At 73.2% G+C, this 56,145-nt stretch carries 56 protein-coding genes (1 of these 56 only partly in view); 27 read left to right on the forward strand and 29 right to left on the reverse strand.

The window, feature by feature from the left end; all coding sequences use genetic code 11:
• A partial coding sequence (locus tag WA788_RS26095) for a GNAT family N-acetyltransferase (RefSeq protein WP_335981195.1) occupies positions 1 to 492 on the forward strand: 492 nt, incomplete at its 5' end.
• Positions 493 to 860: 368 nt separating this feature from the next.
• Positions 861 to 2,471: a hypothetical protein gene (locus tag WA788_RS26100; protein WP_335981196.1), complete on the forward strand. Its 1,611-nt coding sequence runs from the start codon at positions 861 to 863 to the stop codon at positions 2,469 to 2,471.
• 160 nt (positions 2,472 to 2,631) lie between these two features.
• Here the strand turns inward: WA788_RS26100 and WA788_RS26105 are convergent, their stop codons facing one another.
• Positions 2,632 to 3,633 (reverse strand): hydroxyacid dehydrogenase, encoded by a 1,002-nt coding sequence (locus WA788_RS26105; protein ID WP_335981197.1) that lies wholly within the window; start codon positions 3,631 to 3,633, stop codon positions 2,632 to 2,634.
• Positions 3,634 to 4,098: 465 nt separating this feature from the next.
• On the opposite strand from WA788_RS26105, the gene WA788_RS26110 reads away from it, so the two are divergent.
• A complete protein-coding gene (locus WA788_RS26110; RefSeq protein WP_335981395.1) occupies positions 4,099 to 5,247 on the forward strand; it encodes a LacI family DNA-binding transcriptional regulator in 1,149 nt (382 codons plus the stop codon).
• 22 nt (positions 5,248 to 5,269) lie between these two features.
• On the opposite strand, the gene WA788_RS26115 is transcribed toward WA788_RS26110, so the two are convergent.
• The 6 genes from WA788_RS26115 to WA788_RS26140 form a co-directional block, all read right to left on the reverse strand.
• A complete protein-coding gene (locus tag WA788_RS26115; RefSeq protein ID WP_335981199.1) occupies positions 5,270 to 7,075 on the reverse strand; it encodes a type IV secretory system conjugative DNA transfer family protein in 1,806 nt (601 codons plus the stop codon).
• Between the two features lie 4 nt (positions 7,076 to 7,079).
• On the reverse strand, positions 7,080 to 8,498 hold the full coding sequence (locus WA788_RS26120) for an ATP-binding protein (protein WP_335981200.1): 1,419 nt from the start codon (positions 8,496 to 8,498) through the stop codon (positions 7,080 to 7,082).
• Positions 8,499 to 8,528: 30 nt separating this feature from the next.
• Entirely contained in the window at positions 8,529 to 10,073 is a 1,545-nt protein-coding gene (locus tag WA788_RS26125; protein WP_335981202.1) for an SCO6880 family protein, read from the reverse strand.
• Positions 10,070 to 11,440, reverse strand: a complete 1,371-nt coding sequence (locus WA788_RS26130) for a hypothetical protein (protein WP_335981203.1) — start codon at positions 11,438 to 11,440, stop codon at positions 10,070 to 10,072. Before WA788_RS26130 ends, WA788_RS26125 begins: the two co-directional genes overlap by 4 nt.
• Positions 11,430 to 12,314, reverse strand: a complete 885-nt coding sequence (locus tag WA788_RS26135; RefSeq protein ID WP_335981204.1) for a hypothetical protein — start codon at positions 12,312 to 12,314, stop codon at positions 11,430 to 11,432. Before WA788_RS26135 ends, WA788_RS26130 begins: the two co-directional genes overlap by 11 nt.
• Positions 12,315 to 12,513: 199 nt before the next feature.
• Complete coding sequence (locus WA788_RS26140; protein ID WP_202238823.1) at positions 12,514 to 12,822, reverse strand: hypothetical protein; 309 nt, start codon at positions 12,820 to 12,822, stop codon at positions 12,514 to 12,516.
• 261 nt (positions 12,823 to 13,083) lie between these two features.
• Between WA788_RS26140 and WA788_RS26145 the strand changes: the two genes are divergently transcribed.
• The 4 genes from WA788_RS26145 (at position 13,084) to WA788_RS26160 (ending at position 16,838) form a co-directional block, all read left to right on the forward strand.
• Positions 13,084 to 14,106: a bifunctional lytic transglycosylase/C40 family peptidase gene (locus WA788_RS26145; protein ID WP_335981205.1), complete on the forward strand. Its 1,023-nt coding sequence runs from the start codon at positions 13,084 to 13,086 to the stop codon at positions 14,104 to 14,106.
• Positions 14,107 to 14,333: 227 nt separating this feature from the next.
• Positions 14,334 to 15,026 (forward strand): phosphatase PAP2 family protein, encoded by a 693-nt coding sequence (locus WA788_RS26150; RefSeq protein ID WP_335981206.1) that lies wholly within the window; start codon positions 14,334 to 14,336, stop codon positions 15,024 to 15,026.
• A 139-nt stretch (positions 15,027 to 15,165) separates the two neighbouring features.
• Positions 15,166 to 15,828, forward strand: coding sequence for a hypothetical protein (locus WA788_RS26155; RefSeq protein ID WP_335981207.1), 663 nt, complete (start codon positions 15,166 to 15,168; stop codon positions 15,826 to 15,828).
• A 26-nt stretch (positions 15,829 to 15,854) separates the two neighbouring features.
• Complete coding sequence (locus WA788_RS26160) at positions 15,855 to 16,838, forward strand: hypothetical protein (RefSeq protein WP_335981208.1); 984 nt, start codon at positions 15,855 to 15,857, stop codon at positions 16,836 to 16,838.
• A gap of 50 nt (positions 16,839 to 16,888) precedes the next feature.
• On the opposite strand, the gene WA788_RS26165 is transcribed toward WA788_RS26160, so the two are convergent.
• Positions 16,889 to 18,415: an FAD-binding oxidoreductase gene (locus WA788_RS26165; protein ID WP_335981397.1), complete on the reverse strand. Its 1,527-nt coding sequence runs from the start codon at positions 18,413 to 18,415 to the stop codon at positions 16,889 to 16,891.
• A 304-nt stretch (positions 18,416 to 18,719) separates the two neighbouring features.
• A complete protein-coding gene (locus WA788_RS26170) occupies positions 18,720 to 18,899 on the reverse strand; it encodes a hypothetical protein (RefSeq protein WP_335981209.1) in 180 nt (59 codons plus the stop codon).
• A gap of 104 nt (positions 18,900 to 19,003) precedes the next feature.
• On the opposite strand from WA788_RS26170, the gene WA788_RS26175 reads away from it, so the two are divergent.
• Entirely contained in the window at positions 19,004 to 19,966 is a 963-nt protein-coding gene (locus tag WA788_RS26175) for a hypothetical protein (RefSeq protein ID WP_335981210.1), read from the forward strand.
• 130 nt (positions 19,967 to 20,096) lie between these two features.
• Complete coding sequence (locus WA788_RS26180) at positions 20,097 to 20,270, forward strand: hypothetical protein (protein WP_335981212.1); 174 nt, start codon at positions 20,097 to 20,099, stop codon at positions 20,268 to 20,270.
• 111 nt (positions 20,271 to 20,381) lie between these two features.
• On the opposite strand, the gene WA788_RS26185 is transcribed toward WA788_RS26180, so the two are convergent.
• Positions 20,382 to 20,714, reverse strand: coding sequence for a metal-sensitive transcriptional regulator (locus WA788_RS26185; protein ID WP_335981213.1), 333 nt, complete (start codon positions 20,712 to 20,714; stop codon positions 20,382 to 20,384).
• Between the two features lie 184 nt (positions 20,715 to 20,898).
• On the opposite strand from WA788_RS26185, the gene WA788_RS26190 reads away from it, so the two are divergent.
• Positions 20,899 to 21,519, forward strand: coding sequence for a DUF47 domain-containing protein (locus tag WA788_RS26190; protein WP_202235181.1), 621 nt, complete (start codon positions 20,899 to 20,901; stop codon positions 21,517 to 21,519).
• A 5-nt stretch (positions 21,520 to 21,524) separates the two neighbouring features.
• On the forward strand, positions 21,525 to 22,520 hold the full coding sequence (locus WA788_RS26195; protein ID WP_335981214.1) for an inorganic phosphate transporter: 996 nt from the start codon (positions 21,525 to 21,527) through the stop codon (positions 22,518 to 22,520).
• Between the two features lie 159 nt (positions 22,521 to 22,679).
• On the opposite strand, the gene pstB is transcribed toward WA788_RS26195, so the two are convergent.
• The 14 genes from pstB to WA788_RS26265 all read right to left on the reverse strand — a co-directional run bounded on the left by pstB (position 22,680) and on the right by WA788_RS26265 (position 39,096).
• Positions 22,680 to 23,456, reverse strand: coding sequence for a phosphate ABC transporter ATP-binding protein PstB (pstB, locus tag WA788_RS26200; protein ID WP_335981215.1), 777 nt, complete (start codon positions 23,454 to 23,456; stop codon positions 22,680 to 22,682).
• Positions 23,457 to 23,499: 43 nt separating this feature from the next.
• Complete coding sequence (gene pstA / locus WA788_RS26205) at positions 23,500 to 24,582, reverse strand: phosphate ABC transporter permease PstA (RefSeq protein WP_335981216.1); 1,083 nt, start codon at positions 24,580 to 24,582, stop codon at positions 23,500 to 23,502.
• Complete coding sequence (gene pstC / locus WA788_RS26210) at positions 24,579 to 25,565, reverse strand: phosphate ABC transporter permease subunit PstC (RefSeq protein ID WP_335981217.1); 987 nt, start codon at positions 25,563 to 25,565, stop codon at positions 24,579 to 24,581. The genes pstA and pstC overlap by 4 nt, the downstream gene beginning before the upstream one ends.
• 108 nt (positions 25,566 to 25,673) lie before the next feature.
• Positions 25,674 to 26,819 (reverse strand): phosphate ABC transporter substrate-binding protein PstS, encoded by a 1,146-nt coding sequence (gene pstS, locus WA788_RS26215; RefSeq protein WP_335981218.1) that lies wholly within the window; start codon positions 26,817 to 26,819, stop codon positions 25,674 to 25,676.
• Between the two features lie 342 nt (positions 26,820 to 27,161).
• Positions 27,162 to 27,590 (reverse strand): NUDIX hydrolase, encoded by a 429-nt coding sequence (locus WA788_RS26220; protein ID WP_335981219.1) that lies wholly within the window; start codon positions 27,588 to 27,590, stop codon positions 27,162 to 27,164.
• Positions 27,578 to 28,735, reverse strand: a complete 1,158-nt coding sequence (locus tag WA788_RS26225) for a CHAD domain-containing protein (protein WP_443034098.1) — start codon at positions 28,733 to 28,735, stop codon at positions 27,578 to 27,580. Before WA788_RS26225 ends, WA788_RS26220 begins: the two co-directional genes overlap by 13 nt.
• Positions 28,713 to 31,076, reverse strand: coding sequence for an RNA degradosome polyphosphate kinase (locus tag WA788_RS26230; protein WP_435177042.1), 2,364 nt, complete (start codon positions 31,074 to 31,076; stop codon positions 28,713 to 28,715). Before WA788_RS26230 ends, WA788_RS26225 begins: the two co-directional genes overlap by 23 nt.
• A gap of 155 nt (positions 31,077 to 31,231) precedes the next feature.
• A complete protein-coding gene (gene mshD / locus WA788_RS26235) occupies positions 31,232 to 32,161 on the reverse strand; it encodes a mycothiol synthase (protein ID WP_335981222.1) in 930 nt (309 codons plus the stop codon).
• Entirely contained in the window at positions 32,158 to 33,354 is a 1,197-nt protein-coding gene (locus WA788_RS26240; protein WP_335981224.1) for an MFS transporter, read from the reverse strand. The genes mshD and WA788_RS26240 overlap by 4 nt, the downstream gene beginning before the upstream one ends.
• 116 nt (positions 33,355 to 33,470) lie before the next feature.
• Positions 33,471 to 34,910 carry a sensor histidine kinase gene (locus tag WA788_RS26245; protein WP_335981225.1) on the reverse strand — a complete coding sequence of 480 codons (1,440 nt, stop codon included), beginning with the start codon at positions 34,908 to 34,910 and terminating at the stop codon, positions 33,471 to 33,473.
• Entirely contained in the window at positions 34,907 to 35,650 is a 744-nt protein-coding gene (locus WA788_RS26250) for a response regulator transcription factor (protein WP_335981226.1), read from the reverse strand. Before WA788_RS26250 ends, WA788_RS26245 begins: the two co-directional genes overlap by 4 nt.
• A gap of 121 nt (positions 35,651 to 35,771) precedes the next feature.
• Positions 35,772 to 37,046, reverse strand: coding sequence for a S1C family serine protease (locus WA788_RS26255; protein WP_335981227.1), 1,275 nt, complete (start codon positions 37,044 to 37,046; stop codon positions 35,772 to 35,774).
• A gap of 191 nt (positions 37,047 to 37,237) precedes the next feature.
• On the reverse strand, positions 37,238 to 38,260 hold the full coding sequence (locus tag WA788_RS26260; RefSeq protein WP_335981400.1) for a LacI family DNA-binding transcriptional regulator: 1,023 nt from the start codon (positions 38,258 to 38,260) through the stop codon (positions 37,238 to 37,240).
• Between the two features lie 44 nt (positions 38,261 to 38,304).
• Entirely contained in the window at positions 38,305 to 39,096 is a 792-nt protein-coding gene (locus WA788_RS26265) for a response regulator transcription factor (RefSeq protein WP_335981229.1), read from the reverse strand.
• 195 nt (positions 39,097 to 39,291) lie between these two features.
• On the opposite strand from WA788_RS26265, the gene WA788_RS26270 reads away from it, so the two are divergent.
• From WA788_RS26270 to WA788_RS26295, 6 genes are all read left to right on the forward strand, one after another.
• Positions 39,292 to 40,101, forward strand: a complete 810-nt coding sequence (locus WA788_RS26270; RefSeq protein WP_335981230.1) for an alpha/beta hydrolase family protein — start codon at positions 39,292 to 39,294, stop codon at positions 40,099 to 40,101.
• A gap of 52 nt (positions 40,102 to 40,153) precedes the next feature.
• Entirely contained in the window at positions 40,154 to 40,438 is a 285-nt protein-coding gene (locus tag WA788_RS26275) for a MoaD/ThiS family protein (protein WP_335981231.1), read from the forward strand.
• A 1-nt stretch (position 40,439) separates the two neighbouring features.
• A complete protein-coding gene (locus WA788_RS26280; RefSeq protein ID WP_335981232.1) occupies positions 40,440 to 42,119 on the forward strand; it encodes a hypothetical protein in 1,680 nt (559 codons plus the stop codon).
• 111 nt (positions 42,120 to 42,230) lie between these two features.
• The gene (locus WA788_RS26285; protein WP_335981233.1) at positions 42,231 to 42,938 is read left to right on the forward strand and encodes an LmeA family phospholipid-binding protein; all 708 of its coding nucleotides are present in this window, start codon (positions 42,231 to 42,233) and stop codon (positions 42,936 to 42,938) included.
• A gap of 420 nt (positions 42,939 to 43,358) precedes the next feature.
• Entirely contained in the window at positions 43,359 to 44,195 is an 837-nt protein-coding gene (locus tag WA788_RS26290) for a sulfurtransferase (RefSeq protein WP_335981234.1), read from the forward strand.
• A gap of 30 nt (positions 44,196 to 44,225) precedes the next feature.
• Positions 44,226 to 44,516, forward strand: a complete 291-nt coding sequence (locus WA788_RS26295) for a DUF1416 domain-containing protein (protein WP_069466740.1) — start codon at positions 44,226 to 44,228, stop codon at positions 44,514 to 44,516.
• A 139-nt stretch (positions 44,517 to 44,655) separates the two neighbouring features.
• On the opposite strand, the gene WA788_RS26300 is transcribed toward WA788_RS26295, so the two are convergent.
• The 3 genes from WA788_RS26300 to WA788_RS26310 all read right to left on the reverse strand — a co-directional run bounded on the left by WA788_RS26300 (position 44,656) and on the right by WA788_RS26310 (position 46,261).
• Positions 44,656 to 45,003, reverse strand: a complete 348-nt coding sequence (locus WA788_RS26300; RefSeq protein ID WP_335981236.1) for a DUF3099 domain-containing protein — start codon at positions 45,001 to 45,003, stop codon at positions 44,656 to 44,658.
• 130 nt (positions 45,004 to 45,133) lie between these two features.
• Positions 45,134 to 45,838, reverse strand: a complete 705-nt coding sequence (locus WA788_RS26305; RefSeq protein WP_335981237.1) for an alpha/beta fold hydrolase — start codon at positions 45,836 to 45,838, stop codon at positions 45,134 to 45,136.
• A gap of 60 nt (positions 45,839 to 45,898) precedes the next feature.
• Entirely contained in the window at positions 45,899 to 46,261 is a 363-nt protein-coding gene (locus WA788_RS26310) for a DsrE family protein (protein ID WP_335981239.1), read from the reverse strand.
• 83 nt (positions 46,262 to 46,344) lie between these two features.
• Between WA788_RS26310 and WA788_RS26315 the strand changes: the two genes are divergently transcribed.
• From WA788_RS26315 to ygfZ, 7 genes are all read left to right on the forward strand, one after another.
• Positions 46,345 to 47,103, forward strand: a complete 759-nt coding sequence (locus tag WA788_RS26315; RefSeq protein WP_335981241.1) for a hypothetical protein — start codon at positions 46,345 to 46,347, stop codon at positions 47,101 to 47,103.
• 28 nt (positions 47,104 to 47,131) lie between these two features.
• A complete protein-coding gene (locus tag WA788_RS26320; protein ID WP_335981242.1) occupies positions 47,132 to 48,049 on the forward strand; it encodes a hypothetical protein in 918 nt (305 codons plus the stop codon).
• A complete protein-coding gene (locus WA788_RS26325; RefSeq protein ID WP_335981244.1) occupies positions 48,046 to 48,933 on the forward strand; it encodes a hypothetical protein in 888 nt (295 codons plus the stop codon). Before WA788_RS26320 ends, WA788_RS26325 begins: the two co-directional genes overlap by 4 nt.
• A 35-nt stretch (positions 48,934 to 48,968) precedes the next feature.
• Complete coding sequence (locus WA788_RS26330) at positions 48,969 to 49,880, forward strand: hypothetical protein (protein ID WP_335981245.1); 912 nt, start codon at positions 48,969 to 48,971, stop codon at positions 49,878 to 49,880.
• A gap of 222 nt (positions 49,881 to 50,102) precedes the next feature.
• Positions 50,103 to 50,666, forward strand: coding sequence for an FABP family protein (locus WA788_RS26335; protein ID WP_335981247.1), 564 nt, complete (start codon positions 50,103 to 50,105; stop codon positions 50,664 to 50,666).
• Between the two features lie 20 nt (positions 50,667 to 50,686).
• Positions 50,687 to 51,175, forward strand: coding sequence for a Fur family transcriptional regulator (locus WA788_RS26340; protein WP_335981249.1), 489 nt, complete (start codon positions 50,687 to 50,689; stop codon positions 51,173 to 51,175).
• Positions 51,176 to 51,200: 25 nt separating this feature from the next.
• Entirely contained in the window at positions 51,201 to 52,181 is a 981-nt protein-coding gene (ygfZ, locus tag WA788_RS26345; protein ID WP_335981251.1) for a CAF17-like 4Fe-4S cluster assembly/insertion protein YgfZ, read from the forward strand.
• A gap of 68 nt (positions 52,182 to 52,249) precedes the next feature.
• On the opposite strand, the gene dtd is transcribed toward ygfZ, so the two are convergent.
• The gene (gene dtd, locus WA788_RS26350) at positions 52,250 to 52,675 is read right to left on the reverse strand and encodes a D-aminoacyl-tRNA deacylase (RefSeq protein ID WP_335981252.1); all 426 of its coding nucleotides are present in this window, start codon (positions 52,673 to 52,675) and stop codon (positions 52,250 to 52,252) included.
• 327 nt (positions 52,676 to 53,002) lie between these two features.
• Here dtd and WA788_RS26355 point away from each other — a divergent pair, with 327 nt between their 5' ends.
• Positions 53,003 to 53,710 (forward strand): RsiG family protein, encoded by a 708-nt coding sequence (locus tag WA788_RS26355; protein ID WP_335981253.1) that lies wholly within the window; start codon positions 53,003 to 53,005, stop codon positions 53,708 to 53,710.
• Positions 53,711 to 53,788: 78 nt separating this feature from the next.
• A complete protein-coding gene (locus tag WA788_RS26360) occupies positions 53,789 to 55,057 on the forward strand; it encodes a GNAT family N-acetyltransferase (RefSeq protein WP_335981254.1) in 1,269 nt (422 codons plus the stop codon).
• A 22-nt stretch (positions 55,058 to 55,079) separates the two neighbouring features.
• Here the strand turns inward: WA788_RS26360 and WA788_RS26365 are convergent, their stop codons facing one another.
• Positions 55,080 to 55,286 carry a hypothetical protein gene (locus WA788_RS26365; RefSeq protein WP_335981256.1) on the reverse strand — a complete coding sequence of 69 codons (207 nt, stop codon included), beginning with the start codon at positions 55,284 to 55,286 and terminating at the stop codon, positions 55,080 to 55,082.
• A gap of 134 nt (positions 55,287 to 55,420) precedes the next feature.
• Between WA788_RS26365 and WA788_RS26370 the strand changes: the two genes are divergently transcribed.
• Positions 55,421 to 56,145, forward strand: partial view of a GntR family transcriptional regulator gene (locus WA788_RS26370; protein WP_335981259.1) — the 5' portion only. It continues 187 nt past the right edge of the window; the window shows 725 of its 912 coding nt (coding positions 1–725); it begins with the start codon at positions 55,421 to 55,423; the stop codon falls past the right edge of the window.

The raw sequence follows: 56,145 nt of genomic DNA on the forward strand, positions 1-56,145 counted from the left end.
ACCATGGGATACGTGATACGGCCCGCGCGGCCGGACGAGTGGGAGCAGAGCCGGGAGTTGCGGTTGGCGGCACTCCAGGACCCGGTGGCTCCGGTGGCGTTCGCGAGGACGTACGCCGAGGAGTCGGCGATGGGCGACGAACGGTGGCGGAAGCGGGCGGCCGGGGCCGGCTCGCAGCAGTTCGCCGCCGTACGTGACGGGCGCTGGGTCGGGATGACCGTGGTGGTCGAGGAGCGTCCCGGCTACTTCAGCGTGAACGCGGTCTACCTGGTGCCCGAGGAGCGGGGTACCGGGCTCGCCGACCGGTTGCTGGCGGCCGCCCTGGAGTGGGGCTGGCAGCGGACCGATCGGCTGCACCTGTGGGTGCACGAGAAGAACCCGCGAGCCGAGGCGTTCTACCGCCGGCACGGCTTCGCCCGGACCGGGCGGACGATGCGCTCACCGGTGGACGAGGCCTACATCGAGTACGAGTTGGCACTCGACCGGCCCTGAGCAGCGGTCCCTCGGAGTTCCTTGCACGTTCGGTCCGCGTGCGGTTTCCGCTCCGGTCTCCCGGCAACCGCGTTCTGTACGGTCACCTGCCGGCGCCGTTCTCCTGTGCTGCCACGGGTTTGTGACAGCAGCTACTGCACCATTGCGGCGGGGTTGACGGTGCGGAATGGTGGTCATGTGACCGGTCACTTGGGCTCCGGTTGCCGAGCTGACGCGTGTTGCACGCGTCCACAACAGGGAGGCTGCGCATGGGTACTGATGCGTCGTCCGAGAGAGCGTTAGAGGGTGAGGAGCGTCCTCCGCAGGCCGTCGGTGCGGAGAAGGACGCGGAGGGTGGGTCGGCGGCACGGAGGACCGGACGGGCGCGCGTGAGCGGGAAGGTGCTGCGGCGCGCGTCGATCCTGACGGTGGCGTCCGTGGTCGGTGTCCTGCACCTGACGGGCGGCGCCCTCGCCGACCCGCCCGGTGCGAACGGCGGGGCGCGCGCGGGTTCGTACGGGAGTGACAGCAGCGGGCAGGCGGGGCTCGGCGGTACCGGTGGCGGCCCGCAGTCCGGGGCGATCGGCATCGGCGGCGCCTTCGGCAACAGCTCCAACGGTGCTCCGGCGTCGGCCGGTATGAGCGTCGGCGACGGGAAGACCGGCGCCGGGGCGTCGTCGTACGGCGGGGGCACGAACTCGGCCGGTGCGGGCGCCTCGAAGGCCGGCCCGAGCGGCGGGCTGTCGACCGGCGACGCCACGGCGAGCGGTCCCGGGTCCGGGGCGAACTCCAACGCCGCGACCGGCACCGGTTCGTCGTCCTCCGAGGCGTCCGGCGGCGGGCAGAGCGCGAGTGCGACGAGCGGGGCCAGCGGCAACGGCACCGCCGCCTCCGCCAGTACGAAGGGCGGCGGCTTCTCGGGCGCCAACTCCGAGTCCGGCTCGGTCGGTTCCTCCGCTGCCGCGTCCAGCGCCGACGGCAACACCTCCGCGAGCACCGCCGCGGGGCCGCTGGGCAGCGCGGGCAAGGCCGGGGTCGGGGTGAGCGGCGCGTCCGCGAGCACCTCGGCAGCTGGTACGTCCTCCGCCGGCACCGAGGCGGGCGGCAGCCAGGCGCAGGCGTCCGCGAGCAGTCCCTCGGGGCCGACCTCGGCCACGTCCACGGGGATCGGCAGTCCGTACGGCGGGGTCTCCTCGGCGACGGCCTCCGCGCCCGACGGCGGTACGGCGACCGCCCAGGCGCCCGGTACGGCACCCGCCAGCATCTCCGGTCCGCCCGGAACCAGCGTGTCGGCCAGCGCCTACAGCGGGGCGATAGCCGGCACCCCCGGAGCGATGATCGGATCGCCGTGGGGCGCCACCACGACGTCGACCTCGGCTCCTGCCGACGCGGCGCCCGCGGCCCCGGCCGCCCCTGCGGATTCGGCGCCCGCCGACTCGGCACCGGCCTCAGCGCCCGCCGACTCCGCGCCTGCCGCGCCTGCCGCGCCTGCCGCGCCGGCGGCTCCGGCGGGAGACGCGGCTGCCGCGTCGGCACCCGGCGACGACGGCTCCTCGGACACCGCGTCCGCGGACGCGGGCAGCCCGGCCGGAGACGACGGCTCTTCCGAGGCCGCAGGCGATGCAGGCGATGCCGGGGCCGCCGGGGACAGCGGCGCGTCCGCGGACGGAGCCTCCGCCGACGGAGCTTCGTCCGATGGCGGCTCCTCCGATGGCGGCGCTTCGGCCTCCGCCGGCGATGGCGGCTCCTCCGATGGCGGCTACGGCGGCGACGGCGGCTACGGAGGCAGCGACGGCGGTTCTTCCGCGTCCGGCGGCTACGGCGGCGGCTCCGACGGTGGTTACGGCGGAGGCGACGGTGGGGGCGGCGACGGCGGCGGTTCCGGTGGCTACGGCGGCGGCTCCGGCAGCGGAGGCGACGGCGGTGGTGGCGACGGAGGGGGCTCCGGCGGCGGTTCCGGCGGTGGTGACGGTGGTGGCTCCGGCGGGGGCGGCGAGTAGGACGCGTCCCGTACGCGGCAGGCCCCGGGCGGTGACCCGCAGGGGCTGAACCGGGCGGCCGGCCACAGCATCGCCGTGGCCGGCCGCCCGCTGTCCGCCGGCGCTACGGTCGCAACGTCCCACCCGCCGACCCTGCGCTCACGCGGATCTCTCGCGGACCTCACGCGATCCGCGTGAGGTCCGCGGCCTGCACGCCCCCGCGCAGCGGCTCCCCCTTGATCCAGCGCTCCACCTCGTCGACCGCGTAGGCGCCGAGCCGTTGGACCTCGCTGCCCTGGCAGCCGGCGATGTGCGGGGTGATCAGGACGTTCCGCAGGGAGAGCAGCGGGTGGCCGACGGGCAGCGGCTCGGGGTCGGTGACGTCGATGTAGGCGTCGATCCGTCCGCTGCCGCACTCGTGGGTGAGCGCGTCGGTGTCCACGAGCCGGCCCCGCGCGCTGTTGATGACGGTCGCGCCGTCCCGGAGCAGGGCGAGGCGTTCCGCGTTGAGCAGGTGCCGGGTCTCGGGGAGGTCGGGCGCGTGCACGGTGACGATGTCGCTGCGCCGGCACAGGTCGTCGAGGTCGACGAGCGTGGTGCCGAGGGCCTCGGCCTCCTCGGCGCTGACGTAGGGGTCGGCCAGCAGGACCCGGAAGCCCGCCGCGGCGGCGGTCAGGCGGGCGATGACGCCGCGTCCGATCCGCGAGGCGCCGATCACGCCGACGGTCGCGCCGTCGGCGCCCTGCCGCAGGCGCATCGCGGGTTCGAGTCCCGCGACGTAGCCGGCGGCGGTGCCGAGCGCGCGGTGGGAGGCGAGCCAGATCGTGGCCATGGTGTACTCCACGACCGGTGCGGCGTTGGCGTCGGCGGCCGAGGAGACGGCGATGCCGCGTGCCCAGACCTCCGGGGTGGCGTGGTGGCGCACGCTGCCCGCCGCGTGGATGGCGGCGGCCAGCCGCGGCATGCGGTCGAGCGTCGCGGTGTCGAGCACCGGGCAGCCCCAACCGGTCAGCAGCAGCCGGGCGCCGGCCAGCGCGTCGGCGGCCTCGGGGGCGGTCGGGTCGGTGACCGTGCCGGGGTGGACGTCGGCGAGCGCCTCGAGCCGGGCGCGCAGAGCGGTGGGCAGGACCAGGTCCACGATGTCGGGCCGCATCGCCAGCACCAGCTTCGGCCGCTCCGCCATGTCTGCTCCCTGCGTGTGGTGGTCGTGGTGGTGCTGCCTGTCCGCGTCCGTGCGGCCGGGGGTGCGTGCACGGTGCCTGCCGGGTCCGAGCTGGTCCGGGCGGGTCCGCGCGGTGTCCCCCGTGGCGGCCGCGGTCGGCTGCCCGCTGTCCCGAGTCGCGTGTAACCGGTTACCGCGTCTGACGCGAAGCCTAGGTCGCCGCCCGGGGGGCGGTCAACGGCGCCATCGTGCCCGGGGGCGCCGTGGCGGCGGTATCCTGCGGGTCAGGCGCGGAATTCGGCCACGGTACGGGCCTGCCGCGGGCCCGATGTGCCGGTGCGGCCGCCCGCGGCCGGGCCGTAACCGGTTAGATCAAGAGCCCGGGATGCCGGGTATCCGCCGGTCGTCGCGGCACCAGTACGCTGGGCGGCGGCGCGGTGGGCGTGCGGGCGGCTGCGACGGGACTGCGGACTGCGGATGGCGGAGATGGCGGAGCGTTCATCAGGGCCGGAGCTGGACCCGGGGCCGGGGCCGGGCGGCCGGGCGGGTCGGGGCAGCGGTCGGAGCACCATCCGGGACGTCGCCGATCGTGCGGGGGTGTCCGTCGCGACCGTCTCCCGTGTGCTGGCCGGAAACCACCCCACGTCGGCCGCGGCCCGCGCGAAGGTGCTGCGGGCGGTGAAGGACCTCGACTACGTCATCGACGGCCGGGCCCGGGCGCTGGCCGGCACCGGCCCGAAGACCATCGCGGTGGTCGTCTCCTCGGTGGACAGCGCCTTCTACACCGGTATCGCGCAGGGCGTGGAGCAGGAGGCCGCGGCCCGCGGCCGGCTGTGCCTGGTGTGCAGCCACGGCGGGGACGAGGCACGCGAGCTGGCGCTGCTCCAGATGATGCGCGAGCAGCGCGCGGAGTTCGTGGTGCTGGTCGGCGGTGTCGTTGAGGACGAGCGCTACCGGGCGCGCCTGGCGCAGTACGCGCACAGCCTGGCCGCGGCCGGCTCCCGGCTGGTGCTGTGCGGGCGGTCGGCGCCCAGCCCCGACATGCCGGTGCTGGTGGTGGAGTACGACAACGAGGCCGGCGCGTACGCGGTGGTCAGCCATCTGCTGTCGGCCGGGCACCGCGACATCCTCTTCCTGGGCGCGCTGCCGGGGCACTCCACCATCGAGCAGCGGATCAGCGGCTACCGGCGGGCGCTGGCCGACCATGGCGCAGGGGCGGCCGCCGAGCGGATCGCCGGGGTGGGGCTGCGCCGCGCGGACGGCCACGCGGCGATGCGGCAGCTTCTCGCGGACTGCGGCGGGCGCCCGGAGTTCACCGCGGTCTTCGCCGGTGACGACCATGTGGCGGCGGGCGCGATGGCGGCGCTGCGCGAGTACGGTCTGCGCACCCCGGGGGACGTCTCGGTCGTCGGCTACAACAACGACGGCCTGGCGCAGGACCTCAACCCGCCGCTGACCACGGTGAACATCCCGTCGTACGAACTGGGCCGGGAGTCGGTGCGGTTGGCGCTCGCGGAGAAGGCGGTGCTGGTGCCGGGAGGTGGGCCCCGGGTGCCGGTGCAGAGCCGCCACCTGCTGGGGACGCACCTGGTGCTGCGCGAGTCGGTGGGCCCGCCGCCCGCGCCGCGGGGCTGAAGCGGCGGCCGGGCGGCCCCGGTCAGTGGATGCGGACGGCGTCCGGGACGGTGGGCGGGAGTGCCTCGGCGGTGGCGTCGCCGAGCGCGAGCCGCATGTCGGCCTGCTGCCACAGCGGTGACCGCCAGCGGGCGGTGCCCTGTTCGGGCGAGCGCAGTACCGCGAGGGTCGGCAGCCCGGCGGCGCGGCCCTCGGCGAGGAGCACGGGAAGTTCGGGGACCGGGGCGAGTGCCGCGACGTCGTCGAGGACGAACGTCATTGGTGGGTCGAGCCGACCGGCGGGTGACCTTCCGGCCATGCGCCGGCCGTGCTCGACCACGCTGGAGACGAGTGCGGTCAGCAGGGGCATCGCACCCGGATGGGAACGCGGGTCCTCGATCCGTTCACCCACCACGTAGAGCGTTCCCCGTTCGGCGGTGAACGACTCCAGGTCGAGGCCGCCGGACTTGGCGGGGGTGCAGGCGTCGCGGATGTGCACCGAGTTCAGCGGTTCCAGGGCGCGCCGGATCAACGCCTGGGCGGCGTCCCGGCGTTCGGGGTGGGCGTGCAGCACCGACTCCAGTTCGCCGCTCCAACCCGAGGCGGCGGCGCGGTCGCTGCGCAGCACACGGACCGCCTCACCGGCGCTCGACCCGCCCGCAGACCACCGCTGCACCTGGCGGAACGGCCGGCCGTCCACGGCGGCCGCGTGCAGCCAGCAGCGCAGGAGCGTCACGGCGGCGTCGTGCACGATCGCCTCGTCGGCGCGGGCGGTGCGCAGCGGGGCGAGCAGCGCGGCCGCGCGGGTGCGGGCGGTGTCGGGCCGTTCGCAGCCGCCGTGCGGTGCCCACCGCAGCCGGCCGGGCACGTCCACCAGGTGGGCGGGGTCGAAGACGTGCACGGGGCCGAGCTTCGCCCGGTTGCCGGCGGTCTGGTGGTAGGTGTCGGGGTCGGCGGTGGTCACCACCACCGGGCCGGCGGCGGCCAGTACGGCCGGCTGTACGACCTGCTTGGCCTTGTCGCCGCGCGGCGCGGCGAACAGCGCGTAGGTGCGGGTGATCTCGCCGTCGGCGAGCGCGGCCAGGGGTGCGGTGGCGGCCGGGCCGGGCGCCGGGCCGGCCGCGGCGGTGGCCGCGCCGGTGGGTACCAGGCCCTCGGCGTGCACCGGCGGGATCTGCGTGGTCGGGGCGTCCTCGGCGGCAGGGGTGCCGGGCGGGCCGGGGGGCACCGCGCGCGGCACCGTACGGAACCAGGCGTCCAGGCTCTCGTCGCCGCCGCGGGCGTACGACGGCGGGGCGGTGCGGCGGCGCGGTGCGGGTACCTCCGCGGGGCCGGCGCCGTCCTGTCCGCCCTGCTTCCCGGGCGCAAGCGCGTCGCCGTCGTACTCGTCCTCGGCCTCGTAGGCGGCAGCGTCCTCGGCGTCGTCGGCGTCGTACCCGGACGCCTCCTGCGCGGGGTCCGGGGTGCGGGCGGCGCGGCGGGGTGTCCGGGTGCGGGGCGGGCGTTTGCCGCGCAGCCGGGCCACCGTGTTCAGCAGCCAGACGACGAAGACGACCAGCAGCGCGATCTGCGCGGCGAGCACCCACCAGAACAGCTGCGCCCCCGGCAGCTGCCCGCGGGGCACCTGGGGCCAGGCGGTGGCCATGTCGTGCGGCTGCGTCACGAGGAAGCGCATCGCGTGGGGGGTGCGGGTGAAGCGCACGCCCTGCGGCCAGGAGCCGTGGGCGAGCACCGCGGCGATCCCGGTCGCCGTCCACACCAGCAGGGTCACGCCGAGCAGGAGGCCGATGATCCCGACGATCAGGCCGTCGGGCAGGCCCCCTGTGCTCTCCTTCTTTCGGGCCGCCATGACCTCACGCCACCGCGTCGTCTGCCAGGTGCTTGGCGAGGGCGGCCTTCGCCGCGTGCGCCTCGGCCCGGGCCTCGGCCTCGGCTTCCGCCTCGGCCTCGATGCCGGCGAGGTGGTCCTGCGAGGACTCCGTCATCGCCCGGTCGGTGAAGACCAGGGGCCGTTCGGCCTCGGTGATCAGGTGCTTGACCACCTGTACGTTGCCGTTGACGTCCCACACCGCGATGCCGGGGGTGAGGGTGGGGATGATCTCCACCGCCCAGCGCGGCAGTCCCAGCACGCGGCCGGTGGCTCTCGCCTCGTCGGCTTTCTGGGCGTAGATGGTGCGGGTGGAGGCCATCTTCAGGATCGCCGCCGCCTCCTTGGCGGCGGCGCCGTCCACGACGTCGGACAGGTGGTGCACCACCGCCACGAAGGACAGGCCGAGCCGCCGGCCGAACTTCAGCAGCCGCTGGAAGAGCTGGGCGACGAACGGGGAGTTGATGATGTGCCAGGCCTCCTCGACCAGGAAGATGCGCTTCTTCCGGTCCGGCCTGATCCAGGTGTGCTCCAGCCACACGCCCACGATCGCCATCAGGATCGGCATCGCGATGGAGTTGCGGTCGATGTGGGAGAGGTCGAAGACGATCAGCGGCGAGTCCAGGTCGATGCCGGCGCTCGTCGGGCCGTCGAACATGCCGCGCAGGTCGCCGTCGACCAGCCGGTCCAGCACCAGCGCCACGTCCAGGCCCCAGGCGCGGACGTCGTCCAGGTCGACGTTCATCGCCTCGGCGGACTCCGCCACCGGGTGCCGCAGCCGCTCCACGATGTCGTTGAGGATCGGCTGGCGGTCCGTCACCGACTCGGCGACGTAGCTGTGCGCGACCTTCAGCGCGAAGCCGGACCGCTCGTCCAGGCCGCGGCCGAGAGCCACCTCGATGATGGTGCGCAGCAGCGCGAGCTGCCCGGTGACGGTGATCGCCGGGTCCAGCGGGTTGAGCTTGATGCCGCCGTCCAGGGCGGCCATCGGGTCCAGCCGGATCGGGGTCAGGCCCAGGGCCTGCGCGATCAGGTTCCACTCACCGACGCCGTCCTCGCCCTGCGCGTCGAGCACCACGACCTGGCGGTCCTTGAACCGCAGCTGCCGCATCACGTAGGTCTTCTCCAGCGCCGACTTGCCGTTGCCGGACTCGCCGAGCACCAGCCAGTGCGGGGCGGGCAGCTGCTGGCCGTAGAGCTGGAACGGGTCGTAGATGTACCCCTTCCCGGAGTACACCTCGCGGCCGATGATCACACCGGAGTCGCCGAGGCCGGGCGCGGCGGTCGGCAGGTAGACCGCCTGCGCCTGGCCGGTGGAGGTGCGGACGGGCAGCCGGGTGGTCTCGACCCGGCCGAACAGGAAGCTGGTGAACGCGTCGGTGATCGCAGCCAGAGGGTCCAGCATGGGCATCGGTGGCCTCCTCCTCCGGGCGGGCTAGCGGCGGATGCCGGTAGCGAACGGCAACGTGTTCACGAAGGCCCGGTGGTGTTCACGATCGCACCATTCGAGCTTCAAATACGACTTACCCGCGGAAGCGCGGATGGTGCGCTTGTCGCGCGCCAGCGCTTCGGGGGAGCGCGCGGAGACCGTGATGTAGCCGACCAGGTTGACCCCGGCGGCGCCGCTGGCCAGGTCCTCGCCGCGCTGGTCGATCCGGCCGTGGTGGGCGACGTCCCGCGGGTCGACCACCCGGTTCATCTTCGCGGCGCGGCTCGCCTCGGCGTCGTCGTTGGTCTTCTCCGTCAGCATCCGCTCGATCGCGACGTCCGTGGGCTCCAGGTCCATGCAGACCGCGACGGTGCGGATCACGTCCGGGGTGTGCACCAGCAGCGGCGCGAGGAAGTTGACGCCCACCGGCGTCATCGGCCACTCCTTGACCCACGCGGTGGCGTGGTGCCAGGGCGCGCGGGTGCTGGACTCCCGGGTCTTCGCCTGGAGGAACGTCGGCTCGGTGGCGTCCAGTTCGGCCGGCCACGCGTTGCGGCGGGTCATCGCCTGGATGTGGTCGATCGGGTGGTCCGGGTCGTACATCGAGTGCACCAGCGACGCCAGGCGAGCCTGGCCGAGCGGCTGCCGGACCCGGATGTCGGCCTCGGCGAGGCGGGCGCAGATGTCGTTGAGCTCGCGCGCCATCACCGCGGCCAGGCCGGCGTCCTTGTCCACCCGGGCACCACGGTGCGGGGTCGCGCGGGCCATCGCGTTGCCCTCGGCGGCCAGTTCGCGGGTGAAGTGCATGCACGCCACCAGGTAGGCGCGGTGCTGCTCGGAGGAGGTCGACACCATCGACTGGAGCTGGTCGTAGGAGTCCTGGAGCCAGCGCGGGGCGTCCGGTTCGCCGCGCTGCGCGACGTCCTTGGCGTGTGCGTCGGGGTCGGCCGGCAGCGTACGGGCGAGCATCTGAAGACGCGTCACGAAGCCGTCGCCGTTGGCCACGTGCTTGAGCAGCGTGCCGAAGCGCTCCACCAGGGCTTCCTGGTCCTCGCTGTCGCGCAGCCCGACGCCGGGGCCCTCGATCTCGATCGCCGCGGTGACGGTGCGGCGGTCGACGTGCAGCAGCACCGCCATCTCGTCCGGCCCGAACGGCGCGGCCAGCCAGGTGATCCGGCCGATGCCCGGCGGCGGCCCGACCTCGACCTCCTTGCCGTCCAGCGAGGTGCCCGCCTCCTGCGCCGAGGAGCGGTATGTCGGGGAGACCCGCAGGGTGCGGCGGTAGGCCCGGTTGATCTCGAACCAGCGGTAGAACGTGCGGCGCCGGTAGGGCATGTACACCGCGGCGAGCGCCAGTACCGGCCAGCCGACCAGGCCGATGATGCGCAGCAGCAGCACCGGGATGAGCAGGCCGGACATCATGCCCAGCGCCGCCCCGACGATGATCAGCGCGATCTCGCCGGTCTCGCGGTTCTTGCCGACGATCGCGTTGGGGCGCGCCTTGCCGATCAGGTATGTGCGGCGCGGTTGGGCGAACGGCTGGGTCGTCATCGGCGCTCACCTCCTTGGGAAGAGCCTTTGTTCGAACCCGGTGCCGGTCCGCGGCCGGGGCCGGACCGGTACGGGGAGCCGCCGAGCGGGCCGCTGCCCGAGCCGCCGCCCGAGCTGCCGGAGCCGCCGGAGCTGCCGGAGCCGCCCGAGCCGCCGGAGCCGCCGCGCGTGCTGTGCGCGGCCATGCCGCCGGCCACCGGGTTGGCGGGCTGGCCGCCGCCCTGGGCCTGCTCCTGCGGGCCGCCGCGGGCGCTGTGCGTGGTGATGCCCTGGCGGACCAGCGCGGCCGGCGAGGAGATCACCGCGGCCGCCGAGCTCTGGCCGCTCGCCTTGCGGTTGTTGCGCAGGCTGACCACGTCGTCGCCGAAGCCGGGCACGAAGCGGTAGATCATGGCGCTGGCGAAGATCGCCAGCAGGATGATCGCCAGGCCGGAGACGACCGCGGAGAACGAGTCCGGGCCGTTCTTCGACCCCGACAGGGCGCCGGCCAGGCCCAGCACGATCACGATCACCGGCTTCACCAGGATCACCGCGATCATGATGCCGGCCCAGCGCCTGACGTGGTGCCACATGTTCTTGTCCACCAGGCCCGCGTAGACCGCGGTGCCCAGCAGGGCGCCGACGTACAGCAGCGCGGCGCGGATCACCAGCTCCAGCCAGAGCACGCCCGCGGCCAGTACCGACACCAGCGAGACCACGATCAGCATGACCGGGCCGCCGCCGATGTCGTCGCCCTTCTTCAGGGCGCCGGAGAACGAGCCGAAGAACACGTCGGTGTTCGACTTGGTGCCCGACGAGATCACGTCGGTCACCGCGTCCGTGGCCGAGACCACGGTGTAGAGCACCAGCGGGGTGAAGGCGGAGGCGAGCACGGTCAGCCACAGGAAGCCGACCGCCTCGGTGAGCGCCTCGGTCATCGGCACCCCGCGCACCGCGCGCTTGGCGACGGCCAGCAGCCACAGGATCAGGGTGAGGATGGTGGAGGCGGCGAACACGACGGCGTACTGCCGCAGGAACTCGGTGTTGGTGAAGTCGACTTCGGTGGTCTTCGTCACCGCGGTGGACAGCTTGTCGATGGTCCAGGAGGCGGCTTCGGCGCAGCCCTTGCCGAGGGAGGTGAGCGGGTCGAGGCTGCTGGTGCCGCTGTCGCCCTTCGGTGAGACGGGCGTGGTGCCGCTGTTGCAGTAGTCCTTGGTCGGACCGGACAGCAGGCTGCAGGTGTCGTTGGTCGCCGAGGCGGACGGGGTCGGCGTCGGCGTGGCCGAGGGGTCCGCCATCGCGCGCGTCGCGGCGGTCCACAGGACCGTCTGCACGGCGACGACGGCTGCCGACAGGGGCAGGAGCCGGGTGCGGGCGCTACCGCGCATAGGTGAACCCTCCGTACTGCTGTACGGCACCCGCGATCTGGTCCGCCGTGGCGATCTGCTGGTCCCCGCTGACCGGCGCGGGCCCGTCCTGCTGGCTGGACGAGGCGATCTTCCAGTCGCCGCCCGAGCCTGCCGAGCCGCCTGAACCTCCCGACCCCGTCCTGCCCGGGGCCGACGCCTGCCACACCAGCTTCTCGGTGATGGTGAACCAGGAGGCGGTGACGGGCTTGGTGGAGTCCTTGCCGGCCAGGCCGGCCAGCGCGGTGCACCAGACCTCCACGGTCGCCGCGTCCGCGCTGCTCGCGGTGGTCTTCGTGCCGACCGGGATGGTCCGGGAGACCAGGGTCAGGCCCTGGGGCGCGGAGCCGTCCGGGTTGAGGCCGAGGGCCTTTATCGCGCCCGCGGAGTACGCCTGGTCGAGTGACGTCTGCAGGGACGCGGTCGCCGACGGGGCGTACACGGTGGCCACGATCCGGTGCCGGGTGGCGGTGTCGAACATGTCGACGCCGCCGAGGGCCACCGCGTAGTTGGCCGCGGCGGACTGGGCGCCCTGCTGGGTGTGGGCGAAGCCGGCCGGGATGCCGTTCGACGAGCCGGTGACGGGCAGTTCGCCGGTCGGCGCGGTGGCGGTGGCGGAGCTCTTCGCGGCGGAGCCACCGCTCCCGCTGCTGCCGCCGGAGCCGGCGTCGTCGGTGCTGGAGGAGGAGCCGCCGCCGCGGGTGGCGAACGCCAGCGCCGCGATGAGCACGACGATGACGCCCACGACGGTGACCAGGGCGCGCCGCGGCTGCGGGCGCCGCCCGGCCGGGCCGTGCGTGCCGTGGCCCTCGGGGAACCGGGTCCGGGTCGGGGGACCGTCCTGGCCGAGGCTCATCGTGCGGTCGCCCCCCGGGGCGCCGCGGGCACGGCGCGGAGGCGCGCGGCACGGCGGGGCGAGTCGCTGGGAACGACAGCGCTGCTTGGTTGAGTGGGCATCAGCACGCAGCCTCGGTCGGAACGGTGGAGCCTGGGACGGGCTCCGGGGGGAACAGGGGCACCCGCGGGTGCCGGTACGGCGGTTTCGCCCGGACGGGCTAGATCGCCATGCCGTAGACGATGGTGAACAGCGTGCCGAGGGAACCGATGATGAACACGCCGGTGAGCCCGGCGATGATCAGTCCCTTGCCCTGCTCCGCGCTGAAGGTGTCGCGTAGTGCGGTCGCGCCGATCCGTTGCTTGGCCGCGCCCCAGATGGCCAGGGCCAGGCACAGCAGGATCGCCACTGCCATGACCACCTCGACCATCACACGCGCTTCGTTGCCGAGGGAACCGAAGGGTCCCCAGTCCGGGGCGATGCCACCGATGATGGTGTTGATGTCGCCCTTCGCCGCTGCCAGATACATGTAACTCACCACCCCGCTCGATCAGTTGGCTCCCTCGCCGGGGCGCAAGGGGCCATCGTCTATCTTGACGGAGGATTCCGCTCTTGGATGTCGACTGGGCGACTTTCTCAGCGGATTGTCCGTGTGATCCGCCCCGCAGCAGCCACACTGGTGAACGGACCGGTGTTCGAGGGATACAGACGACTACTGTGTGTATCACGAGCATCACGTTAGGGCAACGAAGAGCGTGGGATCGTCCAAGGACCGGAAGGGTGGGGACTCGTGCGCCGGATCTGGCTCGTCGTCATCATCGCGCTGGGCCTGTGCTTTTCGTTCCTCGCGCTGCTCGTGGTGGGCACCTTCTCGGCCGCGGCGGGGCTGAGCGACGACGAGAACGGCCAGGCGGTGACGCTGGCTCAGGGCGCGGTGCCGGCCGAGTACGAGCCGCTCGTGGCGAAGTGGGGCAACCTGTGCGCGGCGCTCAACCCGGCGCTGCTGGCCGCGCAGCTGTACCAGGAGAGCGGCTGGAACGCGCACGCGCAGAGCGGGGCCGACGCGCAGGGCATCGCGCAGTTCATCCCGGGCACCTGGGCCACCCACGGCATCGACGCCAACGGCGACGGCAAGGCCGACGTGTGGGACCCGCAGGACGCGATCCCCTCGGCCGCCAGTTACGACTGCCAGCTGGCCTCCTACGTCAAGAACGTGCCCGGTGACAACACCGACAACATGCTGGCCTCCTACAACGCCGGCGCCTACGCGGTGATCAAGGCCGGCGGCGTCCCGCCGTACGCCGAGACGCAGCACTACGTGAAGATCATCCGCACGCTCGCGGAGAGCTTCGCGGCGCCGGTCGCCCGGTTGCAGCCGAGCCAGCAGGCCGCGGGTGCGATCACCTACGCGCAGTCGAAGCTCGGCACGAAGTACCTGTGGGGCGGCGAGGGCACGGCGGCGCAGGGCGGGCGGTTCGACTGCTCGGGGCTGACGCAGGCGTCGTACCGCGCGGTCGGGGTGACCCTGCCGCGGGTGGCCAACGACCAGTGGAACGCCGGGCCGCACCCGAGCCGCGCCGAGCTGCTCCCGGGCGACCTGGTCTTCTTCGCCTACGATCTGAGCGACCCGCGCTCCATCCACCACGTCGGGATCTACGTGGGCGGCGGGTACATGATCGACGCGCCGCACACCGGTGCGGTGATCCGGTTCGACCCGATCGACTCGCCCGACTACATCGGCGCGACGCGGGTCACCGAGGGTGGGGCGCAGGCGCTGCCCACCGCCTCGGCCGCCTCCTCAGCCGCCTCCTGACGGCCCGTCGCGGCGCCGCGGCGGCGGCCGGGCCGCCCGTTCGTACGACTGTTCTGCCTGGTCACCCTTGCATAACAGCATGGTGATCATCTGGCGAAGACCGGAACGCTACGTAGTGTGCCGGCCGTTGTACGGGGGAGAATGGGGCGAGACGCAAGCGACGGGGGTTGCGCACGAGCCGACCGTGGACGCATGTTCCGTGCGTTGCCCGATGAGGGGTGGACCCGATGGCGAAAGTCGCAGGCGACACTGTGAACCCCGACGTCAGCCTGCTGCGCGAGGTCAACGGCCTGTCCGGGCACACCCCGCACGGCGTGGACCGCGCGGTCGAGTGGATCGGCGGGTACGGCCTGGTCGCGCTGGCGTTCGTGCTGGCCCTGTGGTGCTGGTGGCGGGTGGCGCGGCGCGCCGAGGACGCGCCGGCCGCGGTCGCCGGGGTGCTGTGGTCGGGCCTGGCCGCCGGCGCCGCCACCCTGCTGGACCTGCCGATCCGGGCCCTGGTGCAAAGACCCCGGCCCTACGTCGACCACGACGGCCTGCGGGTGCTGGTGCACGACGGCGGCTACTCCTTCGTCAGCGTGCGCAGCGCGGTCATCGCCGCGGTCGCGGTCGGCCTGTTCACGGTGGACCGCAGGTTCGGCGCGATCGCGCTGCTCGCGGCCCTCGCCGAGGGGTTCTGCGACATCTACGTCGGCACGTACTACCCGACCGACGTGGTCGGCGGGTTCGCGCTCGGCGCCGCGACCGCCCTGCTGCTGACCGCGCCCGCGCTCGCACTGCTGACCGCGCTCACCACCCGGCTCTCCCGCGGCCGTGCCGCCCCCCTGGTCCGCGCCGCCCCCGGCCCCACCCCCGCCGCCCGCCGCCTAGACCCACGCGAAATCGGCCACCACGCCACCGACAAGGACCTCGCGGCGTAGCCCGGCCCGTCCCCCGCGGCCGGCCCGCGTGCCGGGCGCGTCACGGATCGAACCATCCGCTTCCAGACACATGCTCCTCCCCGGTACCGTCGGACCGCTTGCTTCACGCACGTTGACGAATCACACGGGGGATGCCATCGTGACCCGCTCTTTCCTTCCCACCGCGGCGGTCACCTCGGCCCTGGCCGCGGCCGCTGTACTGCTCGCGGGCTGCGGCGGCGGCTCGGGGGGCTCGAAGACGATCGACTCGTCGGACCGGACGACGACGTCCGCTGCCGCCCCGACGCAGACGGCGACGGCGACACCCTCCGACCAGGCGAAGGGGCCGTCGACGGCGTTGCCGAAGGACCTGACGATGACGTTCGACTGGCCCTCGACCGGGGACGCCACGAAGGACGCCGTGCTCGACGGCGGTCGGCAGTACCTGAAGGCGTACAACCGTGCCGCGGCGGCCCACGACCTGAAGGACCCCGCGTACCAGTTCTACTCGCGGGACGACGCGCTGACGTACGCCCGCGACCAGATCAACCAGAACATCAAGGACGATCTGGCCCCCACGGGTCTCGACCGCTACTACTCGGCGACGGTGTCCGACGTGCAGGCCGGGTCGGCCACGCTGAGCTTCTGCGAGGACCAGAGCAAGAGCTACAGCAAGGAGGTCAAGACGGGGAAGGTACTGGTGACGACACCGAGCATCGACGACTACTACCAGTACAACCTGCTGCTGTTCAAGGACACGTCGAACGGTGTGTGGCAGGCGTCGAAGATCACCGTGCTGGAGGCGCCGAAATGCAAACGCTGAGGCGTCGCTCAGCAGGGATATGCGTGGTGGCGGCGGTGGCCCTGGTCGTGGTCGGCAGCGGGTCGGCGTCCGCCCGGCGCACGACCACGACGACGACCGGCGGGAGCAAGGACGGCTCCATCGACGCCTCCGTCAGCGCCTATGAGGTCACGTACACCCCGGCGACACCGCCCAAGGGGCACCCGCTCGCGGCGAACAACGGGTGGACTCCGCCCGCGTGCTGGCAGGCGCCCGCCGCGACTCCCGCGGAGTTGAAGGCGGAGCGGGAGGCGGTGTGGGCGGAGGACTCCACCGGCTACGCGTGGGACGCGGCCCAGCAGGACTACTACGTCAAGGGGCACCCGCACAAGGACTTCGAGCTCGCCAACGCCGGCAAGGGCATGTGGTGGAACGGCCAGGTGAATCCGAACCGGATCGCGGACCCCGCCTCGCTGAAGTGCTTCAAGGAGCAGGACGACTGGGTGCTCGACGGCGACACCCCGCCCGACCCCCAAGGCCCGGTGGTGACCCCGGAGATCCTCGCGCAGTCGGCCTACGACCGCATTCGCATCCCGGAGAACCCGGTGCAACTCTCCCCGGCCGCGGACCACGTGCAGACGGTGAACGTCAACACCTGGGCGTGGCTGGACAAGGGGGACGTCGCACCGGTGTCGGTCACCGCCAGGCTGGCCTCGCTGAACATGTGGGCCACGACGACGGCGACACCCGAGGGGCTCCACCTCAAGGCCGGCACCCCGGACGCCGACCTCTACCCCGCGTCCGGTGACTGCCCGCTCAACGCGGACGGCTCGATCGGCACCGCGTACGTCAGCAGCGACGGCAACGGTGTTCCGCCCTGCGGTCTCACCTACCGGCGCTCGTCGGACGGCGGCACCTTCCCGCTCAGCGCGACCATCACCTGGAAGGTGACCTGGACCGGCAGCGGCGGCACCGGCGGGAACCTTCCCGGCGGCAGCTTCGAGTTCGACCAGGACGTCCGGGTCCAGGAGATCCAGTCCGTCAACCGCTGAACGGCCCCCGGCGGCGCTTCACCTGACGGCCGGTCGACGCCCGTGGCCCGTCACAGGGCCTGGGGGAAGTCGAAGAGGCGGGTGGGGTCGAGTTGCTTCTTCAGGGCCGTGAGGCGGGCGGCGTTCGGGCCGTAGTAGGCGGTGCGCCAGTCGGACAGGGACGGGTCGGTGTAGTTCTGGTAGGCGCCGCCGGAGGCGTAGCGGCGCATCGCGGTGTGGGTGGAGTTCAGCCAGGTGGTGTCGGCCAAGGCGTGGGAGGCGAGGTACTGGGCGAGGAAGCGTGAGCTGCGGTGCGCGAAGGCGGTGGCGGTGGCCGAGGGGCGGTTGACCGCGCCGCCCAGCGCGGTGAGGGCGATGCTGCCGGCCCCGCCGCCGGACCGCCCGGCGAGCTGCTGGACCTGAGCCAGGAGGGCCTGGACGCCGCCGTCCGGGAGGTTCACGTCGTAGAAGTCCGAGCGCGCGGTGTATGTGTCACGCTCCAGGCTGCCGGCCGGCGCCAGGTGGCACTGGGCGGCGCTGCGGCCCTCGCAGCCGGCGTAGGAGAACATCGCGTCGACGTAGGTGTGCGGCCGCAGCGAGACCGAGGCGGCGGGGGAGCCGACCGCGGTGGCCAGCCGGTCCGCGGCCGCGGCGAGGTCGTCGCGGGAACCGGTGGACGTCATCGCCACCGAGACGGTCGGGGTCTGGCCGACCGTGCAGTTCAGGTCGAGCGCGGACCAGATGTGGTCCGGCAGGTCCGGGCCCCAGCTCTGCCAGCCGCGGACGAGGTCGGCGGCGCGGCTCCACGGCCAGGTCAGGTAGCCGGTGACGACGTCGGGCACCGGGTGGGTGGCGAACGTCAGGGACGTCACCACCCCGAAGTTGCCGTTGCCGGCGCCGCGCAGCGCCCAGAAGATGTCGGGTTCGGCGTCGGCCGAGACCTCGTGGCTGCGGCCGTCGGCGGTGATCAGCGTCGCACCGGTGAGGTTGTCGCAGGTCAGCCCCATCGATCGGCTCATCACGCCATGGCCGCCGCCGAGTGCGAGCCCGGAGACGCCCACTGACGGGCAGGAGCCGCCCGGCACCGTCCTGCCCTGCTGGGCAAGGGTGTTGTAGACGTCGATGAGCTTCGCGCCCGCGCCGATCGTGGCGGTGGTGCCGTCCAGCCGGATCGAGTCGAGCTTCGAGACGTCCACGATCAGGCGGCCGTCGCCGCTGGACCAGCCCGCGTACGAGTGGCCGCCGCTGCGGACCACCGGGGTCGTGCCGGTGCGGCGGGCGAAGTCCAGGCAGGTGCGGATGTCGTCGGCGCCGGTGACGTACGCGACCGCCGCCGGGCGCAGCGAGTCGAACCGGGTGTTGTACAGGCGGTGGTCGAGCTCGTAGGCGCTGTCCTGCGGGCGGACGAGGGTGCCGTCCAGGGACTTCGCCAGCGCCGGCCAGTCCGGCTTCACCGGGGAGGCGGTCGCCGAGGCCAACGGGGTCGCGGACGTGGCGGCCGTCGAACCCGGCGTGCCGGACGGGGCTTTCGCGTCGTCCCCGCCGTCGTCGTCGCACCCGCTCAGTACGGTCGCCGCCAGCGCTCCGCCGCCCGCCATCAGCGCGGTGCGCCGCGCGAGTCCGCGGGGGCTGCCGCCCCGGTTCGGGCTGTCGGACCGGGCCGTGCGTTCCACCGTTGCCACCCTCGCGTCAGGCCCTCCGGCGCGGGAGGTGGGTGCCTTCTCCCGCACCCGTGCCGCTCAGAATCCCAAGACGCCGCACCCCCGTTGCCGGTTGCGGGTTTTTGCGGGCGGTGGCGGTCGGTGCCGGTCGGTGGCGGGTGGGGCGCCCCGGCCCGGGCGCCGTTCCTCCGGGAGTGCCCCGTTCCTCCGGGGCCCCGCTCCTCCGGGAGTGCCCCCGTTCCTACGCGGAGTGCTCCGCGGCGTCGCGGCGGGCGCGGTCGCGGGCACGGCGGGCGGGCCCCTTCCAGCCGCAGGAGCAGCGCGCGGACGCGAAGGACCCGCGCTCGACGACGGTCACCTCATGGCGGCTGCCACCGCCGGCGGCACCCGCGGCGGTGGTGGACGATCCGGGGTCGGACACGCCTCAACCGTAACGGGCGTGACGGCCCGCTCAAGACCGTCGTTATCCGGGTGAGACCCAGCCGGTGGGGCGGGTGCAGGGATGGACGGGCGATGGTGGCAGCGGTGACCCCAGCGGCGGGCACGACGGGTGTGGCGGGTGCGACAGCAGGCGGCGGCGCGACGGGCCCCCACCGCCCGCGCCGCGGCACACGCGGGCGGGGCGGACCGCACGCCGCCGCGGTCGCCGCACTGGCGTGCGCGGCGGCGCTGACCACCGGCTGCGGCGGCCCGGCCGCCGGCCGCGCCGCCGGCGCGGCCCCCGCGGACGCCGCCCAGACCCGCGCGGTCACCAGCGCCGCGGACACCCTGGTCGGCGCCGGCAGTTCCAAGGTGGCCACCGCGATGCGGATGGCCAGCGGCGGCACCTGGGTCACCATCACCGGCACCGGCGGCTTCGACTACGCCAGGCGGCAGGGCGAACTGGTGGTGCTGCTGCCCAAGGACGCGGTCGGCAAGGAGGAGCACAAGCCGATCACCGAGCTGATGACGCCCGGCGCGCTCTACATGAAGAACCGCGGCGCCGGCGTCCCCGCCGACAAGTGGGTGCGGGTGGACACCACCCGCCTGCCCGACGGGAACCTGGTCACCGGCGGCGCCACCGAACCGCTGGCCGCCGCCGAACTGCTGCGCGGCGCCGAGGACGTGACGTACTCCGGCACCGAGCAGCTGCAAGGCGTCCGGGTGCGGCACTTCCGCGGCACCACCGACATCGCCAGAGCCGCCCGGATCGCCCCGACCGCCGTCCGGGGCCCGCTGAGAGCCGCCGCGAAGGGCTTCACGGTGACCCGGGTGCCCTTCGACGCCTGGCTCGACACACAGGGCCGGCTGCGCAAACTCACCCAGCGGTTCACGATGAGCCCCTCACCGGCGTCCGGCGGCGCCGCGAGCACCCCGTCCGCCCGCCAGGACCCGGGCGTGACCGTCACCGCCACCACCACCTACGACGGCTTCGGCACCCCCGTCGCGGTCACCATGCCGAACAGTGCGGACATCTGGACCGGAAAGATCGTTTCTGCCACCTCCTAGGTCCCGCCCCGCCGGATCGGGCCTGCTGGAAATGGTCCATCCGTGCCATGCGCCGGGCCGCGTACGGTCCCTACGCTTGATGACGGCCGTTCACAGGCGTATGGGGACGCGTAGCGAAGGTGGTGCGGGTATGGCGCCGTCACTCATGACCTCGGTGCAGGACGATCCGGTGGCACTGGCCGAGATCGATCTGTACGGCGAGCTGATGATCGCCGCTTCCGCCACCGTCGAGGAGCGGTTGAGCGCCGACCGCATCGACGAGGTGCTGGACGTCGCCCGCGTCCGCCCGGTCCGGGCGAACTAGGAGGACTCAGGGGCCCTCCGGCGGCAGCGCGAGCCACGGCGGCAGCGCAGCCGCGGCCGGGCCGCCCCGGACCCGACCCCCTTGAGCACCGCGGGCCCCGCGCCGCGGTGCTCAGGTGCGCAGCAGCCGCGCTATCGCCGCCGTCGCCTCGGCGACCTTCTCGTCGATCTCCGGCCCGCCCCCGACCGCGGCCGCGGCCACGCAGTGCCGCAGGTGCTCCTCCAGCAGCTGGAGCGCGAAGGACTGCAACCCCTTGGTGCTCGCCGAGACCTGGGTGAGGATGTCGATGCAGTAGACGTCCTCCTCGACCATCCGCTGCAACCCGCGCAGCTGGCCCTCGATCCTGCGCAGCCTCTTGAGGTGGGCTTCTTTGTCATGGCTGTAGCCATGCGGCCCGTGCGGCTTCACAATCTCCCCGGCGACGCCTTCCGTGGCCATCCGCATGCCCGCCCTTCTGTCCCGTTATACCCCCGATGGGTATACCTTACCGAATCGATACCCTGTGCGAGGCATCCCCTGACGGGGGGACTTCGTCCAATGGGCGACACTGGTGGACGCCGGTCAGTGGCGACCGCATGATGCACCTAGCATCAACGAGACCGAAACTCATGCACCCCGAGGACCTCACGTGCGCTTTCGTCTGACCCCCAGGGAGACGAGCTTCTATGACATGTTCGCCGCTTCCGCGGACAACATCGTCACCGGTTCGAAGCTCCTGATGGAACTGCTCGGGGCCGATGCGCCGACCCGGACCGAGATCGCAGAACGCATGAGGGCGGCCGAGCACGCCGGGGACGACGCGACCCACGCGATCTTCCACCAGCTCAACTCCTCCTTCATCACGCCCTTCGACCGGGAGGACATCTACACCCTCGCCGGCTCGCTCGACGACATCATGGACTTCATGGAGGAGGCCGTCGACCTGGTCGTCCTCTACAACGTGGAGGAACTGCCCAAGGGCGTCGAGCAGCAGATCGAGGTGCTGGCCAGGGCGGCCGAGCTGACCGCCGAGGCGATGCCGAACCTGCGCACCATGGCCAACCTCACGGAGTACTGGATCGAGGTCAACCGGCTGGAGAACCAGGCCGACCAGATCCACCGCAAGCTGCTCGCCCACCTGTTCAACGGCAAGTACGACGCCATCGAGGTGCTCAAGCTGAAGCAGATCGTCGACGTGTTGGAAGAGGCTGCCGACGCGTTCGAGCACGTCGCCAACACGGTGGAGACCATCGCGGTCAAGGAGTCCTGACCTTCGTGGACACCTTCGCTCTGGTCGTGACCATCGGGGTCGCGCTCTTCTTCACCTACACCAACGGCTTCCACGACTCGGCGAACGCCATCGCCACCTCGGTCTCCACCCGCGCCCTGACCCCCAAGGCGGCGCTGGCGATGGCCGCGGTGATGAACCTGCTCGGCGCCTTCCTCGGTTCGAAGGTGGCCGCAACCGTGAGCAAGGGCCTGATCGCCACGCCCGAGGGCCGCCACGGAATGGGCATCCTCTTCGCCGCGCTCGCCGGTGCCATTGTATGGAACCTGGTGACCTGGTACTTCGGGCTGCCGTCGAGTTCAAGCCACGCGCTGTTCGGCGGCCTGGTCGGCGCGGCACTGGCCGGCGGCATCGCGGTGCACTGGAACGGCGTGGTCGACAAGGTCATCGTGCCGATGTTCGTCTCCCCGGTGGTCGGCCTGCTCGTCGGCTACCTGGTGATGCTGGCGATCCTGTGGTTCTTCCGCCGCGCCAACCCGCACAAGGCCAAGCGCGGCTTCCGGATGGCCCAGACCCTCTCGGCGGCCGCGATGGCACTCGGCCACGGCCTCCAGGACGCCCAGAAGACGATGGGTGTGGTGGTGCTGGCGCTGGTGATCCACGACCCGAGCCGCGGCTTCGGCATCCCGATCTGGGTGAAGCTGATCTGCGCGGCGATGATGTCGCTGGGCACCTACGCGGGCGGCTGGCGGATCATGCGGACCCTCGGCCGCCGGATCATCGACCTCGACCCGCCGCAGGGCTTCGCCGCCGAGACCACCTCCGCGGCGATCCTCTACACGACGTCGTACGTCTTCGCGGCGCCGGTCTCCACCACCCACGTCATCACCTCGGCGATCATGGGCGTGGGGGCGACCAAGCGGGTCAAGGCGGTCCGCTGGGGCGTGGCGAAGAACATCGTCGGCGGCTGGTTCATCACGATGCCCGCCGCGGCGGTCGTCGCCGCCGTCTGCTTCTACGTGGTCCAGTTGATCTTCGGCTGATCGGCTTGGCCGGTTTCCGCCGTTCCCGGTCCCTGGTGCCGGTGTACGCGAGTCCATGGGGCGGCGCATGCGAAGGGCCCCGGCCCCCGTCGAAGGGGAAACCGGGGCCCTCGCGCCCTGCGGTGGCACCGCCATGCAGCACCGCACGGCGTCCTGGGATCAGCCGAAACGGCCGGAGATGTAGTCCTCGGTCGCCTGCACCGACGGGTTGGCGAAGATCTTCTCGGTCTCGTCGATCTCGATCAGCTTGCCGGGCTGCCCGACCGCGGCCAGGTTGAAGAACGCGGTACGGTCCGACACGCGCGCGGCCTGCTGCATGTTGTGCGTGACGATCACGATGGTGAAGCGTTCCTTCAACTCCCCGATCAGGTCCTCGATGGCGAGGGTGGAGATCGGGTCGAGCGCGGAGCACGGCTCGTCCATCAGCAGCACCTCGGGCTCGACCGCGATCGCGCGGGCGATGCACAGCCGCTGCTGCTGGCCGCCGGAGAGCCCCGAGCCGGGCTTGTTCAGCCGGTCCTTGACCTCGTTCCACAGGTTGGCGCCCTTGAGGGACTTCTCGACGATGGAGTCGAGCTCGCCCTTCTTGCGGACGCCGTTCAGCCGCAGGCCGGCCGCCACGTTGTCGTAGATCGACATGGTGGGGAAGGGGTTGGGGCGCTGGAAGACCATGCCGACGGTGCGCCGGACCGTCACCGGGTCCACGCCGCTGCCGTACAGGTTCTCGTCGTCCAGCAGCACCTGGCCCTCGACGCGGCCGCCGGGGGTGACCTCGTGCATGCGGTTCAGGGTGCGCAGGAAGGTGGACTTGCCGCAGCCGGACGGGCCGATGAAGGCGGTCACGGAGCCGGGCTCGACGGTCATCGAGATGTCGTCGATGGCCTTGTGGCTGCCGTAGTAGGCGGACAGGCCGCTGACGTCGATTCGCTTGGCCATGGTGGGGATCACTTCATTTCTGCTAGGTCTGCTGATGGCCGCGTCAGCGACCTGAGTGCTTCGGCGCCTTCCAGCGCGCGATGAGCCGGGCCACGAGGTTCAGGATCATCACGAAGGCGATCAGGACCAGGGCCGCGCCCCAGGCGCGGGCGTAGCTCGCGGGGTTGCCGTCCACGTACTGCTGGTAGATGTAGAACGGCAGCGATTCCTGCGGGCCCTTGAAGGGGTTGTTGTTGATGTACTGGGCGCCGTAGATCAGCAGGGCGACCGGGGCGCTCTCGCCGGCGATCCGGGAGAGGGCCAGCATCACGCCGGTGGTGATGCCGCCGATCGCGGTGGGGACGACCACCTTGGTGATGGTCCGCCACTTCGGCACGCCCAGCGCGTAGGAGGCCTCGCGCAGCTCGTTGGGGACGAGCTTGAGCATCTCCTCGGTGGAGCGGACCACGATCGGCGTCATCAGGATGGCCAGTGCCAGCGAGCCGGCGAAGCCGGACTGCGGTGCCTTGTCGAAGGCGATGAACCACAGCGACAGGATGAACAGGCCCGCCACGATCGACGGGATGCCGGTCATCACGTCGACGAAGAAGGTGACCACCTTGGCGAGCAGGCCCCGGCCGTACTCGACCAGGTAGACCGCGGTGAGGATGCCCAGCGGGGCGGCGATGGCCGCGGCGATCGCGACCTGCTCCACGGTGCCGATGATGGCGTGGTAGATGCCGCCGCCGGGCTGGATGGTGAGCACGTTCTTCATCGAGTGCGTCAGGAACGTGCCGTCGATCACGCCGGCGCCCTGCTTGATCGTCGTCTCGATCAGCGAGTACAGCGGCAGCACGGCGAGGATGAACGCGGACCAGACCAGGCTGGTGGCCACCCGGTCCTTGGCCTGGCGGCGGCCCTCGACCTGGGCGGTGATCACGTACGACCCGACCACGAAGAGCAGCAGGGCGATCAGGCCCCACTGGATGTGGCTGTCCAGGCCGGCCCCGGCGCCGATGGCCACGGCCACCACGATCGAGCCGACCGCGATCGCGGGCGGGGTCCAGCGCGGCAGCCGCCGGGTCGCCAGGTGCCTGGTCGCGGGCACGGCGGCGGACGACGTCGCGTCGACAGCGGTCTCGGTCATGCGTTGGCCCCCGAGTACTCCTTGCGCCGGGCGATGATCAGCCGGGCGGCTCCGTTGACCAGGAGCGTGATGACGAACAGCACCAGGCCGGACGCGATCAGCGCGTCCCGGCCGTACTCGGTGGCCTCACCGAACTTGGCGACGATGTTCTGGGAGAAGGTGCCGCCGGCCGGGTCCAGCAGGTGGGCGCTGAGCGTCGGCGACGCGGACAGCACGGTGGCCACCGCCATGGTCTCGCCGAGCGCGCGGCCCAGGCCGAGCATCGAGGCGGAGATGATGCCGGAGCGGGCGAAGGGGAGCACCGACATGCGGATGACCTCCCAGCGGGTCGCGCCGAGCGCGAGTGCCGCCTCCTCGTGCATCTTAGGCACCTGCCGGATGACCTCGCGGCTGACGTTGGTGATGATCGGCAGGATCATGATCGCCAGCAGGATGCCCACCGTGAACAGCGAGCGCGGGGTGGAGTTCGGGTCGTCCTTGTGGAAGATGACCGTCCAGCCCAGGTAGTGGTTGAGCCACAGGTTCAGGCCGCGCAGGTGCGGCACCAGGAAGAGCGCGCCCCACAGGCCGTAGATGATGCTGGGCACCGCGGCGAGCAGGTCGATCACGTACGCGATCACGTCGCCGAGCCGGCGCGGCGCGTAGTGCGTGATGAACAGCGCGATGCCGACCGCGATGGGCACGGCGATGGCCATGGCGATCACCGCGCTGACCACGGTGCCGTAGGCGAGGACCGCGATGCCGAACTTCGGCGGCGTCAGCGCGGCGTTCCACTCGAAGGTGGTGAAGAAGTTCGCGTGGTCCTTGGAGATGGCGTTGACCGCGCGGACGGTCAGGAAGAGCGCGATGGCGCCCATGATGACGAGGACGAAGATGCCCGAGCCGCGGGAGAGCCCGGCGAAGATCCGGTCGCCCGGGCGGGTGACGGTCTTCGTGCTGCTGGGCGGCGGCGGGGCGGCGGGGGGCGGTGCGGTGGTTGTCATGGGGAACTCCGGTCTGGGGTGGGGGAGGTGGCTCCCCCGGCGGCGGTGCACCGGATGTGCGGCGGGCCCCGCGGTGGTCGTGCCGACCGCGGGGCCCGCCGCCCTGGATCAGGACAGGGCGGAGATGGCGGAGCGGACCTTCGTGGCGATGGTGTCCGGCAGCGGGGCGTAGCCGGCGCTCGCCAGCTGGCCCTGGCCGTCGGCGCTGGCGATGTAGTTCAGGAAGGACTTCGTCAGCGGCAGGGTGTCGGACTTGTTGCCCTTGTCGCAGGCGATCTCGTACGTCACCAGGACGATCGGGTAGGCGTTGTCCGCCTTGGTGGTGTACGCGGCGCTCAGGTCGAGGGCCAGGTCGGAGCCGGTGCCGACGACCTTGGCCTGCGCGATGCCCGCGGAGGCGTTGGCGCTGGTGGCCTCGACCGGCTGCGAGGCGCCGGTGGCGATCTTGACGGTCGGGATCTGGTCGGCGGTCGCGTAGGACAGCTCGAAGTAGCCGATCGCGCCCTCGGTCTGCTTGACCTGCGAGGCCACACCGGAGGACTGGGCGACGGCCTGGCCGCCCTTGCCCGCCCACGCCTTGGCGTGCGGGTAGGGCCAGTCGGCCTTGGCCGCGCCACCGAGGTACTTGGTGAGGTTGTCGGTGGTGCCGGAGTCGTCCTGGCGGTGGAAGCTCTGGATCTTGGTGCTCGGCAGGTTGGCGCTCGGGTTGAGCTTCTTGATCGCCGGGTCGTTCCAGGTGGTGATCTTGCTGTTGAAGATCTTCGCCAGGGTCGGGGCGTCCAGCACGAGGTTGCTCACACCGGGCAGGTTGTAGCCGATGGCGATCGGGCCGCCGACCATCGGGAGGTCGATGCCCTCGCCGCTGGTGCACACCTTCTTCGACGAGGTGATCTCGTCGGCGGCGAGCGGGGAGTCGGAACCGGCGAAGGCGTCGGTGCCCTGGTTGAAGTCGATGACGCCCTGACCGGACGACGACGCCTTGTAGTTGATCGTCGCGCCGGAACACGCCTGCTGGTAGTTCTTCACCCAGGCTTCCATCGCGTTCTGCTGCGCGGTGGAACCGGAGGACAGGATCTGGCCCTTGGCGCAGGAGATCGACGACGCGGCGGACGAGCTGGACGAGCTGCTGCTCGACGACGAGGAGCTGCTGCTGTCGTTGTTGTCCGAACCGCAGGCGGTCAGGACCAGCGCGCCGGTAATCGCCGCCGCGCCGACGGTCAGGGCCCGCATTCCGGTCTTACGCTGAAGCTTCACCTTCGTGTGTTCCTTCCAAAAGCCCGCCGGTGGACGGCGAAGCACAGGGTTTGGTTTTCTGCATCCACCCGGCGCGAGTGCTGCTCACCGGTAAGGCCGAAATTAGGGAGATCAGATGAAGCGACCGACGGGGGAGGGTGAACGCGAGGTGAACCTCGTCCGTCGGTGTGGTGGCCCTCTGAGCAGGCCGAGCCCCCAGGTGCCAGGTGGGGCGAACGGGGAGCGGGTGACCTGGGCACGCCTCGGCCGCGCCGCGGCGGGGCGCCCGGGAGCAGGGGTCTACGCGCGTGGCCCGGCGGGTGTTCGGGGGCCGCGGACGGGGGCCTGAGGGGGCCTGGGGGGTCAGCCCTGGAAGGCGTTCAGGAGGGCGGCGATCAGCGCGCGGTCGCGGTCGTGGGTGAGGCGCCGGCGGGCCGCGTCGGGGGGCAGCCAGGCGATGCGGTCGACCTCGTCGTTGGGCGAGAAGGGCGGCGCGGTGGCGGCGGAGGGCGCCTGGGCGGCCCAGTAGCGGACCTCCTTGGGGCGCCCGGCGGTCCAGTAGTACGACGCGGGCAGCGGCGTGCCGAGCACGCACGCCACACCGGTCTCCTCGAGGGTCTCGCGCACCGCGGCGGCCGCGTGGTCCTCGCCGCGCTTCAGCTTGCCCTTGGGCAGGCTCCAGTCGTCGTACCGGGGCCGGTGGACGAGTGCGATCTCGACCCCGGCGCCGTGTGCGGCGTGCCGCCACAGCACGGTGCCCGCCGCCTGCACCGTGGTGCTCACGACTGCCACAGCCGGGAGAAGGCGAACCGGGCGGCCTCCACTTCGTGCCGCTGGTCGGCGTGGAGCACACCCAGCGCGTAGGCGGTCGCCGGGGCGATCCGGGGGGTGCGGGCCGCGGCGGCGACCGCGGCGGCCGACTCGGCGGCCTCGTGGTGCCGTTGGAGGACCAGCGCGGCCTCGGCCAGCCGCGGGTCGCCGTGGCCGCCGGCCCCGGGCACCTCGGCGGCGTACCGGCTCAGCCGCAGCAGTATGCGCACCTGGTGCCAGGGCGCGTCCTGGAGGTCGGCGGTGAGGTCGGCGCCGAGCGCGGCCTGCACCGCCTCGGCGTTGTACGGGTGCCCGGCCCGGCGCAGCGGCAGCGTGCCGGCCGCCTCGGCGAGCCGGGTGTGCGCCTGCCCGGCCAGCGGCGGCAGCACCTGGTCGGCGGGCTCGGCGGCCCGCGCGGTCAGCGGCACCTCGGAGGCGAGCAGCGCGATGGCGTCGGCCAGCGCGTGGAAGCGCGCCGAGCCCATCGCCTGCAAGGTCGCCGAGTGCGCCCGGGTACGGGCCAGGGTGAGCTGCCGCTCCAGCAGCGCGGCGGCCCGCGCCGCCCCGACCGCCAGCGGCCCGGCGGACTGGGCCGGCACGGTGCCGCGCGCGGCGACCGCCGCGCCGGCGGACCGGCGCGCGCCGCCGGCCGGCTCCGCACCGGCGCCGCCGTCGGCGCCCTGGGGGAGCGCCGCCGCGGCGGTCAGCGCCTCCTCGGCCGGGGCGAGCACCGACAGCCGGCGCAGCGCGTCCAGCAGCCGTCCCAGCCGCACCGCGTACTGCGGCTCACGGCCGAGGGTGGCGCCGAGCCAGCCCAGCTCGGTGCGCATCGGCTCGGCCCACGCGGGGTCGGTCAGCACGCCGTAGGTGTGCAGCACACCGGCGATCCGCCGGGCGCTGCCGCGCAGCAGCGCGTCCGCGGTGTCCTCGTCGTCGCCGCGCAGGCCGAGCCCGCGCAGGAACGCGGTCGCCTGCGTGCGCAGGTAGGACGACAGGGCCTCGCCCGCGTTCCCGTCGTCGAGCCCCGTGCTGACGCCCACCGTGCCGCTCCCCGTGTCCGTGCCGTCGCCCGGTCGACCGGGGATCTGCTGTGCGAGCAGGTTGCTATGTTGCTGCTGACGGGCCACGCCGGCGCCTCCGGGCGTCGATGAGCATTTCCTGGACGTTGCGCAGCGGACGGCCCTCGGAGTCGGTGCTGTGCCGGGTCCAGTCGCCGTCGGCCGCCAGGTGCCAGGACGAGGTCGCGTCCGACATCCCGGTCTCCAGCAGTCCGTCGAGGGTGGCGCGGTGGACCGGGTCGGTGACCCGGACCAGCGCCTCGATCCGGCGGTCGAGGTTGCGGTGCATCATGTCGGCGCTGCCGATCCACACCTCCGGCTCGCCGCCGTTGCCGAAGACGAAGACCCGGGAGTGCTCCAGGAACCGGCCCAGCACGCTGCGCACCCGGATGTTCTCCGACAGGCCCGGCACTCCCGGTCTGACCGCGCAGATGCCCCGGACCCAGATGTCGACCGGCACACCGGCCTGGGAGGCGCGGTAGAGCGCGTCGACCACCACTTCGTCGACGATCGAGTTGACCTTGATCCGCACGGAGGCCGGGCGCCCGGCGCGGTGGTGGCCGATCTCGGCGAGGATGCGCTGGATCAGGCCGTCGCGCAGGCTGCGCGGGGCGACCAGCAGCCGGTTGTACGTCTCGCGGCGCGAGTACCCCGACAGCCGGTTGAACAGGTGGGACAGGTCGGCGCCGACCTTGGGGTCGGCGGTGAGCAGGCCCAGGTCCTCGTAGAGCCGCGCGGTCTTCGGGTGGTAGTTGCCGGTGCCGACGTGGCTGTAGCGGCGCAGGGTGTCGCCTTCCTGGCGGACCACCAGCGACAGCTTGCAGTGCGTCTTGAGGCCGACCAGGCCGTAGACGACGTGGCAGCCGGCCTCCTCCAGCTTGCGGGCCCACTTGATGTTGGCCTGCTCGTCGAAGCGCGCCTTGATCTCGACCAGCACCAGCACCTGCTTGCCCGCCTCGGCCGCGTCGATCAGCGCGTCCACGATCGGCGAGTCGCCGGAGGTGCGGTAGAGGGTCTGCTTGATGGCCAGCACGTCGGGGTCGGCGGCGGCCTGGTCGAGGAAGGACTGCACCGAGGTGGAGAACGAGTCGTACGGGTGGTGCAGCAGGATGTCCCGCTCGCGCATCGCGGCGAAGATGTCCGGCGGCGTGGCCGACTCGACCTCCGCGAGGTCGCGGTGGGTGCCGGCGACGTACGGCGGGAACTTCAGCTCCTCGCGGTCCAGCGCGGCGATCGCGAACAGGCCGGTCAGGTCGAGCGGGCCGGGCAGCGGGTAGACCTCGGTGTGCTTCATCTTCAGCTCGTGCACGAGCAGGTCGAGCACGCGCGGGGCGATCGACTCCTCGACCTCCAGCCGGACCGGGGGCCCGAAGCGGCGCCGCATCAGCTCCTTCTCCAGCGCCTGGAGGAGGTTCTCCGCGTCGTCCTCCTCGACCTCCAGGTCCTCGTTGCGGGTGACCCGGAACATGTGGTGGTCCAGCACCTCCATGCCCGGGAACAGCTCGTCGAGGTGGGCGGCGATCACGTCCTCCAGCGGGACGTACCGCTGCGGGCTCGCCTCCAGCAGCCGGGACAGGATCGGCGGCACCTTCACCCGGGCGAAGTGCTCGTGCCCGGAGACCGGGTTGCGCACCACCACCGCGAGGTTCAGCGACAGGCCGGAGATGTACGGGAAGGGGTGCGCCGGGTCGACCGCCAGCGGGGTCAGCACCGGGAAGATCTGCTTGCGGAAGAGCGTGGCCAGCCGGGCCTGCTCCTGGCCGGTGAGGTCGCCCCAGCGGATGACGTGGATGCCCTCGTCGGCGAGCTGCGGGCCGACGTCGTTCTGGAAGCAGGCGGCGTGCCGGGCCATGAGCTCGCGCGAGCGGGTCAGGATCAGGTCCAGCACGTCGCGCGGCTGGAGGCCCGACGCGGAGCGGGTGGCGACCCCGGTGGCCATGCGGCGCTTGAGGCCGGCCACGCGGACCATGAAGAACTCGTCGAGGTTGCTGGCGAATATCGCCAGGAAGTTCGCCCGCTCCAGCAGCGGGGTGGTCGGGTCCTCGGCGAGTTCGAGGACCCGTTCGTTGAACGCCAGCCAGCTGCGCTCGCGGTCCAGGAAGCGGCCCTGCGGCAGCTCCTCGCCGAACTCCTCGCCGGCCGCGGCGAGGCTGGGCGGCTCGGGGTCGAGGTCGGGGACGACGCGCGGGCGGAAGGTGCCGTCGGGGGTGCTGAAATCGGTGCCGTTCGCGGTGTGCCCGGTGCTGCTCGGCGCGGCCTGGGCGGCCTGCGCGGGTACATTCGGGTGATTTGTCTGGGCCATGGGTTGCGCGCCCTCCTCCGGTTCCGGCACATCCGCCACATCGGCGGCCCCCGTGCGGCGGCCGACGGCCGTCGCTCCATTGTCCCGTGTACCTGCGGGTTCCGGCAGGTCGGGCGGGGGAGTGGGGGTCGGGGCAGCGTGCTGCACCCGGCGATGTTCGCAAGCGCGGTTGAATGACCGGTAAAGAGAGCGTTGCCGTCAGGCAAGCGGGGTGCTTCCAGCGAGGGTGCCCCGGCCCCCCGGACGGCCCGCCGCTTTCCGGGTCATTCCTCGGTGCGGTACATCAGGTCGGTTTCGTGGGTGGTGAAGCCGAGGCGCTCGTAGACGGCGACGGCGGGGGCGTTGTCGGCGTCGACGTAGAGCATCGCGGTGCCCAGCCCGCGGTCGCGCGCCAGGTGCCGCAGCCCGATCGCGGTGAGCGCCCGGCCGAGGCCGCTGCCCTGCTCGTCCGGGGCGACCCCGACCACGTAGACCTCGCCGAGCCCCTCCGGCCGGTGCACCTTGGTCCAGTGGAAGCCGACCGGGGTAGGGCCGCGGAAGGCGAGGAAGAAGCCGGCCGGGTCGAACCAGGGCTCGGCGATCCGGTCGTCCAGGTCGGCCCGGGTGATCCCGCCCTGCTCGGGGTGGTGGGCGAAGGCCGCCGCGTTGACCGCGAGCCAGGCCGCCTCGTCCTGGCCGGGCACGAAGGTGCGCACCTCGACCCCCTCCGGCAGCCGCGGCTCGGGCAGCCCGGTCAGCTCCGGGTCGAGCGGGCGGCGCATCTGCCGCAGCTCGCGGAAGAGCCGCAGGCCCAGCTGCCGGGCCAGGTGCCGGGCGGCCGGGTGGCCGCCGTGCGCCCACACCCGCAGCCGCCGGCCGGTGGCGGCCAGCAGCTCCGCGGCCAGCGCCTGGCCGTGGCCCCGCGAGCGGCGCCGGGGATGCACCAGGAACTCCGCGGCAGGCGCCTCCACCGGGTCGGTGCCGTCGATCTGCCCGTACCCGGTCAGCTCCTGCGCCCCGCCGCCGTCCGGCCCCGGTGTCCACAGCAGCAGGTGCCGCACGCCGGGCCGGCCGGCGTTGCGCAGGTGCAGCCGGCCCTGCTCGGAGACGGCCGGCTGGCCGTCCTCCGCGGCGGCCGCCGCGATCAGGTCGAAGACGGCCTGGGCGGCGCCGGCGGGCAGGTCGGTGAAGGTCTCGATACGGCGGTCGGTCATGCCGTGATCGTACGGCTCCGCTCCGTCCCGTCCTCGGGCGCCACCTGCCGCCGTACCGGGATGATCGCCGCCGAGGCGCAGGCGGTCGCGGCGGCCAGCACGAAGCCCGGCCAGTAGGAGGTCGCCGAGATCAGCGCGGCCATCGCCGGGGGCACCACGGCGGCGGTCAGGTTCTGCCCGGTGTTGTGCACGCCCAGCGCCCGGCCGGACCAGGCCGGTCCGGCCCGCTCGGCGGTGGAGGTGAAGGACAGGCCGTTGGTGCTGGCCGAGATGCCGATCGCGACCACCAGCAGTGCCGGGGTCAGCGGCGACGGGAAGGCCGTGGTCAGCGCGGTGGCGCCGATCACCGCGGCGGTGAGGACGGCGAGCTGCCGCATCGGGCGCAGCCGCTCGCCGACCGCGTCGGACCAGCGCCCGACCAGGATGCGGGCGAGCGCGCCCAGCCCCTGCGCGCCGGCGATGAGCTGCCCGGCGTGCACCGACGACCAGCCGCGTACGTCGACGAGCAGGACCAGCGCGAACGCCCCGGCGGTGAACTGCGGGATCACCAGCAGCGCGGCCGAGCCGTGGATGCGCCACAGCACGTTCGAGCCGCGGTACGGGTTCGGCGCGGGGCCGGCCGCCTCCTTCGCGGTGCGCGCGGGGTCCGCGGCGAACAGCGCGATCAGGACGGCGATCGCCCCGCAGGCGAGGGCGAGGAACCCGATGGCGCCGGGCAGGCCGTGCGCGTCGGACAGCGGCGGCATCGCCAGCGCGGCCACGCCCATGCCCAGCGGCGTGGACGTCTGCCGGATGCCCATGGCCAGGCCGCGCTCCCGCGCGGCGAACCAGCCCATCACCAGCCGGCCGCTGGCGGAGTACACGGAGGCGCCCGCGGCGCCGGCCAGCACCAGCAGCAGCCCGAGCGCGAGCATGCCGTGCGCGACCCACGCGGCCAGTGCCAGGCTGCCCGCCGCCAGGCCCAGGCCGCAGGCGATCACCACCCGCTCGCCCCAGCGGTCGGCCGCCGCGCCCCACAGGTACAGGGCCAGGACCAGCCCGGTGGTGGGCGCCGCGACGAGCAGCCCGACCTCGGTGAGCGAGAGGTGCTCCTGCTTGCGCAGCATGTCGGCGAGGTACGGGATGCCGTACACGAACGCGCAGGCGGCCGTCTGGGCCGCGGTTCCCAGGGCCAGCATCAGCCAGCGGCGCATGGGTGCACCTCCTTGGTAGGTGGTGCGCCCAACTATGTCGTCTCGGCCGAGGAGTGAGACAGAGTGTTTCGTTATGTGAGACGGATGCGGCCGCTGCGCCCGTCTGCGCCCGTCCCCTACGCCTGTGTCGCGCCCGGCGGCAGCTCCGGCGGTTCGGTCGGCGCGCCCGGCAGCCGCAGCGCCGCAAGCGTGCCGCCACCCGTCGCCGGGGACAGCGACACCTCGCCGCCGGCCTGCTGCGCGGTGCGCGCCACGATCGACAGGCCCAGCCCGCTGCCCGGCAGCGACCGTGCCGACGGCGACCGCCAGAACCGCTCGAACACGTGTGGCAGCTCCTCCGCCGGGATGCCGGGGCCGTGGTCCCGCACCGTCAGCAGCCCGTCCCGCAGCCGCACGTCGATCTCGCCGCCGGGCGGGGAGAACTTCACCGCGTTGTCCATCAGGTTCACGATCGCCCGCTCCAGCGCAGCCGCCTCCGAGCGGACGTACCACGGCGCCACGTCGGCGATGATCTTCAGGTCGGGTCCGCGCAGCCGCGCCCGGGCCAGCGCGGTCTGCGTCACCTCGTGCAGCGCGACCACCTTCAGCGTCGGCCCGCTGTCCGGCCGGGACAGCTCCTGGAGGTCGCCGATGAGCGAGGCCAGCTCCGTCATCTGCGCCTTCACCGACGCCAGCAGCGCCCGGCGGTCCTCCGGCGGCAGCGCCCGCCCGGTCGCCTCGCTCCGCTCCAGCAGCTCGATGTTGGTGCGCAGGCTGGTCAGCGGGGTCCGCAGCTCGTGCCCGGCGTCCGCGATCAGCTGCTGCTGCCGGTCCCGGGAGGAGGCCAGCGCGGCCGTCATCGAGTTGAACGACGCGGACAGCCGGGCGATCTCGTCCTGCCCGTCGACCGGGATGCGGACGTTCAGGTCCTCGGTGCGCGCGATGTGCTCCACGGTCTGCGTGAGGTCGTCCACCGGCCGCAACCCGGTCTGCGCGATCAGCAGCCCGGCGCTGGCCGCGCCGACCGCGCCGATCCCGGTGACGGCGAGCAGCACCCACGCCAGCGTGGTGAGCGGGTCGCTGACCACGCTGAGCGGGCGCGCCACGGACAGCGCGATCGGCTGCGGCGGGCCCTGCACGGTCAGTTCGGCGTTGGTGCTCACCGTGTAGACCCGCAGCGCGGTGCCGTGGCTGTGCACGGTGTGCGTCACCGAGACCTGCTGCGGGCCGGTGATCGCCACCGAGCGGTCGGCCGGGGTGGTGGTGAACGTCTTGCTGCCGGAGATCAGGCAGGTCTTGCCGTCGGGCAGCACGATCTGGGCGGACACGCTCGACGGGTTGATGTTGTACTGCCCGTTGTCCGGCGCCTGCGACTGGCAGGTGAACGATCCGAGCCGGCTGGCCCGCTGGAGCTGCTGCTTGGCGTCCTCCAGCCCCTGGCTGAGGGACTTGTCCAGCTGGGAGTTGAGTTCGTTGCGCGTGATCAGCCAGCAGGCCAGCGCGGCCAGCGCCACCGCGACCAGGACCGCGGCCGCCGTCAGGATGGTGAGCCGGGAGCGCAGGGGGAGGCGGTTCACGCGTGCCCGCCGTCAGGTGCGCGCAGCACGTAGCCGACGCCCCGCACGGTGTGCACCAGCCGCGGCATGCCGCCGGCCTCGGTCTTGCGCCGCAGGTACATCACGTACACGTCGAGCGAGTTGGAGGACGGCTCGAAGTCGAAGCCCCACACCGACTTGAGGATCTGCTCCCGGGTGAGGACCTGGCGCGGGTGGGTGAGGAACAGCTCCAGCAGCGTGTACTCGGTGCGGGTCAGCTCCACCGGCTGCCCGGCCCGGGTGACCTCGCGGGTGGCGGTGTCCATCCGCAGGTCGGCGAAGGCGAGCGCGTGGGCGGCCGAGTCGTCGGCCGGGCCCTGCGCACCGGCGTACGAGCTGCGCCGCAGCAGGGCGCGCAGCCGGGCCAGCAGCTCGTCCAACTCGAACGGCTTGACCAGGTAGTCGTCGGCGCCCGCGTCCAGACCGGTGACCCGGTCGCCGACGGTGTCGCGCGCGGTGAGCATCAGGATCGGCGTGGTCACACCGGTGGACCGCAGCCGCCGGGCGGTGGTCAGGCCGTCCATCCGCGGCATCAGCACGTCCAGCACGATCGCGTCCGGGCGGTAGCTGTCCGCCTGCTCCAGCGCGGCGAGGCCGTCGGCGGCGAGCGCGGTGTCGTACCCCTCGAAGGCCAGGCTGCGGCGCAGCGCCTCCCGTACGGCCGGCTCGTCGTCCACGATCAGCACCCGTGCGGGCGCTTCGGCGCTGTCCCCGTTGCTCATCCGTTCCCTACCTCATGACCCGTCGGTGATGTCCCCAGCCTCGCACGTCCGCCGCGCTTTCCCGGAAGGTCCGCGCCCCGGGCCGCCGGGGGACGGCCGGCGGCCCGGGGCGCGTCCCGGCTCAGCTGCTGTCCCCGCCGCTGCGCAGGTAGGACAGGTCGGCCTTGACGGTGTTGATCGGGATGGCGAAGCCCAGGCCCACGCTGCCGGCGCTCGAGGAGGACGAGCTGCTGTCGGAGGAGCTGGAGTACATCGCCGAGTTGATCCCGATGATCTGCCCGCTCATGTTGATCAGCGCGCCCCCGGAGTTGCCCGGGTTGAGCGAGGCGTCGGTCTGGAGCGCCTTGTAGGTGGTGGTGGAGCTGCCGGTGCTGCCGTTGTACTGGTTGCCGCCGAAGGAGAACGGCCACTGGTCGCTGCCCCCGCCGCTGCCGCTGCTGCCGCCGCCGTAGCCCTGCTGGCCCTGGCTGCTCTGGCCCTGGCTCTCCTCCACCGGCACGGTCACCTCGCGGTTGAGCGCGGAGACGATGCCGCTGGTCACGGTGTCGCTCAGGCCCTCGGGCGAGCCGATCGCCACCACCTGGTCGCCGACCGCGACCGCGGAGGAGTCGCCGAGGATCGCCGCGGGCAGCCCGCTGGCGCCGTTCACCTTGATCAGCGCGAGGTCCTTCTTCGCGTCGGCGCCGACGACCGAGGCGGAGGCGGTCTTGCCGTTGCTGTAGGTGATCGAGATGCTCTGGGCGCCGGAGATCACGTGGTTGTTGGTGACGATCTGGCCGTTGGAGGTGATGATGACGCCCGCGCCGGTCGAGGTGCCGTCGCTGAGGGTCGCGGTGATCTCCACGACGCTGGGGTTGACCGCCTTGTAGACCCCGGACACGGTGCCGTCCACGGCCGCGGCGTTGACCGCGGCGGCGGAGACCACGCTGTTGCCCGAGTGGTCGGTGGCGTGGCCGATCAGCGCGCCGGCGCCGCCGCCGACGACGCCCGCGGCCAGCGCCACCGCCGCGGCGAGCGCGAAGGGCCGGCTCATCCGGCGGCGCCGGCGCGGCACCGGCGAGGCACCCACGGCCGCGTAGCCGGCCTGGTAGGCGGGCGGCGGGGGGTAGCCCCCGATGCCGCCGTAGTGGCCGGCGCCGCCGGTCGCGGTCTCCGGCGCCGAGGCGGGCACGACCGAGCCCTGGATCACGGTGTGCCCGGCGTCCCCGGTGGTGTACGGGTCCTGACCACCGGCGTACGGGTCCTGGTAACCGCTCCCGGCGTACGACTGCTGCTGCGCCGGCGGGGCCGTGTGGGTCGGCGGCTCGCTGTACGGCGCCTGCGGGTCGGACTGGAGCGGAAGCTGCGCGTCGTGCGGGTACTGGGGTTCGCCGCCGTTGCGGCTCTCGCTGGTCATGTCTATGACTCTGAGCCCGCTTCATGAGAGCTTGCTGAGTGCACGCTGAGAAGCCCGGCAGAAGTAGGTATGCCCGATGTAAGGAAGATCGCCGCCCCGGTGGCGCGGCCTTTATCCGGCCCTCACCGGGCCCGCCGTACGAACCCGACTCCGGCCGCGGCAGAGGCTGTTGGCCGGTGCCCGCGCCGCACTCAGGCGCAGCCGCACGAACCCCGCACGACCAGCCGGGACGGGAACTGCCGGACCCGCTCGCGGCGCGAGCCGGGCACCCGCAGCGCGTCGTCGAGCACCGCGTCCACCGCGGCGCGGGCCATCGCCTGCCGGTCGGAGGCGACCGTGGTCAGCGGCGGGTCGGCGAGCGCGGCTTCCTTGACGTCGTCGAAGCCGGCCACCGCCAGCTCCCCGGGTACCTCGATGCGCAGTTCGCGGGCCGCCCGCAGCACACCGATCGCCTGGTCGTCGGTCGCGCAGAAGATCGCCGGCGGCCGGTCCGGCCCGGCGAGCAGGTCGAGCGCGACCCGGTAGGCGTCGTAGCGGTTGTAGGGCGCCTGGAACAGGCGGCCCTCGGTGCTCTTGCCGGCCTCGGCCATGGCCCGCCGCCAGCCCACCACGTGGTCGGTGACCGGGTCACCGACCTCCGGGGTGACCTCGGTGCCGCCCAGGCACGCGACGTAGTCGTGGCCGTGCTCCAGCAGGTGCCGGGTGGCCAGCTGCGCGCCCCCGATGTCGTCGGTGACCACCGCGATGTCGTCGATCGCCTCGGGCCGCTCGTGCAGCAGCACCACCCGGGCGTCCCACGCGTCGATCTCTATGGCGGCGTTCTCGCTGGGGCCCTGGCTGATCAGGATCAGCCCCGACACCCGCATGCCGAGGAACGCCCGCAGGTAGTGCACCTCGCGCTCGTCGAGGTAGTCGGAGTTGCCGACCAGCACCATCTTGCCGCGCTCGGACGCGGCCTGTTCCACCGCGTGCGCCATCTCCGCGAAGAACGGCTGGCGCGCGTCCGGGACGATCAGGCCGATCAGGTCGGTACGGCGGCTGGCCATCGCCTGCGCGACCCGGTCCGGCCGGTAGCCGAGCTGTTTGATGGCAGCGAGCACCCGCTCGCGGGTGGCCGGGGCCACCGGCCGGGGTCCGTTGTTGATGACGTAGCTGACGACCGCGGTCGAGGTCCCTGCCAGCCTGGCCACATCGTCACGCGTCACCTTGGGCACGTCGCGCAGTCTACGCGTGTCCAAGGTGGCGTCATATAAAAGTCTCAGACGGTGTGCTCAGCCGAACTGCGGCTGTCCACCCGGTGGTCGGCGGCGGGCGGCTCGGCCCGCTCGTCCGCCCGGTCCGCCGTCTCCGCCCGGTCGCCCTTCTCGCCCTTCTCGGGCTTCTCCGGCGTGACGAAGCGGTAGCCGACATTGCGCACGGTGCCGATCAACGACTCGTGCTCCACGCCGAGTTTGGCCCGCAGCCGCCGCACGTGCACGTCCACCGTGCGGGTCCCGCCGAAGTAGTCGTAGCCCCACACCTCCTGGAGGAGCTGGGCGCGGGTGAAGACCCGGCCCGGGTGCTGCGCCAGGTACTTCAGCAGCTCGAACTCCTTGAAGGTCAGGTCGAGCACCCGGCCCTTGAGCTTCGCGCTGTACGTCGCCTCGTCGACCGACAGGTCGCCGTTGCGGATCTCCATCGGGCTGTCGTCGCTGCCGATCTGCTGGCGGCCCATCGCCAGCCGCAGCCGTGCCTCGACCTCCGCGGGGCCGGCGGTGTCGAGCAGCACGTCGTCGATGCCCCAGTCGGCGGTGACGGCGGCGAGGCCGCCCTCGGTGACCACCAGCACCAGCGGACAGCCCGGGCCGGTGGAGCGCAGCAGCTGGCACAGGCTGCGGACCTGCGGGAGGTCCCGCCGGCCGTCGATCAGGATCACGTCGGCACCGGGGGTGTCGACCAGAGCCGGGCCCTCGGCGGGCGCCACGCGCACGCTGTGCAGCAGCAGGCCGAGTGCGGGCAGCACTTCGGTCGAGGGTTGAAGGGCGTTGGTCAGAAGCAGGAGAGAACTCACCGGGCGCTCCCGTAGGTCGTCGTCCGGCCCCGCTGCGCGGCCGCGGGTGGGGCGGGCGGTGCCGGGACACGTCCCGTGACCTGTCTCAAAACCGAACCCTCCTCGTTTCCCGCGAGGCGCCATCGAGTGCCGGAAAGCACGAAAGGACCCGGGGGCGACATTGCCCAGGTCCTCTTCCAGGGAAGAATAGCCCACATGGACAGCCCTGCCGAGAGCGGTGACAGCCTTTCGTGTGTTCCGGTGATCACTTCGGGTGGCCACCGGGAGGTGCTGTTGACGTCGGACGGCGTACCGATCGAGGCCGAGCACCTGCCCGCACCGGCGGGTTCCGGCCGCCTCGCGATCGTGGTCGCGCACGGCTTCACCGGCGCCCTGGACCGGCCCGCGCTGCGCCGCGCGGCACGGCGGCTCGCGTCGTACGGCGGGGTGGTCAGCCTCTCCTTCCGCGGCCACGGCGGCTCCGGCGGCCGCTCCACGGTCGGCGACCGGGAGGTGCTCGACCTGGAGGCGGCGGTGGCCTGGGCGCGGCGGCTGGGCTACCCGGACGTGGCCACCGTCGGGTTCTCCATGGGCGGTTCGATCGTGCTGCGGCACGCCGCGCTCTTCGGCGTGGACGCGGTGGTGTCGGTCAGCTCGCCGGCCCGCTGGTACTACCGCGGCACCCCGCCGATGCGGCGGGTGCACTGGGCGGTGACCCGCCCGGTGGGGCGGCTGGTCTCCCGGTACGGGCTGCGCACCCGCATCCACACCCGCGACTGGGACCCGGTGCCGCTGTCCCCGGTGCAGGCGGTGCCGCTGATCCCGCCGGTGCCGCTGCTGGTGGTGCACGGCGACCGGGACGCGTACTTCCCGCTCGACCACCCCCGCTCGCTCGCCGAGGCGGCCGGGCCCGGCGGCGCGGAGCTGTGGATCGAGCCCGGCTTCGGCCACGCGGAGAACGCGGCGGCGCCGGAACTGCTGGACCGGATCGGCGACTGGCTGACCGCCCGCTTTCCCGCGAGCTGACGCCGACCCGCCATGATGGAGGCGCACCACGCACTGACCCGAGGACGGAGCGATGGCAGGACCTGACACGGCGGCGCCCGCGGCGGGCACGATCCGCTACTGGGCGGCGGCTAAGTCCGCCGCGGGCACGGCGGAGGAGCCGTACCGCGCGGCGACCCTCGCCGACGCGCTGGCCGCGGCCCGCGCCCGCCACGCCGCCGACCCGGAGTTCGCCCGGGTCCTGCTGCGCTGCTCCTTCCTGGTCGACGGCGCGCCCGTGGGCACCCGCGACCACGCCTCGGTCCCCCTGCCAGACGGCGGCACGGTGGAGGTCCTTCCGCCGTTCGCGGGAGGATGAGATGAGCGACTTCCACAGTTCCGACCAGCCCTACGGCGCCCCTGCCGCGCCCGGCGAGCCCGGCTTCCCGCCCGCCCCGGCCGACGGCGCGCCTGGCAGCGGCTACGGCCAGGGCGGGCAGCCGTACGGCGCCCCGCCCCCGGCCCCCGGCGGCTGGTCCGGCGGCGGCCCCGCCCAGGAGGCGTACCCGCAGGCGGGGTACGGCGGCCAGGGCGGCTACGAGCAGCCGGGGCACGGGCAGTCCGGGCACGGGCAGTCCGAGTACGGGCAGCCGGGATACGAGCAGACCGGGTACGAGCAGCCGGGATACGGGCAGGGCGCCTACGGTGCCGGCGGGCACGTCCCCGGCGGATACGCGCCGACCGGCAGCGGCCACGGCCAGGGCGGGCTGCCGTACGGCGGCGCCCCCTACGGCGCGGCCGCGGGTCCGGCCGCAGGTCCGGGCGGGGCCTACGTACCCGAGCCCATGGCCGCGCAGCCGCCGCCGGGCGCGCAACCCGGGGCGGCCGAACCCGGCGGGGTGTGGGAGGGGCAGGTCATCAGCGGCCAGGTGCATTCCGGGCAACCCGCCGCCGACCCCTGGGCGGCGGCCCCCGCCGCCGCGCCCGCCTGGGGCACCACGCCCGACGGCGCCCCCGGATACGCGCCCGGCCAGGACGCCGACTACGGCCCGGCGGGCGGGCGCAAGCCCGCGCCGGCCCCGCGCCACGCGCCGGACGTGCCCGCCGGGTACGCGCAGGACGCCGGATACGCGGCGGCTGGATACCAGCAGGCCGGATACCAGCAGGCGGGCTCCCCGCAGGCCGGGTACGCCGCCGCGCCGGCCGGCCCCGGCCCCGTTGCCGGCCCTGACGCCGACGCGGAACCCGAACTGGAGCGCACCGCCGCGCTGCCCGTCGTCGAGGCCGAACCGGCCGCGCCGGCGCACCGGACCGGCTCGCCGATCATCCCGCCCGGCATCCAGCCCGCCGGGCTGACCGCGGCCCTCGGCCTGCTGCTCGCGGGCGGGGCGGCCGTCGGCAAGCCCGCCCTCGCGGTGCTGCTGGTGCTGCTCCAGGCGGTGACCGCGGCGGGCTGGTTCCGGCTCAACGGCATGTGGCCGGCCCGGCAGGGCATCGTGCTGGCGTTCCTGTCCGGTGTCACCGTGGACATCGCGGTGCTCGCGGTCAGCGGCGGCCACGGCCCGGTCGCGCTGCTGGGCACCCTCGGGGTGTGGCTGCTGTTCGTCCTGGTCCTCCAACTGCGCCACCACGGCTCGGCCGACGAACGCCTCGCGTCGCTCACCGCGACCTCCGCGTCCACCCTGCTCACCGTGGTCGCGGGCGGCTACCTGCTGACCGCCACCTCGCACGCGGGCACCGACCCGGTCATGGCCGGCACCGTCGCGGTGGCCGCCGCCACGTTGGTGCGCGCGCTGCGGCTGCCGGGCGGCGAGCCGGTGTCGCTGGCCGCCGCGCTCGTGGTGGCCGCCGCCACCGGCGCGCTCACCGGGCCGGCCACGGGCTTCGGCAGCGGCCACGCGGTGCTGCTCGGCGCCGCCGCCGGCGCCTGCGCGCTGATCGGCCTGCGGGTGGCCAGCTACGACTGGCCGTCCCGGTTCGTGCACTTCACCGCGGGCGTCGCGCTGCCGCTGACCGCCGCCGCCCCGGTGGTCTACGTGCTGGGCGCCGCCCTGTCCTGATCGTTCCGGTGAGATAAATGACCTGCCCGGCGGGAACCGTTCGGGCCCCGCCGCCCGTCAGGCGTTGCGAGCGAGTCGAACGGTAGAACGGTCAACAGCCGGGGAGAACCCATGCGCGCGGCGCGAATAACCCTGATCGTCGTCCTGGTCCTGGGCGTGGTCTTCGTCGGGCTGGACCGGGTTGCCGTGTACGTGGCCCAGAACAAGGCCGCCCAGCAGGCCCAGTCCTCCGAGGGCCTGACCGAGAAGCCGAAGGTGGGGATCAAGGGCTTCCCGTTCCTCACCCAGGCCCTCTCCCGCAAGCTGGACCACGTGACGGTCAGCGCCGACGGCGTCGCGGCGACCAGCGGCGGCCGGAGCGTCCAGGTCGAGGACTTCCACGCCGACCTGTACGACGTGAAGCTCTCCAACGGCTACAGCCGGGCCACCGCGGACCGGGCCACCGGCACCGCGCGGATCGACTACGCCGAGCTGACGAAGGCCGCGCCCGCCGGGATCGCCGTCTCCTACCCGGGCGGCGGCGCCACGGACACCGTCCGGATCACCGGCTCCTACCTCGGCACCCACCTCAGCGTGCTCAGCAAGGTCAGCGTGGTGAGCGCGTCCTCCGGCGCCGCCCCCAACACGATCCGGCTGCACGCCGAGGGGCTGCCCAAGGCGTTCACCGCGCTCGGCCTGGAGGAGAAGCTGCGCGACCAGATCGACTTCACCCCGGAGCTGACCCACCTGCCGACGGGGCTGGGGCTGAGCACGGTCCGCACCGGTCCGGACGGCATCACCGTCACGTTCGGCGGGAAGAGCGTCGTTCTCGCGGGCTGAGACATCGGCGTCCACCGCTTCCGGCGCCGGGTCCACCGCGGTCGGCCGGCGGCCGTTTGGGAGGGCCACGGGAGGGGTAACGTGCGGGTGGCGGCCGGTAAGCGTATCGCCATGCGGACCATCTCGTCTCGCCATCCGATACACCGGTGACACTTCACGGTTCATTTCCCTACGATCGGGACTCATGAAGCGACAGGCGGACCTCACGAAGCGGCGGGCAGTGGACCTGTGCCGCGTTGCCGCCATGCTCTGTCGACTTTCCTGAGGGCGCCCTCCCGCCGCGCCGCCGCGGCCGTCCCGGCCCGGTGCGAGCGGCCGCCCGCCCTCCCCACCTGCCGCAAGGCACCCCGGCGTGCCCGCGCGCCGCGACGCACCCGACCGCGCCACCGCACATTCCGTACTGCCCCGGAGGAGATCAGCATGAGCCGCAGTGACGTCCTGGTGGACGCCGACTGGGTCGAGGCCCACATCGACGACCCCAAGGTGGTCATCGTCGAGGTGGACGAGGACACGTCCGCCTACGAGAAGAACCACATCAAGAACGCGGTCCGCATCGACTGGAAGACCGACCTCCAGGACCCGGTCCGCCGCGACTTCGTCGACCAGGCCGGCTTCGAGGCGCTGCTGTCGGCCAAGGGCATCGCCAACGACGACACCGTGGTGCTCTACGGCGGCAACAACAACTGGTTCGCGTCCTACGCCTACTGGTACTTCAAGCTCTACGGCCACGACGCGGTCAAGCTGCTCGACGGCGGCCGCAAGAAGTGGGAGCTGGACGCCCGCGAGCTGGTCAGCGAGGTCCCCACCCGCGCCGCCACCGAGTACAAGGCCAAGGCCCAGGACACCTCGATCCGCGCCTTCCGCGACGACGTGGTGGCCGCGATCGGCGCCCAGAACCTGGTCGACGTGCGCTCGCCCGACGAGTTCTCCGGCAAGCTGCTCGCCCCCGCGCACCTGCCGCAGGAGCAGTCGCAGCGCCCCGGCCACGTGCCGAGCGCCCGCAACATCCCGTGGTCGAAGAACGCCAACGACGACGGCACCTTCAAGTCGGACGACGAGCTGAAGGAGCTCTACGCCGACGAGCAGGTCGACCTCGCCAAGGACACCATCGCCTACTGCCGGATCGGCGAGCGCTCCGCGCTCACCTGGTTCGTGCTGCACGAGCTCCTCGGCGTGGACAACGTGAAGAACTACGACGGCTCCTGGACCGAGTACGGCTCCCTGGTCGGGGTGCCGATCGAGCTCGGCTCGAACTGACCCGACCCGACAAGGCGAGGACTGAACCTTATGTGTGGAGCGAAGGCCGGCGGCCCGGACCTGGCAGGAGTTGACGTGGCGAACGAGACGATCATCCAGGGGTCCGTCACCCGCGACGGCGAGCCGGTCAGCGGTTACGTCCGGCTGCTGGACGGCGGCGGCGAGTTCACTGCGGAGGTGCCGACCTCGGCCACCGGGCAGTTCCGCTTCTTCGCCGCCCCCGGCACCTGGACCCTGCGCGCCCTCGTGCCGGGCGCCACGGTCGACCGCACGGTGGTGGCCCAGCAGGGCGCCGCGGCAGAGGTCGCCATCGCCGTCTGAGGCCGGCGCCGCGCACGGCCCGGTCTCACCGAGAGCCGGACGGGCCGCACCCCGCGCAAGGGGGTGCGGCCCGTCCGTATGCCAGAGCGCCGTCCGTATGTCGGGGTGCGGCCGTGGCGCGGTGGGCGCCGAGGAAGGTTCAGTCGCGGCGGTGCCTGCGGTTGGGCTCGTCCAACTCCGCCCACCAGGCGTCCGACTGCGGGTCGCCGCAACTTCCGCGCTTGCGCCGTTCCGGCTCCGGGGCGGCCTCCTCGGCCTTGCGTTCCGCCTTCTTCGGACCGGGGCCGTCCTTCTCGTCCCACCACCGGTCCTCCGGGCCCTTCCGGTTCGCGACGATCGCCGCGACCGGCGGGATGAACATCGCGAACAGGCACATTCCGATCGCCGCCTGGACCGACCACAGGCGCACGACCGACCACGCCAGGACGAAGAGCACCACGCAAGTGCCCATCATGGCGAAGTACCAGTGACGACGTCGCGCGTACACACTTCAACCGTACGACCGGGACCCCCGAATGGCACCCGTCGGGACCGGTCCGCGGACCGCCTTCCGGACCTGGCCCCGGGGCTGCTGGGGCCCGCCGCACCCCCCGTCCGGCGTGTCGGCGGGCCGCCGCTCAGCCCGTGTGGCCGGCCGCGGTGAGCAGCACCCGCGCCAGCTCGTCCGGCCGGGAGAACATCGGCCAGTGCCCGGTGTCCATCTCGACCAGCTCCCAGCAGTCCGCGGCGAGCAGTTCCGCGGCGGCGCCGGTCGGCTCCGGCCAGTCCAGCAGGCACTTCACATAGGTCGTCGGCATGCTCTCCAGCGGGCGGGCCAGGGCCGCCGGTTCGGTGAGGCTCGCGCCCGGGTGGGGCGTGGCGCCCGCCAGCAGCCGGGCGATCTGCTCGGGATCGAGCCCCTGGCCGTCGAACTCCTCGGGGCCCGGCGGCGCCCACCACCCGGCGTTCGCCGCGACGGCCTCCGCCACCTCGTCGGCACCGGGGAAGCTCGTCACGAACGACCCGCCGTCCACCGGCACACTCGCGTCCACGTAGACCACCCGCGCCAGGCGGTCCCCGATCAGGCCCGCCGCCTGGCCGACCGGGATGCCCGAGTAGCTGTGCCCGACCAGCACCACGTCCCGCAGCCCGGCCTTCTCGACCGCGTCGACGACGTCACGGACGTGGGCCTGCGCTCCGGCGGGCCCCTCACCGCGGCGCTCGGCGACCCCGGAGAGCGTCACCGGATGGGCGCCGCAGCCCGCCGCCCGCAGCCGCTCCGCGACCTTGTCCCACACCGAAGAACCGAGCCAGGCGCCCGGCACGAGTACGAATTCCGTCATGCCCGCACCGTAGCCCGGGGGTCTGACAACGCCGCCCGGCAGCGGCGCCGGAGCACCGGATCAGTAGACGAGCGCCTGGACGCCGTCCTTGGTGATCTCGCTGACGAAGACCTGCGCACCGGCGATCCGTACACCGTCGATGACGTCGCGCTCGGTGATGTCGCGGCGGGCCGCGCACTGCGTGCACAGCGTGACCTGGCCGCCGGCCAGCAGCGCGTCGAGCAGGTCGGGCAGCGGCGCGGAGTGCGGGAGTTCGAACTCCGCGGCCCGGCCCGGCAGGGCGAACCACGCGGACTCGCCGGTCAGCCAGAGCGACACGTCCACCCCGCTGGCCACCGCGACCGCGGCCACGGTGAACGCCTGCGAGCACCGCTCGGGCGCGTCCGCACCGGCCGTCACCTTGATCACGACTTTATTCGTCATACGAGCACCCTAAGCGGTGATATAAAGCAGGTCCGCGCGGATCTGCTGGGCGCGGACGCATATGTGCCCGGGGGGGCTTGAGGGTGGGATTCAGGGACGGCGCGGGCCGTCGGGGCGGGCTCGCCGCCGCCGTGACCGGAGTGGTCGCGCTGGCGGCCGTGACGGCCGGCGCGGTGTTCGCGTTCGGCTCGTCGCCGGGCGGCTCGGACGCCGCCGTGCTGCCGAAGGCGACGACGACGGCCACGAGTACGGCTTCCACCGCGGACTCTTCGGATTCGGCGTCGGCTTCCCCATCGGCGGCGCCCACGGCCTCCGCCGCCGCCGGCACAGCGCCCACCGGAGCGGTGTCCAACGGCGTGCACAGCGGTGACCTGCGCTACTTCCTGATCCCACCGCCCGGCGGCGCCGACGTCTACGGCGACCCGGCGGGCAGCGCGGACACCGCGGCCGACGTCGCCGCGGCCGCCGCCGACCAGGACAAAGCCGCGCGCGCCCTGTCCACGTACGGCTTCCGCGCCGCCGCGACCCGTACGTACCTGACCGCCGACGGCGTCACCGAGGTGACCGTCGAACTGGTCCGGCTCCGCGGCAGCGACCAGGCAGCGGCGTACTACGCGGCGTCCGGCTACCAGGCCACCACCCTTCCGCTGCAAGGCGGTTACCCGGCGCGCGGGTACGACCTGTCGTCCGGCTCGGCCGAGTCCGCCAACACCCTGCTCGCCACCTCCTACCAGGGCGACGTGCACATCACGATCTCCGTGACCGGCGGGCGGGCACCCTCCCGCGCGCTCCTCCAGCACCTCCTTGACGCGCAGCACCAGCGGCTGCGGACGGGTCACTAACCCGCTCATCCCCTCTCGTGGAGTGTCCTTGTCCCATGACACCCCTGTCCCGGAACCGGACCCTGTCCCGGTCCCCGAGCAGGTTCAGCAAGCAGCTCCGGAGCCCCTTTCGGAGCAGACCACCGAGCAGATCACCGAGCCCGGCTCAAGGGAGGCGGCCGAGCCCGTCGCCGAGCAGTCGGCCGAGCCGGCCGCGGAGCCCGCAGCCGTACCCGAACTCCCGCAGGACCCGCCGCCGGACAAGCCGCGTCGGCGCGGGCGGACCACGCTGCTGATCGCGGCCGCCGCCGTGCTGGGCGTGCTCGCGGGCGGCGGCCTCGGCTACCGCATCCAGCAGGATCGCCCGCCGACGCCGCTGCCACCGCTCAGCGGCCCGGTCCTGGCCCAGCCGAAGGGGGCCGGCCCGGCGGCGCCGAAGCTGACGGCCGCTCAGGACGGCGGCCTGCTCTACCAGGGCGACCTGCGCAAGCTCCTCGTGCCCACCCCGAAGGGCGCCGAGGAGCAGGAGCGGGACTGGTTGCCTCTGGCGGACTACGCCGAGGACTTCCGCGGGCCGGACGTCATCTTCCCCCAGCTCGCCCTCGACGGCTTCCAGCGCGCCGCCGTGGCGGACTGGACCGACAAGCACGACACGTACTACGAGGTGCGCCTCGTCCAGTTCCGCGACCAGACCGCCGCCGACGCCCAGCAGTTCTTCGACGCACAGCAGGAGATCGACGACTCGATGCCCGGGGCCGGTACCGCGCACGACCTCACGGACGTCCTGAGCGGCACGGTCTGGGGCTCGGGCAAGGCCCGGCAGGACTCCGGTTACCTGCCGTCGTACGGCGGGCGCGGCATCGCGCGGAAGGGCAATGTCTACGTCGAGGTCTTCGTCGACGCGCTCCACCCGGTGAAGTACGGGACCGTCCGGTCCTTCCTCGAGAAGCAGTTGGAGCGGTTGTGAGCGACGAGAACCCTTCTCCTTCCCCTGAGTCGGCCGAGCCGGTCGAACCGGCTGCGTCGGAGCAACCGGCCGAGCCGGACGCCGAGCCTGCGTCCGAGGCGGCCGCCGCGCCCGCTGCCGAGCCGGCGTCCGAGCCCGCCCCCGTGCGGTCCCGGCGGGTCCCCGCGCTGGCAGTCGCTGCCGCACTCGTCGCGGTCGCGGCCTGCGGCGGCCTCGGGTACGCGGTGCTGCACGGCGGGCAGGGCACCGTGGCCGCGAAGCCCGCCGCCACCCCGTGGTCCTCGCCGGCGCCCACCGCCACCAAGGCGTTCGGCGCGAGGTCCGGCGGCAGCCACTACGGCAGCCCGCGCCTGCTTCTTCTCCCGGTCCCCACCGGCTACCGGCCCGGCCCCGACGTCGAGGGGTACGGCAACGATGTCGCGCTCGGCGCCGAGCAGGCGCGGCAACTGGTCAGGGGCGACTCCCAGGACCTGTCCGCGAAGGAGCGCAAGGAACTGGACGAAGCCGTCGACGCCCTCCACATCGAGTCCGCCGGGATGCGGACCTACCTCGAGGACGGTGGCGACCTGGAGGTCCAGATCCGGATCGTGCAGATGAAGAACAAGGAGGCGGCGAAGGCCCAGACGGAGTACTTCACCGCCTTCACCAAGGCCCTGGGCGTCTTCCGGACCGGCCCGAAGGTGAAGGGCTACCCGAAGGCCACCTGCGTCCTGCCGCCCATCGACAAGGACGAGAAGCTCGACGGCATGACCTGCCAGGCCACCGAAGGCGACCTGATGGTGACGATGTCGGCCGACGGCACGCGGCCGCTGGCGAAGTCCGCGGCGGCCGACCTGCTGCGCCGCCAGCTCGACCGGATCAAGGACCCGGGGACGACGATCTGATGACCGAGACGACACCTGAGACCACGGGGCCCGCCGTGACCGACGTACCCGACACCGCCGTACCCGAGACCGCCGTACCCGAGACCACCGAGGAGGCGGCGCCCGGCGTGACGCACGACCCGGCCCCCGAACCCGACCCTGCACCCGGCCCCGCCCCCGAGGCCGCCGCTCCGGCGGAGGGCCCGGCCCGCCCGCCGCGGCGCAGGCTGCGGGCCGCGGCGCGCTGGACCGCGGCCGTCCTGGTCTTCGCGGCGTTCGGCGGCGCGGCGACGTACGCGGTGGCGCAGCCGGAGCGGACGAAGATCCCCGGGCTCAAAACACCTGGCGACGGCCGGTGGACCTATCCGCCGGTCGCCCTGCCGAAGCTGCCCGCGGGCCGCCCCCGGCCGCTGGACGCGGCGGCCAACCCCGCCGGCGTGCACTACGCCGACCTGCGGTCGCTGCTGCTGCCGCTGCCCGAGCAGGCCGTGGCGGACCGCTCCTTCCCCGGGACGAAGGGGTGGCTGCCGTCCGCGGACTACCTGAAGCGGTACGACTTCGAGTTCCCGGACACCGCGCGGGACACGCGCCTGGAACTGCAGGACGACGCGCTGCGGCACATCGCCGCCCGCGCCTGGACCATGCCCGACGGCACCAGGACCGAGATCTACCTCGTGCAGTTCCTCACCGCGGGCCACCGCAACTCCCACTACGCCCAGTTGGCCGGGGTCCCGGTCCGGGGCGCCCGCGACGCCGTGGACGACGGCACGGTGCAGTCGAAGTCGATCCCGAGCGCCGAGACGGTGTACGCCCAGGCCAAGGCGGGCGCGCACGGGGGAGTGTCGACCCGTACGGCGATCCTCGGCGCGGGCGACACGTACGCGCTGGTGGTGCAGACCCGCAAGGGCGCGCTGCCGGAGGTGCCCTTCCGGCAGACGGTCCGGCTCCAGGCCCAGCTGCTGGGCTGAGGCCGCACCGGGCGTGGCCTGGGCGCGGGCGGGGGAAGGGCGCGCACTAGACTTGCGTACGGGCCGTGCCGCAGCCGCGTGCCGGCCCGTACTGTCTGCCGCCGAGGAGCCTGTCCGTGGAAATCCAGTACTACTTCGACGCTCTGCTCGTCCTGGTCTGCGTGGGCGTCGCCGCCTTCGCGATCTACTCGGTGAAGAAGCTGTACCAGGGCCAGCGCTGACATGATCGAGATCCCCTCCGACCTGCACCCGACCCTGGTCCCGCTGGCCTTCCTGCTGGGCCGCTGGACCGGAGCGGGCGTGCACGACTTCCCCGGCGCCGAGAAGTGCAACTTCGGGCAGGAGGTCGCCTTCACCCACGACGGCCGGCCGTTCCTGGAGTACACCTCGCACACCTGGGTGCTGGACGAGGAGGGCCGCAAGGTCAGGCCGCTGGAGTCCGAGACGGGCTACTGGCGGATCGACGCCGAGCGCAAGGTGGACGTGACCACCACCCGCGACGAGGGCGTGGTGGAGATCTGGACCGGTGAGCTGGCCGAGGGCAAGCCGCAGATCGACCTGGTCACGGACGCGGTGGCGCGGCTGCCGGTCGCCCCGGAGTACAGCGGCGGCAAGCGGCTGTACGGGTACGTCAACGGCGACCTGATGTGGGTGGGCGAGAAGGCCACGCCCGCGGTGCCGCTGCGCGCGTACATGTCGGCGCACCTGAAGAAGGTGGTGGACCCCAAGGAGTGGGTCGCCGACCTGAAGGACCTTCCGGACGACGGGATCGCCTTCTTCAAGTAGGCGTACCTACACTGGGGCGCGTGGCGAGCACCGACTGGAAGAGCGATCTGCGGCAGCGCGGGTACCGGCTGACCCCGCAGCGCGAGCTTGTGCTGGAGGCGGTCGACGCCCTGGGCCACGCGACGCCCGACGGCATCCTGTGCGAGGTGCGCAAGACCGCGTCCGGCGTCAACATCTCCACGGTCTACCGCACCCTGGAGCTGCTGGAGGAGCTGGGCCTGGTCAACCACGCCCACCTCGGCCACGGCGCCCCCACCTACCACCTCGCCGACCGGTACGACCACATGCACCTGGTCTGCCGGGACTGCGACCGGGTGACCGAGGCGGACGTGAGCGTCGCGGCCCCGCTCAAGGACGAGCTGCGCGAGAAGTTCGGCTTCGAGACGGACATGAAGCACTTCGCGATCTTCGGGCGCTGCCAGGAGTGCGCGCGCAAGGCGGCCGGGCACGCGGAGGCCACCGGCGCCGCGGGAGCGGCAGGAGCGGCAGGAGCCGCGGGGAACGCCTGAGGCGCGCCGCCGTACGCTGGGTCGCATGAACAAGAGCCCTTTGCTGTCGCTTCCCGGCGCCGTCCCCGCAGAAGGCCCTGACGAGGGCGTCGCCGCCCACTACGGCGACCTCTTCCGCGAGCAGCGCGCGCTCGCGGACGGCACCGGCTTCGTGGACCTGTCGCACCGCGGCGTCGTCACCGTCAGCGGCGAGGACCGGCTTTCCTGGCTGCACCTGCTCCTCACCCAGCACGTCGAGCAACTGCCGCCGCAGCAGGCCACCGAGGCACTGATCCTGTCCGCGCACGGCCACATCGAGCACGCCCTGTACCTGGTCGACGACGGCACCACCACCTGGCTGCACGTCGAGCCCGGCACCCAGGGCGCGCTGCTGGCGTACCTGGAGAGCATGAAGTTCTTCTACCGGGTCGAGGTCGCCGACGCGGGGGAGCAGTACGCGGTGGTGTACCTGCCCGCCGGCTCGATCACCCAGGTGCCCGCCGGGTGGGCGGTGCGCGAGACGCCGTACGGCCGGGACGTGTTCGTGCCGCGCGCCGAACTGGCGGACTTCGCGGCCACGGCGGGCCCGGCGGTGGGCGTGCTCGCCCACGAGGCGCTGCGGATCGAGGCGCACCGGCCGCGGCTGGGCCTGGAGACCGACCACCGGACGATCCCGCACGAGCTGGGCTGGCTGGACAGCGCGGTGCACCTGAGCAAGGGGTGCTACCGCGGGCAGGAGACGGTGGCGCGGGTGCACAACCTCGGGCGGCCGCCGCGCCGGCTCGTCTTCCTCCACCTCGACGGCAGCGAGGTGCGGCTGCCCGCCCACGGCGACCCGGTCCGCGTCGCGGCCGACGGCGCCGGGCCGGGGGAGGCCCGCGCGATCGGCTTCGTCACCTCCTCCGCCCGGCACTGGGAGCTGGGGCCGATCGCCCTCGCGCTGGTGAAGCGGAACACCCCGGAGCACGCGACGCTGATCGCGGGGGAGAACACCGCGGCGGCGCAGGAGACCGTGGTCGCGCCGTAGCGCCCGCGTGACCTGCGACGGGGGCGCGGTGCCGGGCCCCGCGGCCGGCACCGCGCCCCCGTCGCCGGTCAGATGTCGACGACGAGGGTGAAGGGCCCGTCGTTGGTCATGGACACCTTCATGTCGGCGCCGAAGACCCCGGTGGCGACGGTCGCGCCGAGCCCGCGCAGTTGCGCGACCACCTCGTCGACGAGCGGCTCGGCGATCGGGCCGGGCGCCGCGGCGTTCCACGTGGGCCGGCGACCCTTCCGGGCGTCACCGTAAAGCGTGAACTGGCTCACCACGAGGAGCGGGGCGTCGATGTCGGAGCACGACCGCTCCTCGGGCAGGATGCGCAGGCTCCACAACTTGCGGGCCAGCGCCGCGGCCTTCTCCTTCGTGTCGTCGTGCGTCACACCGACCAGGACGCACAGTCCCGGTCCCTGGATGGCGCCGACGGTCTCCCCGTCGACGACGACCTTCGCTTCGCTCACCCGCTGGGCCACCGCTCGCATGGCCCTATTGTCGCGGGTCCCGGCGGCCGTACCCCACACGGGTGAGGGCGGCCGATCGAGGGGAGCGGCGTTCGCCCGGTCGGCGGGGTCGCACAACTGTTGTGACGGCCGTTCGGGTGCAGAGTCGCTGCGGGCCGCCGACGGCAGGTGGCAGCATCGAAGCCGGGAGGGGCGTGCGGCACGCCCGGAGGGGACGACAGGGATGACCAGAACCGGCGCGGGACACACGCCCGGCACCGTGCACCCGGTGCCGCGCGCGGCGCACGGCGGCGCCGTACCGAGGGCCGCCGGTTCCCCGGCGGATCGCACAGCAGGAAGGGCCAACCCATGCTGAAGGCCGACGCCACGGGTCCGCTACGGCCGCCCGCGCCACGCGGTCCGGTCGCCGACGCGCCGGCCGGTCCCCTGGTGGACCTGGGCCCGCTGTCCGGGGGCCTTACCGGTTCACCCGCGCCGGACCTGGGCGCGCTGGACCTGGTTGCGCTGGACCTGGTCGCGCTGCGCGCCCTGCGCCGCGAGGCGCAGCGGGAGGAGGCCGACCTGTCGTACCTGCGGCGCATGCTGCACGGGCGGATCGACATCCTGCGGGCCGAACGGGCCCGGCGCGGTGGCGCGGACGCCGCCGAGGCGGTGGCCGAGGAGGCCGGAGCGCCGGGCGTGCAGGGGACGCACGGCGGCACGCAGGCCCCGGCCGGGCCGGCCGACGCACCCGTCGTGGACCGGCTCCCGGAGATCCTCACCGACGGGCCGTCGCCGGGGCGCTCCTCGGCCCGGCACGTCACGCTGGGCACCCCGCTGACCGAGCGGGTGCGGCTGCTCGCCGAGGAGATGCTCTCCGAGGTGGAGCTGTCCGACCTCGACGCCCGTACGGACGCCGAACTGGACGCGGGGATGGCCCGGTTGGCCGGTCGCGAGCAGCAGGTGTCGCGGCGGCGGCACGCGCTCCAGCAGACGGTGGACGGCTGCTCGGCGGAGATCACGCGCCGCTACCGGGCGGGCGAGGCGCGGGTGGAGGACCTGCTCGCGGAGGACTGACCGGCCCTGTCCGCCGCGGGGCCGCCCGGACCGATAACCGTGTGCGGGGCCGGGGCCCGCCCGCCTATCGTGCCGGGCATGACCGCTGAGATCCGCACTCTCGAAGAGTCCGACGTCGCCGACTGGGTGCGGGCGCAGTACACCGGCTTCCACATCGCGCCGACGGCCGACGCCGAGGAGGTCGCGGCCCGCCGCAGGATCATCGACCTGGCGCGGACCCGCGGGGCGTTCGACGGCGGCCGCTGTGTGGCGACCTTCCGCAGCATGCCCAGGGAGCTGACGGTGCCCGGCGGGGCGGCGGTGCCCGCGTCGGCGATCACCAACGTCGCGGTGACCGCCACGCACCGCCGGCGCGGGCTCGCGGCGCGGATGATGGCCGCCGACCTCGCCGACGCCAGGGAGCGCGGGGACGCGGTGTCGATCCTGATCGCAGCGGAGTACCCGATCTACGGCCGGTTCGGCTTCGGCCCGGCGACGTGGGTGGCGAACTGGGAGGTCGACGTGCCGCGGGCCGCGCTCGACCAGCGGTACGCCGGGCCGGCGGACGGCGGGCGGGTGGACATGGCGACGCTCGCCGAGTTGGGCGAGTTCGGCCCCGCGGTGCACGACCGGCTCAGGGCGCGCACCCCCGGGGCGATCGACCGGCCGCCGCTGTGGTGGCAGCGGACCACCGGCGAACTGCGGCTGCACGGCTGGAAGGAGCACTTCTGCGCGGCCTACCGCGGCCCGGACGGCCGGGTCGACGGGTTCGTGCGGTGGGACGTGCAGGACCACCCGTGGCCGGGCAAGCAGCCGCGGACGGATCTGACGGTCGTGGACCTGACGGCGGCCACCCCGGCCGCCGAGGTGGCGCTGTGGCGCTTCCTGCTGTCGATGGACTGGATCACGCGGATCACCTCCGGCTACCGCGCGCCCGACGACGTCATGCCCCTGCTGCTGGGCGACCCGCGTGCGGCCCGGGCCGAGGCGTACGCCGACTTCCTGTGGCTGCGGCTGCTGGACGTCCCGGCCGCGCTCACCGCCCGCGGCTACGCGGGCCCGGCGACCGCGCTGGTGCTGGACGTACGCGACGAGGTGCGCGGCGGTGACGGCACCGCCGCGGGGCCCGCCGCCGGGCGCTTCCTGCTGGAGACCGACGGGAAGGGGGCCGCGACCTGCACCCCCACGTCGGCGCCGGCGGACCTCGCCCTGACCGCCGCCGACCTCGCGTGCCTCTACCTCGGCGACGAGTCCGCGGTGCGGCTGGCGGTGCTCGGCCGGATCACCGAGCACCGCGAGCAGGCCGCCTCCACCGCGGACACCCTCTTCCGCACCCCGCGCCGCCCCTGGTGCCCCGACGTCTTCTGACCCGCCCGGCACCCTCCGTCCCTCACTGGGCCAGCAGCAGCGCCAGCGCGGTCAGCCCGATCGCCGTGCACGCGGTGCTCTTCGCCTTGTGCCCGACCGTCACCAGCCCCACGACCAGCATCCCCGCGGCGCCGTACCGCCACTGCACCACTTCTTCCAGCACGAACCCCCAAAGACCCCAGACCACCACGGCCCCCACCTCCCCAGCTCTGAGACGGAGTGAGGTCATTCAACTGTCCAACTTGACCATTATCGAAGGAAGTTGAGTGAGCTTTCTTGTCTTTGATGTGCCCGCGGGGGCGAGATCGGTAAACTTGGCTGAGGCAAGTGTGCGACGGGGGAGGGAAGTTGTAACGTTGGCCCGTGCCCGATGAACCGGCCTCGCCCACCAGCTCCCGGCCGCCCTACCTGCACATCGCGGATGTGCTGCGCGGCGAGATCGACGACGGCCGCTACCCGGTGGGTGAACGCATCCCGTCCCAGGCCGAGTTGGAAGAGCGGTTCGACGTCTCCCGGCCGACGGTGCAGCGGGCGCTGACCGAGCTGCGCCGGGAGGGCTACATCGACAACCAGCGCGGCCGGTCCGCCGAGGTGCTGCCCCGGCAGGCCCGCGGCCGGACCGCGGGCACCAAGGAGCCGGAGCGCGCGCTGGCCGCCCTCGCCGCGCACACGGCGGCCGCCTTCGAGCAGCAGGACGTGGTGATCGACACGTTCTCCCTCACCACGGAGACCCTCAACAGCGTGCTCTCCCAGCCGCTGCAACGGGTCATGCTGGGCCAGTTGCGGCCGTCCTCCATCACGTTGCGGGTGCTGCTGCCCAGCACCGAAGCGGTGCTGGCCTTCCCGCGGATGGTGGCCGACCCGGACGACCCGCGTCCGATGCGGCGGCTGCGGCAGCTCATCAGGAGCCATGTGGTCACGCTGCGCTCGACGTTCGACGCCCTCGCGGCGGTCGCCGAGGAGATCGGCCTCGACCTGCGGCTCGACGTGCAGTTCCGGTCGCTGCCGGCCACCCCGATGTTCAAGCTCTACCTGCTCAACCACGACACCGCGCTGCACGGCCTGTACCGGCTGGTGCCGCGGGTGGT

The organism is Streptomyces sp. CA2R106 (genome assembly GCF_037034245.1).
In the GTDB taxonomy this organism is placed as follows: domain Bacteria; phylum Actinomycetota; class Actinomycetes; order Streptomycetales; family Streptomycetaceae; genus Actinacidiphila.

What these genes read in the sequence shown, in the direction of transcription:
- WA788_RS26105 (WP_335981197.1), bottom strand. Translation starts at nt 3,633, where the DNA reads ATGGCGGAGCGGCCGAAGCTGGTGCTGGCGATGCGGCCCGACATCGTG.
- WA788_RS26110 (WP_335981395.1), top strand. Translation starts at nt 4,099, where the DNA reads ATGGCGGAGCGTTCATCAGGGCCGGAGCTGGACCCGGGGCCGGGGCCG.
- WA788_RS26115 (WP_335981199.1), bottom strand. Translation starts at nt 7,075, where the DNA reads ATGGCGGCCCGAAAGAAGGAGAGCACAGGGGGCCTGCCCGACGGCCTG.
- WA788_RS26120 (WP_335981200.1), bottom strand. Translation starts at nt 8,498, where the DNA reads ATGCTGGACCCTCTGGCTGCGATCACCGACGCGTTCACCAGCTTCCTG.
- WA788_RS26125 (WP_335981202.1), bottom strand. Translation starts at nt 10,073, where the DNA reads ATGACGACCCAGCCGTTCGCCCAACCGCGCCGCACATACCTGATCGGC.
- WA788_RS26130 (WP_335981203.1), bottom strand. Translation starts at nt 11,440, where the DNA reads ATGCGCGGTAGCGCCCGCACCCGGCTCCTGCCCCTGTCGGCAGCCGTC.
- WA788_RS26135 (WP_335981204.1), bottom strand. Translation starts at nt 12,314, where the DNA reads ATGAGCCTCGGCCAGGACGGTCCCCCGACCCGGACCCGGTTCCCCGAG.
- WA788_RS26140 (WP_202238823.1), bottom strand. Translation starts at nt 12,822, where the DNA reads ATGTATCTGGCAGCGGCGAAGGGCGACATCAACACCATCATCGGTGGC.
- WA788_RS26150 (WP_335981206.1), top strand. Translation starts at nt 14,334, where the DNA reads ATGGCGAAAGTCGCAGGCGACACTGTGAACCCCGACGTCAGCCTGCTG.
- WA788_RS26165 (WP_335981397.1), bottom strand. Translation starts at nt 18,415, where the DNA reads ATGGCGGGCGGCGGAGCGCTGGCGGCGACCGTACTGAGCGGGTGCGAC.
- WA788_RS26180 (WP_335981212.1), top strand. Translation starts at nt 20,097, where the DNA reads ATGGCGCCGTCACTCATGACCTCGGTGCAGGACGATCCGGTGGCACTG.
- WA788_RS26185 (WP_335981213.1), bottom strand. Translation starts at nt 20,714, where the DNA reads ATGCGGATGGCCACGGAAGGCGTCGCCGGGGAGATTGTGAAGCCGCAC.
- pstB (WP_335981215.1), bottom strand. Translation starts at nt 23,456, where the DNA reads ATGGCCAAGCGAATCGACGTCAGCGGCCTGTCCGCCTACTACGGCAGC.
- pstA (WP_335981216.1), bottom strand. Translation starts at nt 24,582, where the DNA reads ATGACCGAGACCGCTGTCGACGCGACGTCGTCCGCCGCCGTGCCCGCG.
- pstC (WP_335981217.1), bottom strand. Translation starts at nt 25,565, where the DNA reads ATGACAACCACCGCACCGCCCCCCGCCGCCCCGCCGCCGCCCAGCAGC.
- mshD (WP_335981222.1), bottom strand. Translation starts at nt 32,161, where the DNA reads ATGACCGACCGCCGTATCGAGACCTTCACCGACCTGCCCGCCGGCGCC.
- WA788_RS26240 (WP_335981224.1), bottom strand. Translation starts at nt 33,354, where the DNA reads ATGCGCCGCTGGCTGATGCTGGCCCTGGGAACCGCGGCCCAGACGGCC.
- WA788_RS26250 (WP_335981226.1), bottom strand. Translation starts at nt 35,650, where the DNA reads ATGAGCAACGGGGACAGCGCCGAAGCGCCCGCACGGGTGCTGATCGTG.
- WA788_RS26255 (WP_335981227.1), bottom strand. Translation starts at nt 37,046, where the DNA reads ATGACCAGCGAGAGCCGCAACGGCGGCGAACCCCAGTACCCGCACGAC.
- WA788_RS26270 (WP_335981230.1), top strand. Translation starts at nt 39,292, where the DNA reads ATGGACAGCCCTGCCGAGAGCGGTGACAGCCTTTCGTGTGTTCCGGTG.
- WA788_RS26275 (WP_335981231.1), top strand. Translation starts at nt 40,154, where the DNA reads ATGGCAGGACCTGACACGGCGGCGCCCGCGGCGGGCACGATCCGCTAC.
- WA788_RS26280 (WP_335981232.1), top strand. Translation starts at nt 40,440, where the DNA reads ATGAGCGACTTCCACAGTTCCGACCAGCCCTACGGCGCCCCTGCCGCG.
- WA788_RS26285 (WP_335981233.1), top strand. Translation starts at nt 42,231, where the DNA reads ATGCGCGCGGCGCGAATAACCCTGATCGTCGTCCTGGTCCTGGGCGTG.
- WA788_RS26290 (WP_335981234.1), top strand. Translation starts at nt 43,359, where the DNA reads ATGAGCCGCAGTGACGTCCTGGTGGACGCCGACTGGGTCGAGGCCCAC.
- WA788_RS26295 (WP_069466740.1), top strand. Translation starts at nt 44,226, where the DNA reads ATGTGTGGAGCGAAGGCCGGCGGCCCGGACCTGGCAGGAGTTGACGTG.
- WA788_RS26305 (WP_335981237.1), bottom strand. Translation starts at nt 45,838, where the DNA reads ATGACGGAATTCGTACTCGTGCCGGGCGCCTGGCTCGGTTCTTCGGTG.
- WA788_RS26310 (WP_335981239.1), bottom strand. Translation starts at nt 46,261, where the DNA reads ATGACGAATAAAGTCGTGATCAAGGTGACGGCCGGTGCGGACGCGCCC.
- WA788_RS26335 (WP_335981247.1), top strand. Translation starts at nt 50,103, where the DNA reads ATGATCGAGATCCCCTCCGACCTGCACCCGACCCTGGTCCCGCTGGCC.
- ygfZ (WP_335981251.1), top strand. Translation starts at nt 51,201, where the DNA reads ATGAACAAGAGCCCTTTGCTGTCGCTTCCCGGCGCCGTCCCCGCAGAA.
- dtd (WP_335981252.1), bottom strand. Translation starts at nt 52,675, where the DNA reads ATGCGAGCGGTGGCCCAGCGGGTGAGCGAAGCGAAGGTCGTCGTCGAC.
- WA788_RS26355 (WP_335981253.1), top strand. Translation starts at nt 53,003, where the DNA reads ATGCTGAAGGCCGACGCCACGGGTCCGCTACGGCCGCCCGCGCCACGC.
- WA788_RS26360 (WP_335981254.1), top strand. Translation starts at nt 53,789, where the DNA reads ATGACCGCTGAGATCCGCACTCTCGAAGAGTCCGACGTCGCCGACTGG.
- WA788_RS26365 (WP_335981256.1), bottom strand. Translation starts at nt 55,286, where the DNA reads ATGACCTCACTCCGTCTCAGAGCTGGGGAGGTGGGGGCCGTGGTGGTC.